This is a genomic window from Streptomyces sp. NPDC002884 (genome assembly GCF_040295245.1).
Lineage (GTDB): Bacteria > Actinomycetota > Actinomycetes > Streptomycetales > Streptomycetaceae > Streptomyces.
Genome location: NZ_JBEOVB010000025.1, coordinates 56,317 through 112,879, shown reverse-complemented (window position 1 = coordinate 112,879; position 56,563 = coordinate 56,317). Strand labels below are relative to the sequence as shown.

At 72.5% G+C, this 56,563-nt stretch carries 50 protein-coding genes (1 of these 50 cut by a window edge); 25 read left to right on the top strand and 25 right to left on the bottom strand.

The features are described from left to right. The 4 genes from ABT070_RS34085 to ABT070_RS34070 form a co-directional block, all read left to right on the top strand. Positions 1–1,835, top strand: partial view of an ABC transporter permease/substrate-binding protein gene (locus ABT070_RS34085; protein WP_351766434.1) — the 3' portion only. The gene continues 118 nt to the left of window position 1, outside the view; the window shows 1,835 of its 1,953 coding nt (coding positions 119–1,953); the start codon falls outside the window, past its left edge; the stop codon is at positions 1,833–1,835. Between the two features lie 84 nt (positions 1,836–1,919). Beyond that, positions 1,920–2,846 (top strand): ribokinase, encoded by a 927-nt coding sequence (locus ABT070_RS34080; protein ID WP_351766433.1) that lies wholly within the window; start codon positions 1,920–1,922, stop codon positions 2,844–2,846. Further along, complete coding sequence (rbsD, locus tag ABT070_RS34075) at positions 2,843–3,232, top strand: D-ribose pyranase (protein ID WP_351766431.1); 390 nt, start codon at positions 2,843–2,845, stop codon at positions 3,230–3,232. The genes ABT070_RS34080 and rbsD overlap by 4 nt, the downstream gene beginning before the upstream one ends. Before the next feature lie 401 nt (positions 3,233–3,633). Next, on the top strand, positions 3,634–4,839 hold the full coding sequence (locus ABT070_RS34070; protein ID WP_351766430.1) for an esterase/lipase family protein: 1,206 nt from the start codon (positions 3,634–3,636) through the stop codon (positions 4,837–4,839). A gap of 90 nt (positions 4,840–4,929) precedes the next feature. Here the strand turns inward: ABT070_RS34070 and ABT070_RS34065 are convergent, their stop codons facing one another. Beyond that, entirely contained in the window at positions 4,930–5,202 is a 273-nt protein-coding gene (locus tag ABT070_RS34065; RefSeq protein ID WP_351766428.1) for a GntR family transcriptional regulator, read from the bottom strand. 169 nt (positions 5,203–5,371) lie between these two features. Here ABT070_RS34065 and ABT070_RS34060 point away from each other — a divergent pair, with 169 nt between their 5' ends. Together ABT070_RS34060 and ABT070_RS34055 are read left to right on the top strand one after the other, a co-directional pair. Next, positions 5,372–5,602, top strand: coding sequence for a hypothetical protein (locus tag ABT070_RS34060; RefSeq protein ID WP_351766427.1), 231 nt, complete (start codon positions 5,372–5,374; stop codon positions 5,600–5,602). After that, positions 5,599–5,859 (top strand): hypothetical protein, encoded by a 261-nt coding sequence (locus ABT070_RS34055; protein ID WP_351766425.1) that lies wholly within the window; start codon positions 5,599–5,601, stop codon positions 5,857–5,859. The genes ABT070_RS34060 and ABT070_RS34055 overlap by 4 nt, the downstream gene beginning before the upstream one ends. A gap of 100 nt (positions 5,860–5,959) precedes the next feature. Here the strand turns inward: ABT070_RS34055 and ABT070_RS34050 are convergent, their stop codons facing one another. Genes ABT070_RS34050 through ABT070_RS34040 form a run of 3 tightly spaced genes read right to left on the bottom strand, consistent with a single transcriptional unit; the run spans position 5,960 to position 9,098 of the window. Further along, on the bottom strand, positions 5,960–6,760 hold the full coding sequence (locus tag ABT070_RS34050; RefSeq protein WP_451099387.1) for a sugar phosphate isomerase/epimerase family protein: 801 nt from the start codon (positions 6,758–6,760) through the stop codon (positions 5,960–5,962). 35 nt (positions 6,761–6,795) lie between these two features. Then, complete coding sequence (locus ABT070_RS34045; protein ID WP_351766423.1) at positions 6,796–7,950, bottom strand: dihydrodipicolinate synthase family protein; 1,155 nt, start codon at positions 7,948–7,950, stop codon at positions 6,796–6,798. Continuing rightward, entirely contained in the window at positions 7,947–9,098 is a 1,152-nt protein-coding gene (locus tag ABT070_RS34040; protein WP_351766421.1) for a Gfo/Idh/MocA family protein, read from the bottom strand. Before ABT070_RS34040 ends, ABT070_RS34045 begins: the two co-directional genes overlap by 4 nt. Positions 9,099–9,374: 276 nt before the next feature. Between ABT070_RS34040 and ABT070_RS34035 the strand changes: the two genes are divergently transcribed. The 4 genes from ABT070_RS34035 (at position 9,375) to ABT070_RS34020 (ending at position 13,162) form a co-directional block, all read left to right on the top strand. Further along, entirely contained in the window at positions 9,375–10,421 is a 1,047-nt protein-coding gene (locus ABT070_RS34035) for a LacI family DNA-binding transcriptional regulator (RefSeq protein ID WP_351766419.1), read from the top strand. After that, positions 10,418–10,801: a hypothetical protein gene (locus ABT070_RS34030; RefSeq protein ID WP_351766418.1), complete on the top strand. Its 384-nt coding sequence runs from the start codon at positions 10,418–10,420 to the stop codon at positions 10,799–10,801. Before ABT070_RS34035 ends, ABT070_RS34030 begins: the two co-directional genes overlap by 4 nt. Before the next feature lie 55 nt (positions 10,802–10,856). Further along, the gene (locus ABT070_RS34025) at positions 10,857–11,645 is read left to right on the top strand and encodes a sugar phosphate isomerase/epimerase family protein (protein WP_351766416.1); all 789 of its coding nucleotides are present in this window, start codon (positions 10,857–10,859) and stop codon (positions 11,643–11,645) included. Between the two features lie 134 nt (positions 11,646–11,779). Then, entirely contained in the window at positions 11,780–13,162 is a 1,383-nt protein-coding gene (locus ABT070_RS34020; RefSeq protein WP_351766414.1) for an MFS transporter, read from the top strand. On the opposite strand, the gene ABT070_RS34015 is transcribed toward ABT070_RS34020, so the two are convergent. Then, entirely contained in the window at positions 13,149–13,751 is a 603-nt protein-coding gene (locus ABT070_RS34015; protein ID WP_351766412.1) for an alpha/beta hydrolase, read from the bottom strand. The genes ABT070_RS34020 and ABT070_RS34015 overlap by 14 nt on opposite strands. Positions 13,752–13,835: 84 nt before the next feature. Here ABT070_RS34015 and ABT070_RS34010 point away from each other — a divergent pair, with 84 nt between their 5' ends. Further along, a complete protein-coding gene (locus ABT070_RS34010) occupies positions 13,836–14,762 on the top strand; it encodes a LysR family transcriptional regulator (protein ID WP_351766410.1) in 927 nt (308 codons plus the stop codon). 33 nt (positions 14,763–14,795) lie between these two features. Here the strand turns inward: ABT070_RS34010 and ABT070_RS34005 are convergent, their stop codons facing one another. From ABT070_RS34005 to ABT070_RS33990, 4 genes are all read right to left on the bottom strand, one after another. Continuing rightward, positions 14,796–15,152, bottom strand: a complete 357-nt coding sequence (locus tag ABT070_RS34005; protein ID WP_351766408.1) for a hypothetical protein — start codon at positions 15,150–15,152, stop codon at positions 14,796–14,798. Further along, entirely contained in the window at positions 15,149–15,781 is a 633-nt protein-coding gene (locus ABT070_RS34000; RefSeq protein ID WP_351766406.1) for a GNAT family N-acetyltransferase, read from the bottom strand. The genes ABT070_RS34005 and ABT070_RS34000 overlap by 4 nt, the downstream gene beginning before the upstream one ends. Beyond that, positions 15,778–17,049: a 3-phosphoshikimate 1-carboxyvinyltransferase gene (gene aroA / locus ABT070_RS33995; protein ID WP_351766404.1), complete on the bottom strand. Its 1,272-nt coding sequence runs from the start codon at positions 17,047–17,049 to the stop codon at positions 15,778–15,780. Before aroA ends, ABT070_RS34000 begins: the two co-directional genes overlap by 4 nt. 71 nt (positions 17,050–17,120) lie before the next feature. Then, positions 17,121–18,200, bottom strand: coding sequence for an EamA family transporter (locus ABT070_RS33990; RefSeq protein WP_351766402.1), 1,080 nt, complete (start codon positions 18,198–18,200; stop codon positions 17,121–17,123). An 87-nt stretch (positions 18,201–18,287) separates the two neighbouring features. Here ABT070_RS33990 and ABT070_RS33985 point away from each other — a divergent pair, with 87 nt between their 5' ends. The 4 genes from ABT070_RS33985 to ABT070_RS33970 all read left to right on the top strand — a co-directional run bounded on the left by ABT070_RS33985 (position 18,288) and on the right by ABT070_RS33970 (position 23,247). Beyond that, positions 18,288–19,196, top strand: coding sequence for a LysR family transcriptional regulator (locus tag ABT070_RS33985; RefSeq protein ID WP_351766400.1), 909 nt, complete (start codon positions 18,288–18,290; stop codon positions 19,194–19,196). 436 nt (positions 19,197–19,632) lie between these two features. Beyond that, positions 19,633–21,417, top strand: a complete 1,785-nt coding sequence (locus ABT070_RS33980) for a glycoside hydrolase family 3 protein (protein WP_351766398.1) — start codon at positions 19,633–19,635, stop codon at positions 21,415–21,417. 124 nt (positions 21,418–21,541) lie between these two features. Next, a complete protein-coding gene (locus tag ABT070_RS33975; RefSeq protein WP_451099096.1) occupies positions 21,542–22,174 on the top strand; it encodes a hypothetical protein in 633 nt (210 codons plus the stop codon). A 65-nt stretch (positions 22,175–22,239) separates the two neighbouring features. Next, positions 22,240–23,247, top strand: a complete 1,008-nt coding sequence (locus ABT070_RS33970; RefSeq protein WP_351766394.1) for a LacI family DNA-binding transcriptional regulator — start codon at positions 22,240–22,242, stop codon at positions 23,245–23,247. Between the two features lie 32 nt (positions 23,248–23,279). Here the strand turns inward: ABT070_RS33970 and ABT070_RS33965 are convergent, their stop codons facing one another. The 9 genes from ABT070_RS33965 to ABT070_RS33925 form a co-directional block, all read right to left on the bottom strand. Then, entirely contained in the window at positions 23,280–24,095 is an 816-nt protein-coding gene (locus ABT070_RS33965; RefSeq protein WP_351766392.1) for a carbohydrate ABC transporter permease, read from the bottom strand. A 1-nt stretch (position 24,096) separates the two neighbouring features. Continuing rightward, a complete protein-coding gene (locus ABT070_RS33960) occupies positions 24,097–24,987 on the bottom strand; it encodes a carbohydrate ABC transporter permease (RefSeq protein WP_351766390.1) in 891 nt (296 codons plus the stop codon). Further along, positions 24,962–26,287, bottom strand: coding sequence for an ABC transporter substrate-binding protein (locus ABT070_RS33955; RefSeq protein WP_351766388.1), 1,326 nt, complete (start codon positions 26,285–26,287; stop codon positions 24,962–24,964). The genes ABT070_RS33960 and ABT070_RS33955 overlap by 26 nt, the downstream gene beginning before the upstream one ends. Before the next feature lie 162 nt (positions 26,288–26,449). Continuing rightward, a complete protein-coding gene (locus ABT070_RS33950; protein ID WP_350328511.1) occupies positions 26,450–26,524 on the bottom strand; it encodes a putative leader peptide in 75 nt (24 codons plus the stop codon). Between the two features lie 100 nt (positions 26,525–26,624). Continuing rightward, the gene (locus tag ABT070_RS33945; RefSeq protein ID WP_351766385.1) at positions 26,625–28,055 is read right to left on the bottom strand and encodes a S28 family serine protease; all 1,431 of its coding nucleotides are present in this window, start codon (positions 28,053–28,055) and stop codon (positions 26,625–26,627) included. Positions 28,056–28,175: 120 nt separating this feature from the next. Then, positions 28,176–28,559, bottom strand: coding sequence for a hypothetical protein (locus tag ABT070_RS33940; protein WP_351766383.1), 384 nt, complete (start codon positions 28,557–28,559; stop codon positions 28,176–28,178). Positions 28,560–28,661: 102 nt separating this feature from the next. Further along, positions 28,662–32,381, bottom strand: coding sequence for an ABC transporter ATP-binding protein (locus tag ABT070_RS33935; protein WP_351766381.1), 3,720 nt, complete (start codon positions 32,379–32,381; stop codon positions 28,662–28,664). A 148-nt stretch (positions 32,382–32,529) separates the two neighbouring features. After that, positions 32,530–33,576 carry an esterase-like activity of phytase family protein gene (locus ABT070_RS33930; protein ID WP_351766379.1) on the bottom strand — a complete coding sequence of 349 codons (1,047 nt, stop codon included), beginning with the start codon at positions 33,574–33,576 and terminating at the stop codon, positions 32,530–32,532. 57 nt (positions 33,577–33,633) lie between these two features. Continuing rightward, entirely contained in the window at positions 33,634–34,485 is an 852-nt protein-coding gene (locus tag ABT070_RS33925; protein ID WP_351766377.1) for a serine hydrolase, read from the bottom strand. Positions 34,486–34,660: 175 nt separating this feature from the next. On the opposite strand from ABT070_RS33925, the gene ABT070_RS33920 reads away from it, so the two are divergent. Both ABT070_RS33920 and ABT070_RS33915 read left to right on the top strand, forming a co-directional pair. Further along, positions 34,661–37,015, top strand: a complete 2,355-nt coding sequence (locus ABT070_RS33920; protein WP_351766376.1) for a mannosyltransferase YkcB-related protein — start codon at positions 34,661–34,663, stop codon at positions 37,013–37,015. 210 nt (positions 37,016–37,225) lie between these two features. After that, the gene (locus ABT070_RS33915) at positions 37,226–38,029 is read left to right on the top strand and encodes an endonuclease I family protein (protein WP_351766374.1); all 804 of its coding nucleotides are present in this window, start codon (positions 37,226–37,228) and stop codon (positions 38,027–38,029) included. Positions 38,030–38,171: 142 nt separating this feature from the next. Here ABT070_RS33915 and ABT070_RS33910 read toward each other — a convergent pair whose 3' ends face one another. The 4 genes from ABT070_RS33910 to ABT070_RS33895 are packed head-to-tail and all read right to left on the bottom strand — an operon-like array spanning position 38,172 to position 43,102. Continuing rightward, positions 38,172–38,879, bottom strand: a complete 708-nt coding sequence (locus tag ABT070_RS33910) for a DinB family protein (protein WP_351766372.1) — start codon at positions 38,877–38,879, stop codon at positions 38,172–38,174. Positions 38,880–38,913: 34 nt separating this feature from the next. After that, entirely contained in the window at positions 38,914–40,617 is a 1,704-nt protein-coding gene (locus tag ABT070_RS33905) for a thiamine pyrophosphate-binding protein (RefSeq protein WP_351766371.1), read from the bottom strand. Further along, complete coding sequence (gene speB / locus ABT070_RS33900) at positions 40,614–41,582, bottom strand: agmatinase (RefSeq protein WP_351766369.1); 969 nt, start codon at positions 41,580–41,582, stop codon at positions 40,614–40,616. The genes ABT070_RS33905 and speB overlap by 4 nt, the downstream gene beginning before the upstream one ends. A gap of 56 nt (positions 41,583–41,638) precedes the next feature. Continuing rightward, positions 41,639–43,102, bottom strand: coding sequence for a sodium:solute symporter family protein (locus ABT070_RS33895; protein ID WP_351766368.1), 1,464 nt, complete (start codon positions 43,100–43,102; stop codon positions 41,639–41,641). Between the two features lie 119 nt (positions 43,103–43,221). Here ABT070_RS33895 and ABT070_RS33890 point away from each other — a divergent pair, with 119 nt between their 5' ends. Then, on the top strand, positions 43,222–44,754 hold the full coding sequence (locus ABT070_RS33890) for a PucR family transcriptional regulator (RefSeq protein WP_351766367.1): 1,533 nt from the start codon (positions 43,222–43,224) through the stop codon (positions 44,752–44,754). Positions 44,755–44,820: 66 nt separating this feature from the next. Then, on the top strand, positions 44,821–45,612 hold the full coding sequence (locus ABT070_RS33885; RefSeq protein ID WP_351766366.1) for a phosphatase: 792 nt from the start codon (positions 44,821–44,823) through the stop codon (positions 45,610–45,612). 63 nt (positions 45,613–45,675) lie between these two features. Here ABT070_RS33885 and ABT070_RS33880 read toward each other — a convergent pair whose 3' ends face one another. The 3 genes from ABT070_RS33880 to ABT070_RS33870 all read right to left on the bottom strand — a co-directional run bounded on the left by ABT070_RS33880 (position 45,676) and on the right by ABT070_RS33870 (position 48,512). After that, a complete protein-coding gene (locus ABT070_RS33880) occupies positions 45,676–46,548 on the bottom strand; it encodes an acyl-CoA thioesterase (protein WP_351766365.1) in 873 nt (290 codons plus the stop codon). A gap of 46 nt (positions 46,549–46,594) precedes the next feature. Then, positions 46,595–47,752 (bottom strand): acyl-CoA dehydrogenase family protein, encoded by a 1,158-nt coding sequence (locus tag ABT070_RS33875; RefSeq protein WP_171397439.1) that lies wholly within the window; start codon positions 47,750–47,752, stop codon positions 46,595–46,597. Positions 47,753–47,918: 166 nt separating this feature from the next. Next, positions 47,919–48,512, bottom strand: coding sequence for an SACE_7040 family transcriptional regulator (locus ABT070_RS33870; RefSeq protein WP_351766363.1), 594 nt, complete (start codon positions 48,510–48,512; stop codon positions 47,919–47,921). 96 nt (positions 48,513–48,608) lie between these two features. Here ABT070_RS33870 and ABT070_RS33865 point away from each other — a divergent pair, with 96 nt between their 5' ends. The 6 genes from ABT070_RS33865 to ABT070_RS33840 all read left to right on the top strand — a co-directional run bounded on the left by ABT070_RS33865 (position 48,609) and on the right by ABT070_RS33840 (position 56,562). Beyond that, complete coding sequence (locus ABT070_RS33865; RefSeq protein WP_351766362.1) at positions 48,609–50,225, top strand: carboxyl transferase domain-containing protein; 1,617 nt, start codon at positions 48,609–48,611, stop codon at positions 50,223–50,225. A gap of 14 nt (positions 50,226–50,239) precedes the next feature. Further along, positions 50,240–52,240, top strand: a complete 2,001-nt coding sequence (locus tag ABT070_RS33860) for an acetyl/propionyl/methylcrotonyl-CoA carboxylase subunit alpha (RefSeq protein WP_351766360.1) — start codon at positions 50,240–50,242, stop codon at positions 52,238–52,240. A gap of 8 nt (positions 52,241–52,248) precedes the next feature. Further along, positions 52,249–53,184: a hydroxymethylglutaryl-CoA lyase gene (locus ABT070_RS33855; RefSeq protein WP_351766461.1), complete on the top strand. Its 936-nt coding sequence runs from the start codon at positions 52,249–52,251 to the stop codon at positions 53,182–53,184. 6 nt (positions 53,185–53,190) lie between these two features. After that, on the top strand, positions 53,191–54,351 hold the full coding sequence (locus tag ABT070_RS33850) for an acyl-CoA dehydrogenase family protein (protein ID WP_351766359.1): 1,161 nt from the start codon (positions 53,191–53,193) through the stop codon (positions 54,349–54,351). Positions 54,352–54,551: 200 nt separating this feature from the next. Further along, positions 54,552–55,601, top strand: coding sequence for an ABC transporter substrate-binding protein (locus ABT070_RS33845; RefSeq protein ID WP_351766358.1), 1,050 nt, complete (start codon positions 54,552–54,554; stop codon positions 55,599–55,601). Positions 55,602–55,752: 151 nt separating this feature from the next. Next, positions 55,753–56,562 (top strand): siderophore-interacting protein, encoded by an 810-nt coding sequence (locus ABT070_RS33840; RefSeq protein WP_351766357.1) that lies wholly within the window; start codon positions 55,753–55,755, stop codon positions 56,560–56,562. Position 56,563: the final 1 nt, after the last annotated feature.

Sequence of the window (56,563 nt, the reverse complement as noted above, 5' to 3'; positions counted from 1 at the left end):
CGCTGTCGGGTGACTTCCTGACCACGGACAACCTGCTCAACGTGGGTGTCCAGGCGGCCGTGACCGCCATTCTCGCCTTCGGCGTGACCTTCGTGATCGTCTCGGCGGGCATCGACCTGTCGGTCGGCTCGGTGGCGGCCCTGTCGGCCACCGTGCTGGCGTGGAGCGCCACCCAGCACGGCGTGCCGGTCGTCCTCGCGGTGGTCCTGGCCGTCGCGACCGGTATCGCGGCCGGTCTGGTGAACGGTTTCCTCATCGCCTACGGCAAGCTGCCGCCGTTCATCGCGACGCTCGCGATGCTGTCGGTGGCGCGCGGTCTTTCGCTGGTGATCTCCGAGGGCTCGCCGATCGCCTTCCCCGACTCGGTCTCGCACCTCGGTGACACGCTCGGCGGCTGGCTGCCGGTGCCGGTGCTCGTGATGGTCGTGATGGGGCTGATCGCCGCGTTCGTGCTCGGCCGGACGTACATCGGCCGTTCCATGTACGCCATCGGCGGCAACGAGGAGGCGGCGCGCCTCTCCGGCCTGCGGGTGAAGAAGCAGAAGCTCGCGATCTACGCGCTGTCCGGTGTGTTCGCGGCCGCGGCGGGCGTCGTGCTCGCCTCCCGGCTCTCCTCCGCGCAGCCCCAGGCCGCCGACGGCTACGAGCTGGACGCCATCGCCGCGGTCGTCATCGGCGGCGCCTCCCTGGCCGGTGGCACGGGCAAGGCCTCGGGCACCCTGATCGGCGCGCTGATCCTGGCGGTGCTGCGCAACGGTCTGAACCTGCTGTCCGTCTCCGCCTTCTGGCAGCAGGTCGTCATCGGTGTCGTCATCGCGCTGGCGGTGCTCCTCGACACGGTGCGCCGCAAGGCGGGGGCGACCCCGATGGCGGCCGGGACGGGCAGCGGCGGCGGCAAGGGCCGGCAGGCGGCGACGTACGGTCTCGCGGCCGTGGTCACCGTGGCGATCGTCGGCGCGACCTCCTTCCTGCACGGCGGCAACCCCTCGGGCGCGAACCCGAAGGTCGGCCTGGCGCTGTCCACGCTCAACAACCCGTTCTTCGTGCAGATCCAGTCGGGCGCGAAGGCCGAGGCGAAGAAGCTGGGCGTGGACCTGACGGTCACCGACGCCCAGAACGACGCCTCGCAGCAGGCCAACCAGCTCCAGAACTTCACCAGTTCCGGGCTCGACTCGATCATCGTGAACCCGGTGGACTCGGACGCGGCGAGCAACTCGGTGAAGGCCGCCGACAAGGCGAAGATCCCGGTCATCGCGGTCGACCGGGGCGTCAACAAGGCCACGGTGGACGCGCTGGTCGCCTCCGACAACGTGGCCGGCGGTGAGCTGGCCGCCAAGACGGTCGCCGAGAAGCTGGGCGGGAGCGGAAAGATCGTGATCCTCCAGGGCCAGGCGGGCACCTCCGCGGCGCGGGAGCGGGCGGAAGGCTTCGCCAAGGGGCTGAAGGCCTACCCCGGCATCCAGGTGCTGGCCCAGCAGCCGGCCGACTTCGACCGCACCAAGGGCCTCGACGTGATGTCGAACCTGCTCCAGGCCCACCCGGACGTCCAGGGCGTCATCGCCGCCAACGACGAGATGGCGCTCGGCGCGATCAAGGCACTGGGCTCCAAGGCGGGCAGGTCGGTGCAGGTCGTCGGCTTCGACGGCACCCCGGACGGACTGACGGCCGTCAAGAACGGCACGCTGTACGCGTCCGTGGCGCAGCAGCCGTCCCAGCTGGGCAAGATCGCTGTGGACAACGCGCTGAAGGCGCTGCAGGGCAAGAAGGTCGAGAAGACGGTGAAGGTGCCGGTGAAGGTGGTCACGAAGGAGAACGTGGCCGGGTTCACCGGCTGACATTCGGCGAGCGGGCGGACGGTCACCCGGGGAACACCTCCGGGTGGCCGTCCGCCCCGAGTCACGTATCAGGGGAGTCACTTCATGTACGACTACGACCTTCTGGTCGTAGGGTCGGCCAACGCCGACCTGGTGATCGACGTCGAGCGCAGGCCCGCCGCCGGTGAGACCGTGCTCGGTTCCGACCTCGCGGTCCATCCCGGCGGCAAGGGCGCGAACCAGGCCGTCGCGGCCGCCCGGCTCGGGGCCCGCACGGCCCTGCTGGCCCGGGTCGGCGACGACGCGTACGGCCGGCTGCTGCTCGACTCGCAGCGGGCGGCCGGGGTCGACACGGCCGGCGTGCTGGTCGGCGGGGCGCCCACGGGCGTCGCCCTGATCACCGTGGACCCGTCGGGCGACAACAGCATCGTGGTGTCACCGGGGGCGAACGGGCGGCTGACGCCGGCGGACGTCCGCGCGGCCGCCGGCCTCCTCCACGCCTCCCGGGTGGTGTCGGCACAGCTGGAGATCCCGCTGGAGACGGTCGTGGAGGCCGTGCGGAACCTGGCGCCGGGCAGCCGCTTCGTGCTGAACCCGTCACCGCCGCGCCCGCTGCCCGCCGAGGTGCTGGCGGCCTGCGACCCGCTGATCGTCAACGAGCACGAGGCGAAGGTGATCCTCGGCGGGGCGGATGTGGGCGACGAACCCGAGGAGTGGGCCCGGACCCTGCTCGCGATGGGGCCGAAGTCGGTGGTCGTGACACTGGGTCCGGAAGGCGCGCTGGTGGCGTCCGCGGAGGGCGTGGCGCGGGTCGCGTCCGTGCGCGTGGCCGCCGTGGACACGACCGGTGCCGGAGACTCCTTCACGGCGGCGCTGGCCTGGCGGCTGGGCACGGGTTCCACCCTGGCCGAGGCGGCGGCCTACGCGGCACGGGTCGGGGCGGCGGCCGTGACCCGGCGGGGCGCGCAGGAATCGTTCCCGACGGCTCAGGAGGTCGAGGCGCTCGCCTCCGGGAAGGGTGGGACCAGGTGAAGAAGGCCGGGATCCTCAACCGTCATCTCTCCGGGGCGCTGGCCGAGTTGGGGCACGGGGACGGGGTGCTGGTGTGCGACGCCGGTATGCCGATACCCGACGGGCCCCGGGTGGTCGACCTCGCGTTCCTGGCGGGGGTGCCGTCGTTCGCGGAGGTGGTCGACGGGCTGCTGGCCGAGCTGGTCGTGGAGGGCGCCACGGCGGCGACGGAGGTGCGGGAGGCGAATCCCGCGGCGGCCGAGCTGCTGGACGGGCACTTCCCCGGGCTGGCCCTGGTCCCGCACGAGGAGCTGAAGAGGCTGTCGGCCGGGGCGCGGCTGGTGGTCCGCACGGGCGAGGCACGGCCGTACGCGAACGTGCTGCTGCGGTGCGGGGTGTTCTTCTGACGCCCGTCGTCCGAACTCCTCCGGCCTGGGCGGAGAAGCTTCGAGGGGGTCCGGTCCGTCGACCGGGCCCCCTCGGCTTTTCCCCTCCGTATCAGAACCCCCGCGATCCCCCCGGATCCCCCTCCAGAAGCCCTGATGCCACGTACGACAGGCAAAGGCGCGGAAGGGTTGTACGGCTTCCGAGAAATTTCTGACAGTCCGTTCGACGCGCCCGGCCGGAGCAGTCGGCGAGGCGAACGACGGAGCGAACAAATCAGGCCAGCGGCACATGCCAGGCGCATCAAACTCCACCTGGGCGCATTGCATCACTTGGAATGAACCATGCAGGTCAAACGGGTGATGTGGACAAATCGACCCCCATGATGTGGTCGTTCCCCACCTCTCCCCCAAGGAGTGCGACCATGTCGGAAACCGCCGAGCCCAACGTCGGCACCTTCACTCTCGGCGCCTCGCCGGCCGCCGGACCCGCCACGCAGATCACCGTTCCCGAGCACGAGGAATGGCCCCTGCCGAACGGCTTCGCCTGGGTCTTCCGCGGCGAGGGCAACCAAGGAATCGTCCGCCCGGTGATCATGGCCGACGGTTTCAACCTCGGCCGCAGCGAGCTCGACAAGCTCTATCAGGGGCTGGAGGACGGCGAGTTCCCGTTCATCAGCGAGCTGCGCCGGCGCGGCCGGGACGTGATCCTGCTCGGCTTCGAGGAGCGCACCGCGTCCATCATGGACAACGCGGAGGCGGTCATCGCCGCCGTCATGCGGACCAACGCAGAGCAGCTCGGCGACGCCCGGCTGGTCGTCGGCGGGTTCAGCATGGGCGGCATCGTCACCCGCTACGCGCTGGCCAAGCTCGAGATGCGGCGCATGGACCACCGGGTCGGCCTGTACTTCTCCTACGACAGCCCGCACCGCGGCGCGTCCATCCCGGTCGGCGTGCAGGCGTTCTCGTACTTCATCCCGTTCGCGAACGACTTCGCGCGGCAGATGGACAGCCCGGCGGCGCGTCAGATGCTGTGGCGGCACTACGACAAGGACACCGGCAAGATCGGGGTCGCCCCGGAGCGCACGGAGTTCCTGGCCGCCTTGGAGCGGCTCGGCGGCTGGCCGCGGATCCCCCGTCTGATCGGCATCGCCAACGGCCGCGGTGACGGAATCGGCCTGCCCGAGGTGAAGCCCGGCGAGGTCGCCCTGCGGGTGGACGGGATCTACCCCGGCACCACCTTCTACACCCAGGCCCAGGGCGACGACGTGACGGTCGCCTACCTCAACCGGCGGTTCCCGAAGGCCGACAAGACCATCACGACCAGCGGCTTCCCGGAGATCGACGGCGCGCCGGGCGGCACCCTGCACACCTACAAGATCCTCGCCGACACCCTGAAGAAGCTCGGCGGCACGGTGGACCTGCGGCACGAGGAGGTGTGCTTCGTTCCGTCGGTGAGCGCGGTCGCGATCCGGGACGTCGAGAAGCAGTCCGACCTGTACGTGAACATCGACGGACTGCCGTCGGACGAGAGCGAGTTGGACGACTTCATCGTCTCCTCGACGACCACGCCGCACACCGGGATCACCGAGGAGCTGTGCACCTGGATGCTGGACCGCCTGCCCGACTGACCCACGGCGTCACCCTCGGCGCCCCGGGGCCGCCCCTCCGCTCAGACCTGGCGGAGGGCCGGCCCCTTCGCACTCCCCGATCCGGCGGCACTAAGCGGGCGGCGCGGGTGTCCCGGGGACGGGCGGCAGGGGGTCGGAGACGAACGAACCCCGGGCGCGTACGGTCACCACCAGCCCCCTGTCCCGAAGGATGTCCAGAGCACGGCGGACCGTGCCCGGACCGACTTTGTGCTCATGCGTCATGGTCAGTTCGCCCGGCAGCCGGGTGCCCGGAGGGTACGCGCCGGAGCGAATCTTCCGCTCGATGATCGCGGCGAGCTGCTCATAGACGTACTGCGGCGAATCGGGGCTGATCTTGTCCACCCGTTGACCGTATGCCGCTACCTTCCACCGCGCATTACTTAGTACTACTACCAACCACTACCTACTACTACCGTGCTCGGGGTACAGTCCGGACAGGAAACAAAGACGCCCCGGCGGGAAGGTGAAAGCTTCCGTGCCGGGGCTGAGCCGACTTACGAGGAGTCGACCTATGCGCAGCCTACTGGCCGCGGTCCTGAGCCTTTTCCTGCCGCCGCGCGGAACGCGCCGCTGCCTCACACCCCCACCGTTCCCTGCGGTCTCCGCGCCGCGGCCCGTCCACCCGCGTCGGACGCGGATGCGCCCCGCGGACGTGGTCCTCGCCGACGGTCTCCCCCTGGTCCGGCCGTACCTCGCCGTGTGGGAACGCGAGCGGGACGCCCTCGCGGAGGCCGCCGCATGAGCGCGCGGCGGTTCCGCAGCCTCGGCGTCGACCCGGCCACGGGCAAGGAGGCGTTCGTGGTCGCGCGACCCGGCGGGGTGCTGGAGGAACTGGCGGACGCGCACGCCCTGAAGGCCGCCGCCGTCCTGGTGACGGTCGTCGGGGCCGTGCTGGACGGAGGCAGGGCGTCGGACACCGAACTCGCCGCGTTCGTACCGTCGTTGCACGCGGCGCTGGAGGAATGCGTCGGCATCATGGCGGCGGCCGGGGAGCGTTGACGCAGCGGGAGAACACCGGGCCGTCGGCCGCCGGGCGCGAGGCCACCCCGGCGGCCGGCGGCCCGTGAGCGGGGCCGAAGGGCGACGAGCCACGGTCCGGTCAGTCCGCCGTGTGCTCCACGAACCGTGCCGCGGTCTCGGCCAGGACCTCGCGGCCGTCGCGCGCCCACAACTCGTCGTTGAACAGTTCGACCTCGATCGCGCCGGTGTAGCCGGCCGCCGTCACGTGTCCCAGCCACTCGCGCATGTCGATCGCGCCGTCGCCGATCTGGCCGCGGCCGTTCAGCACGCCCTCGGGCAGGGGCGTCGTCCAGTCGGCGAGCTGGAAGGTGTGGATACGGCCGCCCGCCCCCGCCCTGGCGATCTGCGCGGGAGCCTGGTCGTCCCACCAGATGTGGTACGTGTCGACGGTGACGCCGACCTGGTGGGCGGGGAAGCGTTCCGCGAGGTCCAGGGCCTGGGTGAGGGTGGAGACCACGCAGCGGTCGGAGGCGTACATGGGATGCAGGGGCTCGATGGCGAGCTTCACCCCGTGCTCCTCGGCGTAGGGGCCGAGGACGGACAGGGCGTCGGCGATGCGCTCGCGGGCGCCGTGCAGGTCCTTGGAGCCGGCGGGCAGACCGCCGGAGACCAGGACCAGCACCTCGGTGCCGAGGGTCGCCGCCTCGTCGATCGCCCGGCGGTTGTCGGCGATGGCGGCGGCCCGTTCGTCCGGGTCGAGCGCCGTGAAGAAGCCGCCGCGGCACAGCGTCGTCACCGTCAGGCCCGCGTCGCGGACCAGCTTGGCCGTCCGCTCCACGCCGTACGTCTGCACCGGCTCGCGCCACAGGCCGACGTTGGTCACGCCCAGGTCGCCGCAGGCGGCCACCAGTTCGGGCATCGACAGGTGCTTCACCGTCATCTGGTTGATGGAGAAGCGGGTCAGGTCCGGGTTGCTCACTGGTTCACTCCGTACAGGGCGAGCAGGTTCCTCATCCGTTCCTCGGCGAGCTTGGGGTCGGGGAACAGGCCCAGGCCGTCGGCGAGTTCGTAGGCGCGGGCGAAGTGCGGGAGGGAACGGGCCGACTGGAGGCCGCCGACCATCGTGAAGTGCGACTGGTGGCCGGCCAGCCAGGCCAGGAACACCACGCCCGTCTTGTAGAAGCGGGTGGGGGTCTGGAACAGGTGGCGCGAGAGGTCGACCGTCGGGTCGAGCAGCGCCCGGAAGCCGGCCGTGTCCCCCGTGTCGAGGACCCGGACCGCCTCCGCCGCCAGCGGCCCCAGCGGGTCGAAGATGCCGAGAAGGGCGTGGCTGAAGCCCTTCTCGTCGCCCGCGATCAGCTCGGGGTAGTTGAAGTCGTCGCCCGTGTAGCAGCGGACGCCCTGCGGCAGCCTGCGCCGGATGTCGATCTCCCGCTGGGCGTCCAGCAGGGAGACCTTGATGCCCTCCACCTTGTCGGGGTGGGCGGCGACGACCTCCAGGAAGGTCTCCGTGGCCGCGTCCAGGTCCGACGAGCCCCAGTAGCCCTCCAGCGCCGGGTCGAACATCGGGCCCAGCCAGTGCAGGACGACCGGCTCCGAGGCCTGGCGCAGGAGGTGACCATAGACGTCGAGGTAGTCCTCGGGGCCCGACGCGGCCGCCGCCAGGGCGCGGGACGCCATCAGGATGGCCCGCGCTCCGGAGGTCTCGACGAGGGCGAGCTGCTCCTCGTAGGCCGCGCGGACCTCGGCGAGGGTCGCCGGACCGGTGAGCTGGTCGGTGCCGACGCCGCAGGCGACGAGGCCGCCCACCGACCTGGCCTCGGCGGCCGACCGGCGGATCAGTTCGGCCGCACCCGCCCAGTCCAGGCCCATGCCGCGCTGGGCGGTGTCCATCGCCTCGGCGACGCCGAGCCCGTGGGACCACAGATGGCGGCGGAAGGCGAGGGTGGCGTCCCAGTCGATCGCGGCGGGCGAGTCGGGCGTGGTGTCCGCGAACGGGTCCGCGACGACGTGCGCCGCCGAGAAGACCGTACGGGAGGTGAAGGGCGCGCCGGTGGTGAGGGCGAGGGGCTCGGAGCGGGGTGCGTAGGTCCGCAGGGTCCCGTCGGCGCCGGGGAGCCGGATCGTCACAGCGTGACCTCCGGGACGTCCAGGCGCAGGCCCTCCGAGGAGGACTTCAGGCCCAGCTCGGCGAGCTGGACGCCACGGGCGCCGGCCAGCAGGTCCCAGTGGTAGGGGGCGTCGGCGTAGACGTGCTTGAGGAACAGCTCCCACTGGGCCTTGAAGCCGTTGTCGAACTCGCCGTTGTCGGGCACCTCCTGCCACTGGTCGCGGAAGACCTCGGTGGCGGGGATGTCCGGGTTCCAGACGGGCTTGGGGGTGGCGCTGCGGTGCTGGACCCGGCAGTTGCGCAGGCCGGCGACCGCCGAGCCCTCCGTGCCGTCGACCTGGAACTCCACGAGCTCGTCGCGGTTGACCCGGACCGCCCAGGAGGAGTTGATCTGCGCGATGGCGCCGCCGTCGAGTTCGAAGATGCCGTAGGCGGCGTCGTCGGCCGTGGCGTCGTAAGGCTTGGCGTTCTCGTCCCAGCGCTGCGGGATGTGGGTGGTGGCGATGGCCTGGACCGACTTCACCCGGCCGAACAGCTCGTGCAGGACGTACTCCCAGTGCGGGAACATGTCGACGACGATGCCGCCGCCGTCCTCGGCGCGGTAGTTCCAGGACGGGCGCTGGGCGGCCTGCCAGTCGCCCTCGAAGACCCAGTAGCCGAACTCGCCGCGGATGGACAGGATCCGGCCGAAGAAGCCGCCGTCGATGAGGCGCTTCAGCTTCAGCAGACCCGGGAGGAACAGCTTGTCCTGGACGACGCCGTGCTTGATGCCGGCGGCGGTGGCCAGCCGGGCGAGCTCGAGGGCGCCGTCGAGGCCGGTGGCCGTCGGCTTCTCGGTGTAGATGTGCTTGCCGGCGGCGATCGCCTTCTTGATGGCCTCCTCGCGGGCGGAGGTGACCTGGGCGTCGAAGTAGATGTCGACGGTGGGGTCGGCGAGGACCGCGTCGACGTCCGTCGAGACGTGCTCCAGGCCGTGCCGCTCGGCGAGCGCCCGCAGGGCGGGTTCGCGGCGGCCGACGAGGATCGGTTCCGGCCACAGCACGGTGCCGTCGCCGAGGTCGAGTCCGCCCTGTTCACGCAGGGCCAGGATGGAGCGGACGAGGTGCTGGCGGTAGCCCATGCGCCCCGTCACGCCGTTCATGGCGATACGCACCGTCTTGCGTGTCACGTCGGTCCCTTCGTAGGCGTAGTACGCGGTTGTGCGCGCCGCGTACGCCTCTTCCTGATCAGCGTTACAGCAAGCGCTTTCTATACAAGGAGAAGCTAGCCTCTGACCAGCGGTCCGGACAAGACCGTGTCCATCTCGAGTTGTTCGAGGGGGCGAACAACGGGGGTGCCGGGCCGTAAGGTCTGCTCGACACGCCCGGAACCATGCCCATGAGGCAGCTGTCTACCAGGGCGTACGACGACGTACGACGAGAAGCGCGACCGGAGGACAGACGAGATGACGGTGACCCTGGCGGACGTGGCGGCCCGCGCGCAGGTCTCGCCCGCGACAGTGTCGCGCGTGCTGAACGGGAACTACCCCGTCGCCGCAACCACCAGGGAACGGGTGCTGCGGGCGGTCGACGAGCTGGACTACGTACTGAACGGGCCGGCGAGCGCGCTGGCCGCGGCCACCTCCGACCTGGTCGGCATCCTGGTCAACGACATCGCGGACCCCTTCTTCGGGATCATGGCGAGTGCGATCCAGTCGGAGATCGGGGGCCCCGGCGGGCGGGCCGGCGGCGAACGGCTGGCGGTCGTCTGCAACACCGGGGGCGCGCCGGAGCGCGAACTGACCTACCTGACGCTGCTTCAGCGGCAGCGGGCCGCGGCCGTGGTGCTGACCGGCGGCGCCATGGAGAACGAGCCGCACGCCGCGGCGGTGGCGGCGAAGCTGCGCAGGCTCGGCGAGGCCGGGACGCGGGTCGTGCTGTGCGGTCGGCCGCCGGCCCAGGACACCACGGCGATCGCGCTGACCTTCGACAACCGCGGGGGCGGGCGGGAACTGACCGAGCACCTGATCGGGCTCGGACACCGGCGGCTCGGCTACATCGCGGGCCCCGAGGAGCGCACGACCACCCGGCACCGGCTGGAGGGCCACCGGGCGGCCCTCGCCGCGGCCGGCATCGAGGAGGACCCCCGTTGGACCGTGCACGGACGGTACGACCGCCGGGCCGGCTACGAGGCGACGCTGGAACTGCTGCGCCGGGACCCCTCCCTGACGGCGGTCGTCGCCGCCAACGACTCCGTGGCCCTGGGCGCCTGCGCGGCGCTGCGCGACTCCGGTCTGCGGATCCCGGACGACGTCTCGGTCGCCGGCTTCGACGACCTCCCCTTCAGCATCGACGTGGTGCCCTCCCTCACGACGGTGCGGCTGCCGCTGGCCGAGGCCGGCGCACGGGCGGGGCGCATCGCCATGGGCCGTGAGGAGCCGCCGCCCGGCGGGATCGCCACGGTGCGGGGCGAGTTGATGGTGCGGGGATCCTCCGGAGTACCGCGGGGGTGAGGCTGCCGCTCGCTCGCGACCGCGCCGAGCTGATCGAGGTCGTCCGGATCGGCGACCCCGCCAGGCACCTCACCTCGCGGGACCTGACCGGCGAGGTCGTCGAGGTCTGGGCGGGGGAAGAGGTGAGGGAGGTCCTGCGCCTGGTCGGCGACCTCCCGGACAGCCCGAAGTACCGCTGCTTCGTCCCCGGCTGGGGCATCCGCGCCTACGACGACACCGATCCCGAGCCGCTCTTCGCGATCGCGTTCTGCTTCGGGTGCAACGGAGCCCGCGTCTGGGGGCGTGACGTCACGGAGGAGCAGCGGCACCAGGACTTCGAGGCGGAGAGCCCGGCCGGACGGGAACTGCTGCGCCGGTTCCGCGCCTGCGCCCCCGGGTGAGGCGTCCGCGGCCCCCACTGGACCCGCACCCCGTACCGGGGTGACAGTGGTGACCATGAAGCTCGCCTTCTCCACCCTCGGTGTTCCCGGTGCTCCCCTGTCCGAGGTGCTGCGGCTCGCGGTCGCGCACGGGTATCACGGCGTGGAGCTGCGCGCCCATCCGGAGGAGCCGGTCCATCCGGGACTGAGTCCGGACGAACGGGCCGACGCCGCCGCCGGGTTCAAGGCGGCGGGCGTCGAGATCCTGGGGGTCGCGGGCTACCCGCGGGTCGCCGCGCCGGGCGACGACGAGCCCGTGATCGAGGAGATCCGGCGGCTCGTCGACCTCGCCAGTGACCTCGGCGCGCCCTTCGTCCGGGTCTTTCCCGGCGGCGAGGACGAAGACGCCGACGCCATCGCCGCCCGGCGGCTCGGCACCGCCGCCGAGTACGCCGCCGACCTCGGCGTGCGCATCCTGCTGGAGACCCACGACTCGCACCGGACCGGCGCGGACGCCATCCGGGTGCTCGGCCCGGTCGGACATCGGCAGGTCGGTGCGCTGTGGGACGTCATGCACACCTGGCTGGGCGGCGAACAGCCGCAGGAGACCTACGCGGCGCTCTCGCCGTATCTCGGATACGTGCAGGTCAAGGACATCGCCTCGGCCGAGGACAGCACCCCGCTGGCGCTCGGCGCCGGCGTGCTGCCGCTCGCCGAGTGCGTGGAGGTCCTGACGCGGCACGGCTGGGACGGCTGGCTGTGCTGGGAGTACGAGCGGCGCTGGTACGAGAACGCCCAGCCGCTGCCCGAGCTGCTCGGCGGCGGACGTGAGCATCTCGGACGCCTGCTGAACGACTCCGCCTGAGAACGGGGCACACGGCCCGAGGTCCGGCCCGGCATCCGGCAGGGCGGGTAATCGAGTGGCATCCCGGTCGGTGTCCGGGTTAGCCTCCGCGCCGTGAATCAGCAGCCAGCGGCCTCCGTCACCGTCGTTTCGTCATGAGCCTCCTGTCCAGGGCTCTGGTCGACGTACGTCCTCTTCGTTCCTCCCCCGTCTTCCGGCGGCTGCTGATCGGGCGCACGGTGTCCACGCTCGGTGGCTTCATGACCATGGTCACCGTCATGTACCAGGTCTGGGACACGACCCACAGCTCGGTCTGGAGCGGCGCGGTGGGGCTGGCGCAGGCGCTGCCGCTGATCGGCGTCGGACTGTTCGCGGGCGCCTGGGTGGACCGGGCCGACCGGCGCCGCGCGTATCTCCTGAGCACCGTCGGCGCGGCGGTCTGCTCCGTCCTGCTGGCCGTGCAGGGCTTCACCGGGCAGGCGCCGGTGGCCGTGGTGCTCGCGCTGGTGGCGGTGCAGTCGTCGTTCGGGGCGATCGGCGCGCCCGCGGCGGGCGTGTTCCTGCCCCGGCTGCTGCCCAAGGACCAGGTGGCCGCCGGTCTCGCCCTGAACCAGGTCACCGGCCAGGCGATGATGCTGCTCGGCCCGGCCGTCGCCGGTGTCGTGCTCGGCTGGTGGGGCATCGGCGTGTGCTACCTGGTGGACGCCCTCACCTTCGGCATGGCCTTCTACGGCGCCTACGGGCTGCCCGCGCTGCCGCCCGAGGGCGAGAAGTCCCGGCCCGGCGTCCAGGGTGTCCTGGACGGGCTGCGGTTCCTGACCGGGCACCGCGCGGTGCGCGGCGCGCTGCTGGTCGACCTGGCCGCCACCGTGCTGGCGATGCCCGCCGGCCTGTTCCCGCTCGTCAACGAGGAACGGTTCGGCGGCGACCCGCGCACGCTCGGTCTGTTCCTGTCCGCGCTCGCCGTGGGAGGCATGGCGGCGACCGCCCTCTCCGGACCGGTCACCCGGCTCGCCCGCCCCGGCCCGGTGATGCTCTGCTCCGCGGGCCTCTGGGGCGCGGCCCTCGCCCTCTTCGGCCTGACGACCAGCCCCTGGGCCGGCCTGGGGATGCTGGCGGTGGCCGGTGCGGCGGACTCGGTGGCCGTGCTGTCCCGGGCCACGATCGTGCAGACCCGCACCCCGGACGCCCTGCTGGGCCGGGTGACGGCGGCCGAGACGATCGTCGGCCAGGCGGGCCCCAACCTCGGCAACCTGCGCGGCGGTCTGGTGGCCGGCGGGACCTCGGGCACGACCGCGCTGATCACCGGCGGTCTGATGTGCCTGGCGGCGGTCACGGCGGTGGGGACGACGACCCCGGAGCTGCGGGGCGGCCGCGCGAGCGGCACGGATCCGCAGGCAGCCGCCACCACGCCGCCCGTCACCGGGCCGTCCGCCGCCTCGCCACCCTTCACCGCGCCACCCGCCGCCGGGCCGCCTGCCACCACGCCGCCCGCCGCCGGGCCCCCCGCCGCCGTGCCGCCCGCTACCGCACCGTGAGCTTCGCCGTCCCGTCCAGGCACCACTCCAGCACCGAGGGCCAGGAGCCGTAACCGGCGTCCAGGTCGAGGTGGGCGGCGCCCGGGAGGAGTTCGGCGGTGAGGCCCAGGGGGTCGCCGTAGGCCGCCTGCACGCCTTCCGGGAGGTAGGGGTCGTCGTCCCCGGCGACGAGCCGGGTCGGGTGCACGAGCGTGCGGCCGTCGAGCCGCCGCCCGAAGAGGTCCCCGGCGAACCCGAACCCCTCGACCTCCGGATACCTCGCGAGGACCGACCGGGACGGCGGGGCCACCAGCAGCACCCGGTCGACGCCCGCGAGCGACGGCAGGTCGCGGGCGACGGCGTGCAGCCAGAGCAGGACCGAGAGGCTGTGGGCGACGACCACCCGCTCGGAACCGGCGGCGAGCCCGTCGAGGTGGCGGGCCAGTTCCGTCAGCCACACCTCCAGGTCGGGGTCGTCCGGATCGGGCAGCTGCGGGTAGACGACCTCGTGGCCGAGTGCGGTGAGACGGTCCGCGAGCCAGTGCTGCCAGTGGTCCTCGGGACGGTGGTTCTGCCAGCCGTGGAGGATGAGATAGGAACGTGCGGTCATGGATCCGATGATTTCCGACCCCGACACTCAAGGTCCAGTTAATCTTTTCCGGTGGAACCCATAAGCCGCTCCTTAAGTCAGCCGATGAGCGCCGCCTACTCCATCGACCTGCGCCGGCTGACCGTCCTGCGCGAGCTGGAGCGCCGGGGCAGCCTGGCTCGGACGGCCGAGGCCCTGCACCTCACGCCCTCGGCGGTCTCCCAGCAGCTCGCCGCCCTCGCCCGCGAACTGGGCGTACCGCTCACGGAACGGGACGGCAGAGGCGTCCGCCTCACCGGTCAGGCGCGGGTGCTGCTCGCGCATGCCGAGATCATCGCCGCCCAACTGGAGCGGGCCCGCGCAGACTTGGCGGCGTACGAGGAGGGCGGGCGGGGCGCGGTGACCGTCGGCTGTTTCTCCAGCGGCATCCTGGGGCTGCTGCCGTCCGCGCTGCGGGCGTTGCGCGACCGGCTTCCGCACCTGCGCGTGGACGTCGTGGAGGCCGAGCCGCCGGACCTGTTCACCGCGCTCGACGGCGGGCAGGTCGACGTGGCCGTCGCCGTCGACTTCGCGGCCGCTCCCCCGCACACCGACCGCCGTTACACCCGCGAGGACCTGCTGACGGACGTCCTGGACATCGCCCTCCCGCCCGGCCATCCCCTCGCCGAGCGCGCCGAGGTGCCGTTGCGGGAGCTGGCCAGGGACGTCTGGATCGTCGGGAACGCCCTCAGCTGCTGCGGGGCGGTGACCCGCTCGGTCTGCGCGGCGGCCGGGTTCACGCCCGACATCCGGCACGACGTGAACGACTGGGCCGCGCTGGCGGGACTGGTGGAGGCGGGGCAGGGGGTGGCGCTGGTGCCCCGGCTGGTGCGGTCGCTGTACGCCCACCGGGAACTGGCGCTGCGCCCGGCGCGGGGCGAGCCGCCCTCCCGGAACGTCTTCGTCGCCGTACGGGCCGGGGCGGAGCGGGATCCGGTGGTGGCGGCGGTGCGGGAGGAACTGCGGACGGCTGCCGCCCGCGCACCGGCGTAGGCGCCCCGAGGGGCCCGAGGGGGACGGCTCGGGTCAGGTGACGGCGGCGATGACGACCAGCGCCACCCAGATCACGGCCACCGCGACACCCCGGGCCAGGGCCACCCGGTCGAGGACGCCGCCCAGCCGGCCGGTGCGGCCGGCCGGCAGGGCGCGCAGCGCCCGGGTGAGCAGCAGCGACGCCCCGGCCACGCAGGCCAGGAGGAGGACGGGGCCCTCGTCGGGAAGATCCGGGTCCCAGGGCTCCCGCGCCTGGTTCTCCAGGTACAGGAGCATCGCGAGCGCGTACCAGAGGAGTGCGCTGCCGGCCGTGACGACGGTCTCCGGTGCCGAGGACAGCACCTCCCCGGGCCGGACGAAGCGCCGTGCCGCGTTCCTGGCGGCGCTCACCGCGCGCGCGGCAGGAATCCCGCCACCCGTTCCGCCAACCGCCGCTCGCACCGCGGCCATTCCTCCGCCGTGACGGAGAAGATCGCGGAGTCGCGCAGACGGTCCTCCTCACCCGGCGCCCAGGAGCGGGACCAGTTGCGCAGGACGCCCTCGAAACGGGCGCCGACGCTGACGATGGCCGCGCGGGAACGGGTGTTGCGGGCGTCCGTCTTCAGGTCCACCCGGGAGACGCCCCACCGCGTGAAGGCGTGCCGGAAGAGGAGGAGCTTGGCCTCGGCGTTGACGCCCGTGCCCTGGGCGGAGCCCGCCAGCCAGGTGAAACCGACCTCGACGGCGTCCAGTTGCTCGTCGGTCCGCCAGGAACGCGGCTCCCAGTAGGAGGTCGCGCCGACCGCCCGGCCGGAGGCGACCGAGATCTGCGCGTAGGGCGCGAGTCTGCCGGTCGCCGCGCGGGCGAGCTGGGCGTCGACGTAGTCACCGACCTCGTGCGCCCTCGGCACCCAGGTGAACTCGTACGTCTGCCGGTCCTCCTCGGCCGCCACCGCCAGCTCGGCCGTGTGCCGGTGCTCCAGCGGCTCCAGGCGCACCAGCGCGCCCTCGAGGACCGGCCCCTCCAGCTGAAAACTCACCCGTCGCTGTCCTTCCGCAGTACCTTCGCCAGTTCCGCGAACGCCTCGTGGAAACCGGGGAAAGTCTTACGGACGCAGCCGGGGTCGTCGAACGAGATTCCGGGGACGCGCAGTCCGGTCACCGCGAAGGACATGACGATGCGGTGGTCGCCGTAGGTCTTGATGTCGGCGCCCGTGAGGGACGCGTCCGCACGGGAGCCGCCCGCGCCGGGCCGGATCTCGATCCAGTCGGGGCCGGTCGCCACCTCGGCGCCCAGCCGCCGGAGGTTCTCCGCGCAGGCCTCCAGGCGGTCGCACTCCTTCACCCGCGTGTTCGCCACGTCCTCGATGCGTACGGGGCCGGAGGCGAAGGGCGCGATCGCGGCGAGGGTCGGCATGGTGTCGGAGATGTCCCGCATGTTGACCGTGACGCCGTGGAGTTCACCGGTCCCGGCCACCGTCGTACGGTCCGCGCCGACCTCCACCCGGGCGCCCATCCGCCGCAGTACGTCCACGAAGCCCAGGTCGCCCTGGAGCGCGCGCTCACCGAGGCCCGGCACGGTCACCTCGCCGCCGGTCAGCGCGGCCGCCGCGAAGAAGTAGCTCGCGGTGGAGGCGTCGGGTTCGATCGCGTAGGTCGTGGCCCGGTAGCCGCCCGGCGGGACGACGTACGTGTTCCCCTCGCGCCCCACCTCCACCCCGAACGCCCGCATCATCGCGATCGTGATCTCGACGTACGGCACCGAGACCAGGTCCGTGACCGTGATGCGCAGGCCGGTGCGGGTGAGCGGGCCGAGCAGCAGCAGGGCGGTCAGGTACTGGGAGGACTGGCCGGCGTCCAGCACCACGTCCCCGCCCTCGACGCCGGCCGCCCGCACGGTCAGCGGGTGGTGGCCCTCCGCCTCCTCGTGCCGCAGGTCCACGCCCAGGTCGCGCAGGGCGCGGGTGAGCGGGAGGAGGGGGCGGCGGCGCATCTGCGGGGAGGCGTCGAAGCGGTAGGTGCCGCGGCCCGCGGCGGCGAGGGTCGGCAGGAAGCGTGCCGTGGTCGCGCCGTCCCGGCAGTAGACGTCGGCCTCGGCGAGCGCCGGGCCCTGCGGGCGGCCGTCGACCTGCCAGGCGCCCGGTGTGCGTCCCACCCGGTAGCCGAGCCGGGTCAGGCCCTCGGCGAACCCCTCCGTGTCGTCGGAGCGGAGGGGACGCTGGAGGGTGGTGACGCCGTCGGCTGCCGCCGCCAGGAACAGGGCGCGGGCGGTGAGGGACTTGGAACCGGGGATGTCGACGAGGGCCATGCCCCTCATGATCCCGCGCCGGTCCGCTCCGGCGCCGGTACGTCCACGGGATGGACGTGTGTCGGGGCGGTTCACTCCGGTTGAACAACAGGTCGGACAACAGGTCGGGCAACGGGTTGACCAGCGGGCTCGGCGGCCGGCTCGACGCCGGGCCGGGGCACCACGTCGAACGGTGTGCCGGGCCAGGACTCGACGCCGGCCTGAGCGGCGGATCCCACGGCGTCCCGCGCCCCCGGGCGGACGCCGGGCTCGACAGCGCCCTGGTCGGCGGGCTGTGCGGGCTGCCGTACCGCCCTTCTCGCCGGTGCGAGCGAGGTCAGCGCCACCCCGCCCACCAGCAGTGCCGCCGCGCACCAGCGCAGGCCGCTCACCGGCTCGCCGAGGAACAGGGCGGCCGACGTCATGCCGAAGACGGGGACCAGGAGCGAGAAGGGGGCCACCGTGGACGCCGGGTGGCGGTGCAGCAGCCAGCCCCAGGCACCGAAGCCGAAGACCGTGGTGACCCAGGCGACGAAGCAGACCGTGGCGGCGCCCTGCCAGTCCAGCGCGCGCAGCGCGGCCAGGTCGCGGGACGGGCCCTCGGTCAGCAGGGAGAGGGCGAGCAGGGGCAGCACCGGGACCGTGCTCACCCACACCATGAAGTTGAGCGCGTCCGGCGGTGAGGCCCTGCGGGTGAGGACGTTCGACGCGCCCCAGCAGGCCGCCGCCGCGATGACCAGCGCGAACGCGCCGAGCGAACCGGAGGCGCCCTCGTCCCACGCGGCCACCCCGATCCCGGCGAGGGCCACGGCCATGCCCAGCAGCCGGACCCGGGTCGGACGTTCGCCGAGCACCGCGAAGGCGATGACGGCCGTGAACACCGACTGGATCTGGAGGACCAGCGACGACAGGCCGGCCGGCATGCCCGCGTCCATGCCGACGAACAGCAGCCCGAACTTCGCCACCCCCAGCACCAGGCCCACCGCCACGATCCACTTCCAGGCCACCTTCGGACGGCCCACGAAGAACACCGCGGGCAGTGCCGCCACCAGGAAGCGCAGAGCCGAGAAGAGCAGCGGCGGGAAGTGACCGAGACCGATCTCGACGACGGTGAAGTTCACTCCCCAGACAGCGGCGACGAGGACGGCGAGGGCGAGGTGGGTGGGGCGCATACGCAGAGGATCACCCGCCCGGACCGTGAAGCACCAGCGAGGATCACTGCATGGTTGGATGAAGGAACGCTACCGATTGGACTCCCGGTGCTCGATCTCCAGCGACTGCGCGCCCTGCACGCCGTCTCCGTCCACGGCACCGTCGGCGCCGCGGCCGCCGCTCTCGGCTACACCCCGTCGGCGGTCTCCCAGCAGATCACCAAGCTGGAACGGGAGACCCGGACGGTGCTGCTGGAGCGGGCGGGTCGCGGTATCCGGCTCACCGACGAGGCGCTCCAACTCGCCGCCACGGCCAAGGAGTTGCTGGCGATCGTCGAGCGGGCCGAGACCGGCATCGAGGAGCGGCGCGGGGTGCCGGCCGGACGGCTGACCATCGCCGCGTTCCCCTCGGCGGCGCGCGGGCTGCTGCCCCGCGTCCTCGCCGACCTGGCCCGCCTGCACCCGGCCCTGGACGCCCGGCTCACCGAGGTCGACCCGCACCTGTCCGTGGACCTGGTGGCGAAGGGGGCCGTCGACCTCGCCGTCGCGCACGACTGGGACATCGTGCCGCTGCCCGCCCCGGCGGGTGTCGAGCACGCGGTGATCGGCGACGACGCGTGCGATCTGCTGGTGCCCGAGGGCCATCCCTTCGCGGGGCGGACGGGCGTACGGCGGGAGGAGCTGGGCGGCGAGCGGTGGATCTGCCAGCCGCCGGGCCGGGTCTGCCACGACTGGCTGGTGCGCACGCTGCGCACGGCGGGGCACGAGCCCGACCTCGTCCACACGGCCGAGGAGAACCCGACCCTCGTCGCCCTGGTGGCCGCCGGCCTCGGGGTCGCGCTCATCCCCCGCCTCGGGCGCGGCCCGCTGCCTGCCGGGGTCGTGGAGGTCCCGCTCGACCCGACGCCCGTACGACGGCTGTACGCGCTGTGGCGCACGGGGGCGGCCCGGCGGCCGGCGATCGCGGAGACGGTGCGGGTGCTGCGCGAACAGTGGCCGCGCGCGTCGGCCCACTGACCACCCCGCCCCCACGAACCACCGGCCCCGGCCCGCGCACCGATTCGCCCCGGCCGCACGGCCGTACCCGGTGTCACCACGCACCGGACGGTCGAAGCCGTGCGGTCGCGAGCCGGGCCCGCACGCCGGACGGCCACGCGCCGCGCGACCGTGGGCGTCCCGCCGGTCCCTCCTGCCGCACGTGTACCGACTTCCGGGAAACGGGGTGCGGCCGGGAACCCTGCCCGAGCTCCACTCGTCCAACTCCCGAACTGTCGGACGAGTCACCTCGGTGCGGTGTCGGCCCTCGCTGCTGGCTGCGATCGCTGACCCACCCTCTCCGCCGCACCGCGGCCCGGCAGCCGAGCCGTCATCGGCGCGCCCCCCTCCAATGCGCCGATGGCGGCGCCTCACGCGGGTAGCGTGCGCCACCGGCCCCCCACCGGAAGGAGCGCACATGCCCTCCAGACGCACCGTCCTCGCCGCCGGCGCGGGCGTCACCGCCGCCCTCGCCGTCGGCGGTCCGGCCCACGCGGACGACCCTCGTCCCGGCGAACTCCTCGCCCGCATGACCCTGGAGGAGAAGGTCGGCCAGGTCTTCGTCTCGCGGGTGTACGGCCACTCGGCGACCGCGCCCGACCAGGCCGATCTCGACGCCAACCGCGCCGAACTCGGCGTGCGCACGGCCGCCGAGCTGCTCGCCCGCTACCGGCTCGGCGGGATCATCTACTTCGCCTGGGCGCACAACACCCGCGACCCGCGGCAGATCGCGGACCTCTCCAACGGCATCCAGCGGGCCTCCCTCCAGCAGCCGCGCGGTCTGCCGGTGCTGGTCTCCACCGACCAGGAGCACGGTGCCGTCTGCCGGGTGGGCCGCCCCGCCACCCTCTTCCCGGGCGCCATGGCGATCGGCGCCGGGGGCAGCCGCGCCGACGCCCGTGCCCTCGGCCGCCTCGCCGGCCGCGAGCTGCGGGCGATGGGCATCCGGCAGAACTGCTCCCCGGTGGCGGACGTCAACGTGAACCCGGCCAATCCGGTCATCGGCGTCCGCTCCTTCGGCGCCGACCCGGAAGCGGTGGCCGCCCTGGTCGCGGCGGAGGCCGAGGGCTACCGGGCGGCGGGAGTGGCGGCGACCGCCAAGCACTTCCCCGGGCACGGCGACACCGCCGTGGACAGCCACACCGGCTTTCCCGTCATCACCCACTCACGCGAGGAGTGGGAGACGCTGGACGCGGTGCCGTTCCGGGCGGCGATCGCGGCCGGCGTCGACTCCCTCATGACCGCGCACATCCTGGTGCCCTCCCTCGACGACTCCGGTGACCCCGCCACCCTCTCCGCTCCGATCGTCACCGGCATCCTGCGCGAGAAGCTCGGCTACGACGGGGTGGTGGTCACCGACGCCCTCGACATGGCGGGCGTGCGCACGAAGTACGGCGACGACCGGGTGCCGGTGCTCGCGCTCAAGGCCGGTGTCGACCAGCTCCTCAACCCGCCGGACCTGGACGTGGCCTGGCACGCCGTACTGAAGGCCGTACAGGACGGGGAGCTCACCGAGCGGCGGCTCGACGCGTCGGTCCTGCGGATCCTCCGGCTGAAGGCACGGCTGGGGCTGCTCGACGAACCGTATGTCGGCCCGGCCGAGGCGGTCCGGACGGTCGGGGCGCCGGAGCACCTCGCCGCGGCCGACCGGATCGCCGAGCGGACCACGACGCTGCTGGTCAACGAGGGGCCGCTGCTGCCGCTCTCGCCCCGGACCCACCCCCGGCTCCTGGTGGTCGGCGCCGACCCGGCCTCCCCCACCGGCACCACGGGCCCGCCCACCGGCGTCCTCGCCGCCGCCCTCACCGAACTGGGGTTCACGGCGACGGCCCTGTCCACGGGCACGGCTCCCGCCGCCGGGACGATCGCCGCGGCGGTGACGGCCGCGGGCGGGGCAGACGCCGTGGTGGTCACGACGTACAACGTCACGGCGGCCGACCCGCAGCGGACGCTGGTGGAGCAACTCGCGGCGACCGGACGGCCGGTGGTGGCGGTGGCCGTCCGCAACCCGTACGACGTGGCCCGGCTCCCCTCCGTCCGGGCCTGTGTGGCGGCCTACTCCTGGACCGACGTCGAGCTGCGGGCCGCCGCCCGGGTGATCGCCGGGGCGGTCGCACCGCGCGGGAAGCTGCCGGTGCCCGTGCGGCGGGCGGACGATCCGACGCAGGTGCTGTATCCGATCGGGCACGGCCTGACGTACTAGGCGTACGCCGACCGCCGAGCGCGTCCCCCGCACCACGCGCAAAGCGCCGCGCGCGGCTGGCGTGCGCCCCACGTCGCGGGCCACGCTGGTCAGGCCCTGTCCGCCGGGGCGGGCGGGGGAACCGATGCGCGGCAGACGACGGTCCGTGAGGGTGGTGGCCTGGACACTGACCGCCGCCCTGACCCTGGGCGGGTGCCGGATCCTGTCGTCCGACGGAGCCGGGGCCGGCCCGTCGACCGCGGCGCGGACGCCCTCCTCCCCGGCCCCGTTCCCGGACTTCGGCAGGGAGTTCCTCGCGGTCGGCGAGTGCAGCTCCTTCGGGACGACCAGCTTCACCGAGGTGCCGTGCGCCGGTGAACGGGCCGCGGCCCGGGTCGGCGCCCGGTACGGCGGGAGGATCGCCGAGGGCCCGCTCTGCCCGCCGGCCACCGACTTCGTCCTGCACATCGGCGAGCAGCCCGCGCACGGCGGTACCGGCACGGTCCGGCGGGGCTACGCCTGTATGCGCAACCTCCAGCCGCCCCACCCCGGCGACCCGGGCGCCGGCGGCGGCCCCCGCACGGTCGTCGGCGACTGCGTCTACGGCGCGGGCGGCGGGCAGGTCCACGAGACGGCGTGCGACGGCTCGGGCGCGCGGAAACCGCAGTACCGGGTGGTGCGGGCCGTGGACGACCGGGCGGAGTGCCCGGCGTCCACCGCCCTGTACGTCCAGCTCGGCGGCGGCGCGGATCCGGTGGGGTGCGCGCGGCCGGTGTGAACGGCTGATGTCGGCTGCCCCGGGAACCCGTTCGGCCACCGCGCGCACGGCCGTATGGTGGGCCGATGCGCGCAGGGATCGGGCTCAGGGAGGTCGCCGAGCGGGCCGGGGTGTCCATGCGGACCGTGTCCAACGTGGTCCGCGGCACCGGGCGTTTCTCCGAGACCACGCGCGAGCGCGTGCTGCACGCGGTCGAGGAGCTCGGCTACCGGCCCAACACCGCCGCCCGGCGGCTGCGCACCGGCCGCAGCGGGGTGCTGCTGCTCGCCGTGCCCGACCTGTCCATGCCGTACTTCGCCGAACTGGCCGGACATCTGCTGCGGGAGGCCGCGGGGCACGGCCGCACCCTGCTCGTGGAGGCCACCGGGGGGCGCCCGGAGGCCGAGCTGGAGATCGCCCTCGGCCGGACCGATCCCCTGGTCGACGGGGTGATCCTCAGCCCGCTCGCGCTCGACGACCGGGCCGCCGCACGGGCCGGGTCCACCGCGCCGCTGGTGCTGCTCGGCGAGCGGGTGCACGACCTGCCCTGTCCGCACGTCACCATCGACAACACCGGGGCGGCCCGCGAGGCGACCGCGCACCTGCTGGCCCGCGGCCGCCGCCGGATCGCGGTGATCGGCCGCCAGACCGTGCCGCACGCCGCGACCTCCGCGACCCGTCTGGCCGGTCACCGACAGGCCCTGGAACGGACCGGGCTGCGCTACGACGAGACGCTCGCGCCGCCCGTCGCCGCCTACCACCGGGCCCACGGCGCCGCCGCCATGCACGCCCTCCTCGACCTGCCCGAGCCGCCCGACGCGGTGTTCTGCTTCGCCGACGCGCTGGCCCAGGGCGCCCTGCACGCCGTACGGGAACGGGGGCTGACGGTCCCCGGGGACATCGCGGTCGTCGGTTTCGACGACGTCGAGGAGGCCCGCTACACCGCTCCCCCGCTCACCACGATCGCCCCGGACAAGCGGGAACTGGCCCGGCTGGCGGTGACGGCCCTCGTGGACCGGACCGGCGGGCGGGCCCCGGCCGGGTCCTCGGTGCTGACCGCCGGACACCGGCTCGTCGTCCGGGACAGCACCTAGGCCGGGGCCCGGGACACCCCGGTCCCCGGCCCCTACCCCCGTACCGCGCCCGCCGTCAGCCCCGACACGAAGTGGCGCTGGAGCAGCACGTACACCACGACCACCGGCGCCGACGCGATGACGACCCCGGCGAACAGCAGCGGGTACCGGGTGAGGAACTCGCCCTGGAAGTCGAGCAGGGCCAGCGGCAGCGTGCGGTGTTCCCGGGAGCGGACGAACAGCAGCGGGTACAGCAGGTCGTTCCAGTCCATGACGAACAGGAAGATGCCGGTGGTGGCGAGGGCCGGGCGGGTCAGCGGGAGCGCGATCGAGCGGAACGCCCGCAGCGGGCCCGCGCCGTCCAGTTCCGCGGCCTCGTACAGCTCCTCCGGGATCGTGCGCAGGAACGCGCCGAGGATGAACACGGCCGTCGGCAGTGTCATCGTCGTGTCGACGAGGACCAGACCGAGGAGGCTGTCGGTGAGGCCGAGCCGGTCGAAGAGGACGTACTGCGGGACGATCGCCGCCTGGGCGGGCACGGCGAGTCCCGCCACCAGCACGCCGAACACCGCCCAGCCCGCCCGGCCGGGCACCCGGGCACAGAAGAACGCGGCCAGGCTCGCGACGACCAGGGTCAGCAGCACCGCGCCCGCCGTGACGACGAGGCTGTTGGCGAACGCGGCGCCGAGTCCCCCCTCGTCCACCGCCCGGCGGTAGTTGTCGAGGGTCGGCGAACCCGGCGGCGACAGCGGGGAGTCGAAGAGCTGCGGCAGCGTCTTGAAGGTGCCGAACAGCACGACGAGCAGCGGCAGGACGACGGCCGTCGCGCCCAGCGCGAGCACCACGGGTCGGATGGTCTTGTGCAGCACGTCAGGCAGCCCTCCGCAGCGCCCGCCGCTGCACCCAGGTGAGCAGCGCGATCAGCGCCATGAACACCAGGGACTGGGCGGCCGCGTAGCCGAACTCGTTGTTGGAGAAGGTGGTGTAGACGCGGGTGGAGAGCAGGTCGAGGGCCGGTCCCGGCGGGTTCCCGCCGAGCCCGAGCACCAGGTCGAAGGCCTTGAAGGACTGGACGGTGGTGTACGCGACGACGATTCCCGTGGCGGGGGCGACGAGCGGCCAGGTGATGTGGCGGAAGCTGTCCCAGCGGCCCGCGCCGTCCAGCTCGGCGGCCTCGTACAGCTCCTTGGGTATCGCCTGGAGTCCGGCGATGTAGACGACCATCATCTGGCCCGCGTGGAACCAGACCTGGGTCACCGCCAGCCAGAACACGGCCGTGTCCGGGTTGCCGAGGTACACCGACTGCCAGGAGTCCAGACCCACCGCGCGCAGGCCCGAGTTGAGCAGCCCGCCGTCCGGGTCGTAGACGAACCGCCACACGAAGGCGACGGAGACCGAGGACAGCACGGTGGGGAGGAAGAACAGGGCCCGCAGCAGGGTCGAGACCCGCGTCGTGCGGACCAGGTACAGCGCGAGCAGCAGGGCCAGGGCCGTCTGGGCGACGACCACGGTCAGCGTCAGCTTGAGGTTGTTCTCCGCCGCGTTGCGGAACACGTCGTCGCCGGTGGCGAGTTCGCGCAGGTTGCGCAGGCCGACGTTGTCATAGGTGGTGCTGTAGCCGTCCCAGTCGGTCAGCGCGTACTGCGCCGCCTGGACGGTGGGGTAGACGAAGAAGAACAGGTAGAGGGCCAGCGCGGGCACCGGGAAGAGCCACAGTGCCCGCGCCGCGCGGTGGCTACGCGCGCTTCTGGTCGATGACACGCTGGGCCTCCTCGGCCGCCTGCGCCGGCTTCTTCCCCCCGACGACGGCCACGGTCGCGTTCTCGACGGCCGTGCGGATGTCGAGGTTCAGGAACTGGAAGCGGGGTGCGAGCAGCGTCTTCCTCGTCAGCCAGGGTGCGACGGCCTTGAGGTCGGTGTTGGTGTACTCGACGCCCTGGACGGTGACGTGCTGGCCGGTGCCGTTGGCGTAGACGCCCGCGTTGGCCGGGTCGCTGAGGAACTCCAGGAAGGCGTAGGCGGCGGGCTGGACCTTCGAGGCACTGTTCACGCCGAGGACGAAGGTGGTGTTGAAGACACCCTCGTACCTGGCCTCGCCGGCCGCGGTGGTGATCGGCGCGACGAGGTCGAAGGGAAACTTCGCGCCGAGCGCGCGCACGCCCGCCATCTGGAAGGACCCGGTGGCCAGCAGGCCCGCCTTGCCCTGCGCGAACAGCTGGGTGACGGCGTCCGTGGTGGAGCCGGTGGCGCGCGCCTGAAGGTACGGGACGAGCTGGGCGTACTGCTCCAGCGTGGTGAGGAACCAGTCGTCCGTGACCTTGTAGGCGCCCGACTCGATCTTCGTGAACGCGTCGTCGGCCGGCGCGTTGTTCATGACCATCGTGTTGAGCAGCTGGCCCGCGTTGGCCGCGTCGCCGCCGGGCCAGGCGAGCGGGGTGTAGCCCTTGGCCTTGAGGTCGTCCAGCAGTTGGAGGAAGCCGTCCCAGTCGGTCGGCGCGGCCGTGTGGCCCGCCTTGTCGAGGGCGTCGGTGTTGGCGAGCGGCATGTTGAAGACCAGCTGGTAGGGCAGCCCGTACTGGACGCCGGCCTGGGCGCCGGGACCTATGAGGTTCGCCTGGTAGTCGCCGACGACGGCCGTGCCGGTCAGCGGCGCGTACACGCCGGCCTTGACGATCTGCTGGAACTGCGCGCCCCGGAACGCCGTGAACAGGTCACCGGTCTTCGAGCCCTGGATGCGGCGCAGGGCGGTCGACTGGTAGTCGGCGGAGGGAGCGATGTCCTGCTCGACCGCGGCGTCCGGGTACTTCCGCGCGAACGCCTTGATCAGGTCCGCGATCACCGCCTTGTCCTCGGCCCGCCAGTGGGCGAAGGAGACGGTCCCCTCGGGGGTGCCGGAGGTGGCGAGGGCGGCGGGGGAGGCACTGGAGGACGTCGCCCCCGAGCCGCCGCCGGGACCGGCGCAGGCGGCAGCGGCGAGGCCGAGGCCGGCGGCGCCGAACAGGCGCAGCGCTGCTCTTCTGTCGAGGGAACGGGGAGAGGACATGGCGAACTTGGCGGACATGGCGGAATTCCTTAGACGGGGCCGGACGCGCTCGCCGCACCGGGTCGCTCATGATGCAACGTTGAATCACGTCAGAGACGGAATACCGCGGGCGCACGACGGAGGGAGATACGGCGGAGGGCGGAGAAGAGGGAAGCGGGCGCCGGGAAAAGGGCGCGCGGATCAGCTACACAGCGCGGTGGCGACCCTGAGCAGGTCGATGTGCGCGCGCTTCACGAGCTCGACGCCGGATTCCATGGGGCGGGACTATACACACCGCCGGTGAACGGCACGACGGCCGACCGGCATGTGAGCCGGCCGGCCGTCGGGGCCCCTGTACGCGGGGAGTTGACGGGTGTCACGGGCGCAGCGCGGGCTCCCGCTCCACGTCCCGGACGTCCAGCCTCGCGTCGAACCTCGCCAGCGGCTCGGCCCGGGAGACCGCGCTGGGCGCGACGCCCGCCCAGGCCAGGATCCGGGCCGTGGCCAGCGCCTTCTGGTCGGCGACCAGGCCGGCGACGTTGGCGCCGTGGTTCAGGCCGGGGGCCGTGAAGACGTAGCTGTCCTTCGCGCCCTTGCCGAGCCCGAAGCGTTCCGCGCCCCACGGGTCGTTCTGGCCGTAGACGAAGAGCATGTGGTGGGCGTTGTGCCTGACCCACGTGTCGACGTCACGCATCGCCCGCGGCTGGAACCTCATGCCGATGTCGCGGGGGACGAAGTTGCGCGGGGGCTGGTAGCCGTAGCGGATGTACTTCTTCTCGATGGACGGGAAGTGGATGGTGGGGGCGCCCAGTTGGGTGCCCGCCTGGTAGTAGTACGGGGTGTACGGGGACAGGCCCTGGTCCGTGTAGAACGAGAAGCCCGAGATCGTGTCGATGGACGTCCAGATCTCGTCGTCCGTCGCCGTGGCCGCGTCCGCCGGGATCGACGCGCAGTCGGACAGCAGGCTGTACTGCCAGAAGCCCCAGACGTAGTCGAGGACGACCGCCTCGTAGGCACGGTCCAGGCTGCCGACGGTGGCGAACGTGTAGCCGTTCTCCGCCGCGTACGACGCGTACTTCTGCTCCAGCGGCTCCCTGCGCACCAGCGCCTCACGCTGTACGGCGTTCAGGCGGTCGCGGCACTCCTCGGTGCCGACGTTCGCGAAGAAGCGGTCGTAGGCGGAGTCCTCGTCGTTGACGACGTCGTTGGGGGCCACGTAGGCCACCACGCCGTCCATGTCCCCGGGGTAGAAGCGCTCGTAGTAGGTCGCCGTCATGCCGCCCTTGGAACCGCCCGTGGAGATCCAGTTCTTGGTGTAGATCTTCTTCAGCGCCTTGAAGATGCGGTGCTGGTCGCTCGCCGCCTGCCAGATGTCCAGCTTGGACCAGTCGGCGGGGTCGGGGCGGGAGGGCGTGAAGAAGCGGTACTCCATGGAGACCTGGTTGCCGTCCACGATCTGGGTGGGCTCGCGGCGGCTGGGGGTGGTGGAGACGTTGTAGCCGCCGGTGTAGAAGACCGTGGGGCGCGCGGTGTCCTTGTGCAGCACGGTGATCCGCTGCTGGAACGTGCCCTTGGCGGGGTGCCGGTGGTCCACCGGCTGGGTGTAGTTCAGGACGAAGTAGCGGTAGCCGGGGTACGGCTTCTCCTCGATCAGGCTCATACCCGGTACGGCGAGGAGCTGGTCCTTGATGTCCGTGCCGGCGGTGGCCTTGGGCTCGGCGGCGGTGGCCGCCCCTGCCGTGGCCGCCGTGCTCAAGGTGCCTATGAGCACCGTGAGCGCCAGCAGCCATCTGAGCGCCTTGCGCATGCGCGTGCACCCTCCCTGTGAGACAGATGTGCGTCGCCGGAAGCTATCGGAGCAACACCCGTCACACCAGAGGGGGTTGACGCGTCACGTCGATCGGCCGTGGTGGATTCGGCCGAGGAGTCAGCAGAACAGCCAGCCCGAGCGGTACGAACCGCCGGCCACCGCGCCCGTCACCCGCACGCACCGGTGCCCCGCGTAGACCCTGGCCGGCGGGGAACTGCGCGTGTGCTTCCGCGACTTCGACACGGCGACATGACCGCGCGCCTGCACGCTCACCGAGATCAGCCGCTTGGTGCCGGGATGCTTCTGGACGGTGACGGCACAGACGTAGCCGCCGTCCTTGTAGACCAGCACGGAGCCGGTGGAGAAGGACAGGGTCCGCACCTTGCGGCCCGTGCAGGACGCGGCGGAGGTCGCGGCCTGAGCACTGCCCGGCGCGGCGACGGCGAGCAGCCCGGACACGATCAGCAGGGCCAGCCCGAGCACGAGCCGCCGGACCGTCACGCTTCTCGCACCTGTGCCCACGGTCCCCGCCCCTCCCACGCCCGTCGTACTCCCGATCGCCGTACTGATGTACGGACGCACGACGCGCGCCGAATGGTTGCCTCACACCGCCGCGGGCTCGTCCTCGCCGACGAAAGTGCGCCAGAGCCGGGCGTACCGTCCGCCCAGGGCCAGGAGCTCGTCATGGGTGCCGTCCTCCACGACCTGTCCGTGGTCCATGAGGACGACGCGGTCCGCTCGGGCGGCGGTGGTCAGGCGGTGCGCCACGACCAGGGTGGTGCGGCGGCCGGCCAGGCGGTCCGTGGCCTGGTTGACCTGGGCTTCCGTGGCCAGGTCGAGGGCGGCCGTCGCCTCGTCGAGGAGCAGGACGTCCGGGTCGACGAGCTCGGCGCGGGCCAGCGCGATCAGCTGGCGCTGGCCGGCGGAGAGGTTGCGGCCGCGCTCGGCGACCTCGTGGAGGTAGCCGCCGTCGAGGGTGGCGATCATCTCGTGCGCGCCCACCGCACTGGCCGCCGCCTCCACCTCGGCGTCGGTGGCGTCGGGCCGGCCGTAGGCGATGGCGTCGCGGACCGTGCCGGGGAACAGGTACGCCTCCTGCGGGACGACGCCCAGCCGGTGGCGGTACGAGGTGAGGTCGAGGGAGCGCAGGTCCGTGCCGTCGACGGTGACCCGGCCGCCGGTGGGGTCGTAGAACCGGGCCACCAGCTTGACCAGGGTCGACTTGCCCGCGCCGGTCTCGCCGACGAAGGCGACGGTCTGGCCGGCCGGGATGCTCAACTCGATTCCGGTCAGGGCCTCTTCCTCCTCGCCGTACCTGAAGTGCACGTCCTCGAAGGCGATCTCGCCGCGCAGCGAGAGGACCTCGCGCGGCTCGTCGGCGGACTTGGTGGACGTCGGTTCCCGGAGCAGTTCCTGGATCCGGCCCAGGGAGACGGTCGCCTGCTGGTAGCCGTCGAAGACCTGGGAGAGCTGCTGGACGGGGGCGAAGAACAGGTCGATGTAGAGGAGGTACGCGACCAGCGCGCCGGTGGTGAGGGTCGCCGCGTCCACCCGGCCCGCGCCCGCGACCAGGACCGCCGCCGCCGCGACGGACGACAGCAGCTGCACGAACGGGAAGTAGATCGAGATCAGCCACTGGCCCCGGATACGCGCCTGGCGGTAGCTGTCACTGCGCTGCGCGAACCGTGCCGCGCCGTCCCGCTCGCGCCCGAAGGCCTGCACGATCCTGAGCCCGGACACCGACTCCTGGAGGTCGGCGTTGACCGTCGACACGCGCTCGCGGGCGAGTTCGTACGCCTTCACGCTGGCCCTGCGGAAGAAGTACGTGGCGACGACCAGGGGCGGCAGCGTCGCGAAGACGACCAGCGCGAGCTGTACGTCGATGACCAGCAGGGCGCCCATGATGCCGAAGAAGGTGACGACCGAGACGAAGGCCGTGACCAGGCCGGTCTGCAGGAAGGTGGAGAGGGCGTCGACGTCGGTCGTCATCCGCGTCATGATCCGGCCGGTCAGCTCCCGCTCGTAGTAGTCGAGTCCGAGACGCTGGAGCTGGGCGAAGATCTTCAGCCGGAGGGTGTAGAGGACGCGTTCGCCGGTGCGGCCGGTCATCCGGATCTCGCCGGTCTGCGCGATCCACTGCACCAGCACGGCGAGCAGCGCGAGCAGCGAGGCCGCCCAGACGGCGCCCAGCGCGGCCCGGGTCACGCCCTGGTCGATGCCGTGCCGGATCATCACCGGCAGCAGCAGGCTCGTCCCGGCGTCGACGGCGACCAGGCCGAGGCTGACGAGGAGGGGTGCGCCGAAGCCGCGCAGCAGCCGGCGCAGGCCGTACGACGCCTCCGGCCGGACCGCCTGCCGCTCGTCGACGTCGGGGGTGCCGACGGCCGGGGGCAGCGCCTCGATCTGGGCGAGCAGCCCGGGGGTGGCCGGCATCCCGGCGAGGGCGGTCTCCTTGGGCTCCCGGTCTCCTGTCCACAGCCGGGGGGTCACCCCGCGCTCGGCGTCGAACTCGGCGTCCAGTTCCTCGCGGACGGAGGTGTCCTCGCCCGGCACCGCCGGCCGGGCGTGGCCGGGCGAGACCCCGCCGAGCTCGTCGGGGTCGGTGAGCAGCCGGCGGTAGAGCGCGGAGCGCTCCTGGAGTTCCTCGTGGGTACCGAGGTCGGCGAGCCGTCCGGCGTCCAGGACGGCGATGCGGTCGGCGAGGTTGAGGGTGGAGCGGCGGTGCGCGATGAGCAGGGTCGTACGGCCCTGCATGACCTGTTTGAGGGCCTCGTGGATCTCGTGCTCGACCGCCGCGTCGACGGCGGAGGTCGCGTCGTCGAGGACCAGCAGGCGCGGGTCGGTGAGGATCGCGCGGGCGAGCGCGACCCGCTGGCGCTGGCCGCCGGAGAGGGTGAGGCCGTGTTCGCCGACCGTCGTGTCGTAGCCCAGGGGCAGCTCGGCGATGAACCGGTCGGCCTGTGCGGCACGGGCGGCGGCCTCGATCTGCTCCTGGGTGGCGTCGGGACGGCCGTACGCGATGTTGGCGCGGACGGTGTCGGAGAAGAGGAACGAGTCCTCGGGGACCAGGCCGATCGCGGCGCGCAGCGAGTCGAGGGTGAGCTCGCGGACGTCGTGACCGCCGATGAGGACGGCGCCCCGGCCGACGTCGTAGAAGCGGGGCAGGAGGAGGGAGACGGTGGACTTGCCCGAGCCGGAGGAGCCCACCACCGCGAGGGTCTCGCCGGGGCGGATCTCGAAGGTCAGGCCGTCGAGGACGGGCCGGCCGGGGTCGTAGCCGAAGCTCACGTCGTCGAACTCGACGGTGGCGGGGGCGTCGGCGGGCAGCGCCTTGGTGCCGTCCTTCATCGACGGCTCGGTGTCGATCAGTTCCAGGACGCGTTCGGTGCCCGCGCGGGCCTGCTGGCCGACCGTGAGGACCACGGCGAGCATCCGCACCGGGCCGACGAGCTGGGCGAGGTAGGTGGAGAAGGCGACGAAGGTACCGAGGGTGATGTGGCCGCCCACGGCCAGCCAGCCGCCGAGTGCCAGCATGGCGACCTGGCCGAGGGCGGGGACGGCCTGGAGGGCGGGGGTGTAGGCCGAGTTCAGGCGGATCGTGCGCAGCCGGCCGGCGAAGAGCCGGCGGCCGACCTCGCGCAGTTTGCCGGTCTCCTGGTCCTCCTGGCCGAACCCCTTCACGACCCGTACGCCGCTGACGGCTCCGTCGACCACGCCCGCGACGGCCGCCGCCTGGGCCTGGGCGTACCAGGTGGCGGGGTGGAGCTTGGTGCGGCTGCGCCGGGCGATGTACGCGAGGGCGGGCGCCACGGCGAGGGCGACCAGGGTGAGCGGGAGGGACAGCCAGGCCATGATGATCAGGGAGATCAGGAAGAGGAGCAGGTTCCCGATCGTCATCGGGAGCATGAAGAGCAGACCCTGGATGAGCTGGAGGTCGCTGGTGGCGCGGCCCACGACCTGGCCGGTGGACAGCTCGTCCTGACGCCGGCCGTCGAGGCGGGTGATCGTCTCGAACATCGCGGTCCGCAGGTCGTGCTGGACGGCGAGAGCGAGTCGGCCGCCGTAGTAGCGGCGGACGTAGGTGAGGACGTAGACGAGGACGGCGGCGGCGATCAGGGCGCCCGCCCAGGGGCCCATGTCCCGGGTGTGGTCGCCGATCACATCGTCGATGATCACCTTGGTGACCAGCGGGACCAGTGCCAGGACGGCCATGCCGGCGAGCGAGGAGCCCAGCGCGAGCAGGACGTCCACCCGGTGACCCCAGGCGTACCCGGCCAGTCTGCGCGCCCAGCCTCGCCGCTGCTCCCCCTGCTGCACTGCCACGCCGGTGCCTTCCTGTCGTCCCGGCCGTCCCGGTCGTCCGGGTCGTCCTGGTCTGCCGGAAGGCACCAACGCCGTCAGAAGCGGATTTCATCCCTCCGCAACAATCGGGGACACACGGTCACAGTCGGTCAGCGGCGGCCGGAGGCGGTCAGAGGCGTATGCGCAGCCGGTAGAAGCGGGTCGTCTGTGCCGCGTTCTGGTTGTCGTCGCTGGCCAGGAGCACCTCCAGGCGGCCCTTGGCGCGGCCCGTGACCACCATGGCCTCGATGTTGTCGAGCAGCGGGTTCGGCTGTGGCTGCTTGGCAGTCGCTCCCAGTGACGGGCAGTTCACGATGTCGGCGAGGAGTGTCTTCTTCACCAGGCGCACGCCGGCCTGGCCGGTGAGGTTCTCGACGCCGCCGGTGTCCGTGGCGTGGCGGGGGTCGGCCAGGTAGAGGCGGACCGTGTTGCCGACGCCGGAGGTGAAGCCGCGCTCCAGGACGAGCAGCCGGCCGTCGGGCAGGGCCTGGACCTCGGGGACGCCGAGGCCGGAGTCGGTGCGGTAGGCGTACTGGGCCGCGAGCGCGAACCGGCCGTGGTGCCGCTGCCAGGTCTGGAAGCGGACGATGCCCGCGCTGTCTCCGGAGATCGCGTACTCCATCGACGCGAGGAGGGTGCGTCCGCCGGGCAGCAGCGTCAGCCCCTCGAAGGTCTGGTTGGACGTGGCGCGGCCGGCCGGGGCGACGAGGAGCGAGGACGGGACCGGGAGGCGTTCGAGGATCTTGCCGTCGCGGCCGTAGCGGCGGACGGACGGCTCGGTCTCGGAGGTGATCAGCCGGGTGCCGTCCCGGTCGACGGCGAGACCCTCGCTGTCGAGCGCGGCCCCGCTTTCGTCGGCGAGCGGGACGACCGACTTCGGGGCGAGGGTCCCGGCGTCCAGGCCGAAGAGCGCGGAGCGGTCGGAGAGGGCCGCGAGGGAGCCGTCCCCGTCCAGGGCGAGCGCGGAGAGGTTGCCGACGAAGGTGCCGTCGAAGGTCGTCTTGTCGAGGGCGTCGGAGAAGCCGTCGAGGGAGACGGCGGGTGAACAGGCGTGGCCCGTGGCCGAGCCGGCTGCGCTGTTCGTGGCCGGGTGGGCGTTCGCGGGCCCGGCGGCGGTGAGGGTGGTGGCCGCCGCCAGGCCGGCGGTGAGGGTGGCGAGTACGGTTCGCAGGCGCATGGGCGTCACCGTAGGCCGGGTCGGTGACGTGCGGTGGGACACCGCGTAAAGGCTCGCTCAGGAAGCGGCCAGGTCCTTGTGGATGACCTTGGCGACGCCCTGAATGGTCGTGATGCCGTAGTTCATCGTGCTGTTGCCGTGGGTGAGGACGGTCATGACGTAGTCGTGGCCGCCGCCCTTGAACGTGCCGACGCTGTGCACCCGCCAGCCGTGCGTGGCGCGCGACAGCCACCCGTTCTTGACGTGCCAGCTGACCCCGGCCGGCCTGCCGTAGGGGGTGCCCCAGCGCTGCGACGGGACGACCTGGCCCATCAGCGTGTTGACGTAGGCGCGCGAGGCGTCGGTGAGGACCGTGTTCTTGGCGGTGAGCAGTTTCAGCAGCTTCTGCTCGTCGGTGACGGTGATCTGGGTCAGGCCCCAGTAGTTGTTCGCGCCCGGCTTGGTCTGCGTCATCTTCGCGGCCGTCAGGAAGTTCTTGATCTTCGTGACGCCGAGCTGCTTCCACAGGGTGGAGGTGGAGGCGTTGTCCGACTTGGTGATCATGGCCGTGGCGAGGGTCTTCTCACGGCTGGTCAGCGCCCGGCCGGTCTTCTGCGCGTCCCACAGCAGCGCGGAGAGGACGGTGACCTTGACGACGCTGGCCGAGTCGTAGGCGGTGGAGGCACGCAGGGTGCAGGTGGTGTTGGTGGTGCGGTCGTAGAGGCCGACGGCGACCGTGCCCTTGCGGTTCGCGAGCGCGGCGGTGATGTCCTTCTTCAGCTTGGCCGCCAGCCCGGCCTTGGCCGACGTACAGCTCACGGTGGGCGTGGCGGCCGAGGCGGGTGCGGCGGCGGCCACGCCGGTTATGAGGACGCCGGCGGTGAGCCCGGCGCCGAGCAGCCTTGTGCTTCTTCGTGTCCGGTGAGTCATGACCTGTTGACACACGGGTTCGTACGAAAGGTTGTACGTATCGCCGAGGTCGTACGCCTCACCTCGGGTGTTGGGGAAAGCCTGGGCAACCCGTTACCGCGGCCTGTGCGTTCTCACAGGCGACGGCCAGCCTGACCACAGCGACCACCCACAACGGCCGTACAGCATGCGCAGGGTGACATCTGCCACCGATCCCCTCCCCCACCCGACCGTGCCCCCCGCCGTGTCCGCGGACCGGCCGCCGCCGACGGCCTCCGAGACGGCTCCCCCGGCACCCCCGCCGGACAGGGCGCCGCGCTGGTCGCTGCCCGCGCTGATCGCGATCATGGTCCTGGCGGCGGTGCTCTACTCCTGGAACCTGTCCGGGTCGAGCCTCAACAGCTTCTACAGCTCCGCGATCTACAGCGGTACGCAGAGCTGGAAGGCGTGGTTCTTCGGCTCGCTGGACGCCGGGAACTTCATCACCGTCGACAAGCCGCCGTTCGCGCTCATGATCATGGGCCTGTCCTGCCGGATCTTCGGTTTCGGCACCTGGCAGATGATGCTGCCGGAGGTGGCGGCGGCGCTGGGCACGATCTGGATCCTGCACTCGTCCGTGAAGCGGGTCTTCGGCCACGCGGCCGCCGCCGTCGCGGCCCTCGTGCTCGCGCTGACGCCGATCACCGTCGCCATCAACCGCGACAACAACCCCGACACGATCCTGGTGCTGCTGATGGTGGCGGGCGCCGCTCTCGCGCTGCGCGCCACGCGCGACGACCGGCTGCTGCCGCTCCTCGGCTCCGCGGCCTGCTTCGGGCTCGCCTTCAACACCAAGATGCTCCAGGGCTACATCGCCCTGCCCGCCGTCTTCGCCGTCTACCTGTTCGCGTCGCGGCTCGGCTGGAAGAAGAAGGCCGTGAACCTGGCGCTGGCCGCCGTGGCACTGGCCGTCGCCAGTTTCTGGTGGGCGACGGCCGTGTCCCTGGTGCCCGCCGACGACCGGCCGTACATCGGCGGTTCGACCGACGGCAGCGCCTGGGACCTGATCATGGGCTACAACGGCCTGGGCCGCGTCCTCGGCGGCGAGGGCAACGGCGGGGGCGGCGGAGGCGGTGGCTCCTTCGCCGGAACCGCGGGCATCGGCCGGATGTTCAACGACGTCCTCGGCGGCCAGATCTCCTGGCTGATCCCCTTCGCGGGCCTCGCGCTCGTCGCCGGCCTGGTGCTGCGCGGCCGGGCCCCGCGCACCGACCCGATCCGCGCCGCCCTGGTGCTGTGGGGCGGCTGGCTGGTGCTGCACTACCTGACCTTCGCCATGGCCGAGGGCACCATGCACCCGTACTACACGACCGCGCTCGCCCCGGGCATCGCGGCGCTGTGCGGGGGCGGCGGCGTCATGCTGTGGCGCGCCCTGCGCGGCGGTGACGCCCGCTGGTCGTGGGTGCTGCCCGTGGGGCTCGCGGTCACCGGCGGCTGGGCGATCGTGCTGCTGCGGCGCGCCACCGGCTGGAACACCTGGCTGTGGCCGGCCGTCGGCGTGGTCATGGTCCTCGCGATCGTGGGCCTGTTCGTCCTGCGGTCCGCGAGCTCCGGCACCGCGGTCCGGCTGCTCGGCGCGTCCGTCGCCGCGGCGATCGTGGCGGCCCTCGCCGGTCCGACGGCGTACGCCGCCTCGCCCGCGTTCGGTTCTTCCAGCGGCATGATGGGCGGCACCAACCCGACCGCGGGTCCGTCCACGGGTGGCGGCATGGGCGGTCCCGGCGGCGGCGGTGGCCGGGGCGGCGGCGGCAACGGCGGTCCCGGTGGCCAGGCGCCCGGCGGCACGCAGCAGGGCGGCCAGGCGAACGGCGAGTTCCCGGGCGGCGGGGGCGGCCAGATGACGCCGGGCGGCGGCAACGGCGAACTCCCGCAGGGCGGTGGCGCCCCCAGCGGCGCGCCGAGCGGCGGCCAGAGCGGCCAACAGGGCGGCGCGAACGGGGAGTTCCCCGGCGGCGCCCAGGCCGGCGGCGAGAGCGGCACGGCTCCGGGCGGCGGCACCGGCGGGGGGCCCGGCGGCGGTACGGGTGGCGGCGGCATGGGCGGTGGCGGCACGGGCGGCGCCGACAGCGAGCTCATCTCGTACCTGGAGAAGCACCAGGACGGCGCCACCTGGCTGATCGCGGTCTCCAACTCGCAGAGCGCGGGCCAGATGATCCTCAGCAGCGGCAAGCCCGTCATCTCCATGTGGGGCTTCACCGGCAGCGACCAGGCGATGACCCTCGCCAAGCTCAAGGAGCTGGTGAAGAAGGGCGAGCTGCACTACATCCAGCTCGGCGGCGGCGGTATGGGCGGCAACAGCAGCCTGAACCAGGAGATCACCGCCTGGGTGCAGAAGAACGGCACGGCGGTGAAGGAGAGCGCCTACAGCTCGACGGCGAGCTCCGCGTCCGGCTCGGGCACCGCGTCCGGGTCCGGCTCCGGGACCTCCGGATCGGACGCCTCGGGCACGGACACCTCGGCGCAGAGCAACCAGTCGACGGTCTACCGACTGGACGCCTCGGACGTGAGCTGACCGCCACGGCCCAACGGAACGGAACGGCCCCCGACATGACGGTCGGGGGCCGTTTCGGCGTGAGAAAGCGCGTTCAACTCGCGTAGACAAGGGGCAATTTGCCGGTTCCTGTCACCTGATAGACATGTCAGATTCATTGCCATGACCGCATGTGCATGTCACTCTCCCGATTGCCGCCTCCAATCAACCCGCGTAGATCGGACACCCCACATGCTGGCGACACGCATACGCCGATGGAAGTCGGTGGCGCTTGCCACCACTGCCGTCCTGGTCGGTCTCACCGCGCCCGCGCTCACCGCGACCCCCGCCGCGGCGACCACGACGGCATACGACTCGACGTACTACAAGAACGCGGTCGGCAAAACGGGTACGAGCCTGAAGTCCTCGCTGCACACGATCATCAGCAGCCAGACGAAGATCTCGTACTCCGCGGTCTGGGACGCCCTGAAGGCCACCGACCAGGACCCGAACAACAGCAGCAACGTGATCCTGCTGTACAGCGGTGTCTCGCGCAGCAAGTCCCTCAACGGCGGTGACGTCGGCGACTGGAACCGCGAGCACACCTGGGCCAAGTCCCACGGCGACTTCGGCGAGGTGACCGGTCCGGGCACGGACCTGCACCACCTGCGTCCCGCGGACGTCCAGGTCAACAGCATCCGCGGCAACCTGGACTTCGACAACGGCGGCAGCGCGGTCACCAACGGCGGCGGCAGCACCGTCGACTCCGACTCCTTCGCGCCGCGCGCCGCGGACCGGGGCGACGTGGCCCGCATGATCCTGTACATGGCCGTGCGCTACGAGGGTGACGACGGCTTCGCCAACCTGGAGCCCAACGAGAAGGTCGGCAACGGCAGCAACCCCTACATGGGCAAGCTCTCCGTCCTCAAGGCGTGGAACGAGGCGGACCCGCCGAGCGCCTTCGAGGAGAAGCGCAACCAGGTCATCTACGACACCTACCAGCACAACCGCAACCCGTTCATCGACCACCCGGAGTGGGTCGAGGCGATCTGGTAGCAGCTGGAGCGCGACCGTGAAGGGGCCGGACTTCCCTTGATTCCAAGGGGGTTCGGTCCCTTTCGGCGTTCACGGGCAGCCCGCCCGGAGTGCCCGGACGACGTGCTCGGACGGCGTGCCCGTGTGCCTGCCGAGCCCAGCCCTACCGCTCGCCGCGGGGAGCGCCGTGCCAGCGCCATCGCGTGAGGCGCGCGTGCCCCGGGATCTCTCCCCGGCCGGTGGCCCACAGCAGGGTGGCCCACCGGTCGGATCCGGCGGGTGCGGCCGGTCCGGCAGGGGCGGCGGGTCCGGCACTGGCGGCGGGGGCGGCGGGGGCGTCCGGGAAGAGCCTCGTCAGCACCCGGTCGCACAGTGCGGGGTCCGGCTCCCACGGGACCCCGAGCCCCTCGGCGACGTCGTGCAGATGCACCAGCGTCTCGACGACCCCCATGGCGGCGAACCCCTCGGGGTCGGCGGCCCCGAAGACGTGATGCGCCCGGACGCCCGCCGGTGCCGTCCGCACCATAGCGGTCAGCAGCGCCCCGCAGGCCTCCAGCACCTGAGCGAGCCCGGCCGGCCCGGCCGTACGGTCCGCGAAGATCACGTTCGCCGGCGCACCGGGTCGCTCCGCACGCCACACGAAGGGCACCTCGGTGTCCGACGTCGCGCCCCGCGGGCCCAGTTGGGCGGCGTAGGCGAACAGGTCGTCGGCCAGATGCTCGACGGTCTCCCAGCAGCTCCAGTCCAGGGAACCGGCCCTGGCGTCCCAGTCGGCCGCCTCGGCCGCCCGCAGGACGGCCACCGCCGACCGGACCGCTTCCTGCACGTCGTCGGCGGTGACGGGGCCGGGTGATCCGTGTGCTTCGGACATGGCGCGACCGTATCAACCCGGCGACCGGCCGCGGCTAGGAGAGATGCGTCGCCGCGAACATCCGCAGCACCGCCGGGAGGAGGACCACCGAGGGGCCGGGCGTGGACAACGCCTTCGCCAGGTCCGCCTCCAGGGTCTCCGGGGACGTCCGCACCCCCGGCACCCCGAAGGACTCGGCCAGGGCCACGTAGTCCGGGCGGGTCAGTTCGGTGGCCGTGGGCTCGCCGAAGGCGTCGGTCATGTACTCGCGCAGGATGCCGTAGCCGCCGTCGTCGACGATCAGCCAGGTGACGTTCAGGTCGTACTGCCTGGCCGTCGCCAGCTCCGCGATCGAGTACAGCGCGCCGCCGTCGCCCGACACCGCGAGCACCGGGCGGGTCGGGTCGGCCGCCGCCGCGCCCAGCGCCGCCGGGAAGCCGTAGCCCAGGCCGCCCGCGCCCTGGGCCGAGTGCATGTGGTTGGGGCCCTTCGCGTCGAAGGCCGACCAGGCCCAGTACGCGAGGATCGTCATGTCCCAGAAGGACGGGGAGTCGGCCGGCAGCGCCCTGCGGACCGACGCCAGCACCTCCTGTTCCAGGGTGAGTTCCTGGGCGGCGATACGGTCGGCGACCTTGGCGAGGACCTCACGCACGCGCTCGGCGGCCCCCGGACGGGCCCGCTCCACCACCGGCTCCACCGGCTCCACCGTCTCCAGCAGCGCCTGCAACGCCAGTCGCGCGTCCGCGTGGATGCCGAGCGCCGGATGGTTCGACTCCAGCTTGCCGAGGTCCGCCTCGATCTGGACGACCCGGCCCCGGGGCTTGAACGTGTGGTAGTTCGAGGAGAGTTCGCCGAGCCCCGAGCCGACGACCAGGAGGACGTCCGCGTCCTCCAGGAAGTCCGTGGTGTGACGGTCCTCGATCCAGGACTGGAGCGAGAGCGGGTGCGTCCAGGGGAACGCCCCCTTGCCGCCGGGCGTGGTGACCACCGGGGCCTGCAACGCCTCCGCCAGCTGCTTCAGCTTGCCGGAGGCGTCCGACCGTACGACCCCGCCGCCCGCGATGATCGCCGGACGGGCCGCCTTCGACAGCAGATCGGCTGCCACGGCGGTCAGTTCGGGGCGCGGCGGCAGCTCTTCGGGGAAGGCGTCGCCGCCGGTCACCACCGGGATCAGCGTCTGCGCCAGGAGCACGTCCTGCGGGATCTCCACCCACACCGGGCCGTGCGGCACGGTCAGCGCGGACTTCCAGGCCGCCTCGATCGCCGACGGGATCTGTGACTGGGTGCGGACGCTGTGGACCGACTTCACCACACCGCGGAACGAGGCCGCCTGGTCGGGCAGTTCGTGCAGATAGCCGTGGCGGCCGCCGCCCAGGCCGGCCGTCGGGATCTGACTGCTGATCGCCAGCACCGGCGCCGAGGCGGCCGCGGCCTCCTGGAGCGCCGCGAGCGAGGTGAGCGCGCCCGGGCCCGTCGAGAGCAGCAGCGGGGCCGCCTCGCCGGTGATCCTGCCGTACGCGTCCGCGGCGAACCCCGCGTTGTTCTCCACCCGCAGGCCGATGTACCGCAGCGAGGAGCGGCGCAGCGCGTCGAACATGCCGAGCGCGTGCTGGCCGGGCAGTCCGAAGACGGTGGTCGCGCCGAGCCCGGCCAGCGTCTCCACGACCAGGTCTCCGCCGTTGCGGCCGGCGGGAGGGTTCAGCGCAGCGGCGGTCTGCGCCTGAGTCGGCCGAAGCACCAGGTCGTGGTCGTGAGTCACTTCGCGCGAGCCTCGGCAATCTGTCGGGACATGATCGTGGTCAGTTCGTACGCCGTGTGGGACGCGGCCACCGACGTGATCTCCGCGTGATCGTACGCGGGGGCCACCTCGACGACGTCCGCCGAGACCAGGTTGCAGGAGGCCAGGCCCCGCAGGATCTCCAGGAGCTCGCGCGAGGTCATGCCGCCCGCCTCCGGGGTCCCGGTGCCGGGGGCGTGCGCCGGGTCGAGGCAGTCGATGTCGATGGAGATGTAGAGGGGGCGGTCGCCGATGCGCTGACGCAGCTGGTCGGCGATCTCGTCGGCGCCGCGCCGGTACACGTCCGCCGAGGTGACGATGCCGAAGCCGAGCTTCTCGTCGTCGGTCAGGTCCTGCTTGCCGTACAGCGGGCCGCGGGTGCCGACGTGGGAGAGGGCCTCGGTGTCGAGGATGCCCTCCTCCACGGCCCGGCGGAACGGGGTGCCGTGGGTGTACTCCGCGCCGAAGTACGTGTCCCAGGTGTCGAGGTGCGCGTCGAAGTGGAGCAGGGCCACCGGGCCGTGCTTCTTCGCGACCGAGCGCAGCAGCGGCAGCGCGATGGTGTGGTCGCCGCCGAGGGTCATCAGGCGGGCTCCGGTGCCGAGCAGGTCGTCGGCCGCCGCCTCGATCGTCTCCACGGCCTCGTGGATGTTGAACGGGTTCGCCGCGATGTCACCGGCGTCCGCGACCTGCGCGAGGGCGAACGGGGAGGCGTCCTGCGCCGGGTTGTACGGCCGCAGCAGCCGGGACGCCTCGCGGATCGCGTTGCCGCCGAAGCGGGCGCCCGGCCGGTACGAGACACCCGAGTCGAACGGCACGCCCACCACGGCGACGTCGGCGCGGCCCACCTCGTCGAGGCGGGGCAGCCGGGCGAAGGTCGCGGGGCCCGCGTACCGCGGGATGCGGGAGGAGTCGACGGGGCCGCGGGGCGTCTCGTTGCCACTCATGGTCAAATGCTCTCTTTCTTACGCTTCATCGCGTATGTACTACTTCTCGTACGACTCTACTGGGACACCGGAACAGGCGAGGTTCCGGCCGCCTCGGGGGTCCGGCCGGCCAGCCGCTCGCGCCAGGCGGCCAGTACGGCGGGGTCGGTGGCCGGGGTCGCCAGGGAGACGGCGAGGTAGGCGGCCAGGGAGGCGAGGAGGCCGTAGTAGACCGGCTCGTTGGCGAGGATGCCGTAGCCGGCCATCAGGCCGATCACCGCGACGCCGCCGACCACGACGGAGGCGAGGGCGCCCTGGACCGTGCCGCGCTTCCAGAGCAGTCCGCCGAGGATGGGGACCAGCAGTCCGCCGACAAGCAGGTTGTAGGCCACCGTCAGCGCCTCGACGACGTTGTTCAGGGCGATCGCCGTGACGATCACCGCGACGCCCATCAGGAGGATGAACAGGCGGTTGCCCCTGACCTCGTCGCGTTCCTCGCCGTCGGCGCTCACGGAGCCCCGCAGCCGCGACCAGATGTCGTTGTTGGCGACGGTCGCGCAGGCGATCAGCGCGCCCGACGAGGTCGACATCACGGCGGCGAGCGCGGCGGCCAGCACCAGCCCGCGCACGCCGACCGGGAGTTCGTCCTTGACGATCGTCGCGAAGGCGGCGTCCGCGGAGGCGAGGTTCGGGTAGAGCACCTTGGCCGCGGTGCCGATGACGGCGCCGGCGAGGGCGTACACGAGGCAGTAGGTGCCCGCCACCGTGCCGCCCCACTTCGCCGTCCGGTCGCCGCGGGCGGTGAACACGCGCTGCCAGATGTCCTGGCCGATGAGCATGCCGAAGGTGTAGATCAGCACATAGGTGAAGATCGTCTCGCCGCCGATGCCCAGCGGGTCGAAGTACCCGGTCGGCAGCTTCGCCTTCATCTCGCTGAAGCCGCCCGCCTTGACGACCGCGATCGGCAGCAGCAGGAGGAGCACGCCGATCGTCTTCACCACGAACTGCACCATGTCGGTGAGGGTGATCGACCACATGCCGCCGAGCGTCGAGTACGCGACGACGATCGAGCCGCCGAGGATGATCGCGACGGTCCTGTTCATGTCGAAGAGGACGTCGAAGATGGTGGCGTACGCGATGGTCGACGTCACGGCGAGCATCAGGGTGTACGCCCACATCACCACGCCCGAGATCACGCCGGCCCGGCCGCCGTAGCGCAGGTCCAGCATCTCGGAGACCGTGTAGACCTTGAGCCGGGCGATGCGGGCCGAGAAGAAGACGGAGAGGGCGAGCAGGCCCAGGCCGATGGTGAACACCATCCACGCGCCGGACAGCCCGTACTGGTATCCCAGGCCCACGCCGCCGATGGTGGACGCGCCGCCCAGGACGATCGCCGCCATGGTGCCGGAGTACATGACGGGCCCGAGGCGACGCCCCGCGACCAAAAACTCGCTCTTCGAGCGGGCGCGGCGCATGCCCCACCAGCCCATGGCCAGCATGCCGGCCAGATAGACGGCGATCACGGTGTAGTCGACGGCCACGGGGCCCACCCTTCTTGATGGCTGAGGTGGTTCGGGAGTTGACCCTAGGTGGCCGAAAAGCACCCTGGAAGTGTAAGTTTCATCCACTCGAACCGCGCCCAGTGGAGGAAACGTCCATAGTGCCGGAGCCCGCCGTACCCCCCACCCCATCGGTCCCCCTCGCCGCCCTGCTGGCCCGCGAGGACCTCGCCCTGCGGCAGATCGCCGGTCCCGCCGAGCCCGGCACCGTGCTGCACGGGGCGCACACCTCGGAGATGGCCGACCCCTATCCGTATCTGCTGGGCGGCGAGCTGCTGCTCACGGCGGGCGTGCACATCCCGGAGGCCGCCGGCTCGGCCGGAGTCGCCCCCGGCCGAACGGGGCCGAGACCCGGGGACTACTTCGAGGACTACGTCTCGCGGATCGTCGAGGCGGGCGGCGCGGCCCTCGGGTTCGGGGTCGCGCCGGTGCACGACACCGTGCCCGGGGCGCTGGTCGCCGCCTGCGACGCGTACGGGCTGCCCCTCCTGGAGGTGCCACCGCAGACGACGTTCTCGGCCGTGGCCCGCGCGGTCTGGCAGCTGTTGGAGCGGGCCCGCACCGCCGAGCTGCGCCGGGTCACGGAGGCCCAGCAGAGCCTCGCGGCCGCCGCCTCCCGCCCTGACCCGGTCCCGTCCGTCCTGCGGCAGCTCGCCCAGCGGGTCGGGGGGCGCGCGGTGCTGTACGGGCCGGAGGGGACGGAGATCGCGGGGGCGGGACAGACGTCCGCGACGGACGTCCCCCTCGCCGGGCTCGCCCGCCTCCTCCTCTCCCGCGCCTCCGCCACCGCCAGCGACACCACCCCCGACGGGGTCCATCTCGCCGCCTACGCGCTCGGGGCCGGCCGGGGGTTCGTGCTCGGGGTGGCGGCGCCCCGGCGGGACCCCGGCGACCACACCATCGCCTCCGTCGCCGCCGTCCTGCTCTCCCTCCTCACCGGCGAACACCAGAGCGGCTCGGGAGCGGCCCGCTCGTCGGCGCTCGTACGGCTGCTGCTGGGGGCCGCGCCCGCCGAGGTGGCCCCGCTGCTGGGAGGCGAGCGGTGGCTCGTCGTGCACGCCCGGCCGGACGACCGGATCCCCCCGCTCCCGGCTTCGCCCGAGCGGGGGGACCCCTACCTCCCGGTGGCGGCCGCCGCGCTCGGCACCGGTCTCGGCTCACCGCTGGTCGACCTCGCGCACGACGTCGTGCGGGTCCTCGTCCCGGCCGGCGCCGCGCCGCGGCCGCAGCCGGGCTGGATCCTCGGCGTCAGCGCGGACGCGGCGCCCGCCGACTGGCCCGCCGCCGACGCGCAGGCGGCCCGGGCGCTGGCCCGGGCCCGCGCCACCCGCACGGCACTCGTCCGCCACGGCTCCGGGGGCGGGCTGCTGGACCTGGTGCCCGAGGACACGGCCCGCGCCCACGCCCGGGCGGTGCTCGCCCCGATCGAGGCGAGCGGCGCGAGCACCGCGCTCATCGAGACGCTGCGCACCTGGCTCTCCCTGCACGGCAGTTGGGACCGTACGGCGGTGGCCCTGGCCGTGCACCGCAACACCGTGCGGCAGCGGATCGCCCGCTGCGCCGCCCTGTTGGGGACGGACCTGGACGATCCGGACGTCCGGATGGAGCTGTGGTTCTCGCTCGCACAACGGTGAGTGACGCGTGTCCCAGCGTCCGGAACAGCGCAGACGCGCACAGTCCGCTGCCCCACAATGGAAACCATGCCGATACCCGGGACGCCCAGCCGCGCCGAACTCGTCGACCACCTCGTCAGAACCCGTATCGCCGGGGACGTCGCCACGCCCCGCGAGAACAACCTCTCCCACTACCGCCAGCTCGCGAACGGTGTCCGCAACTTCTGGCTCGGCCTGGAGCTCGGCGACCGCTGGACCGACGAGCAGGACGTGCTCGCGGTGATGGCGGAGCGGGTCGGCGTGAACGACGACGCCGAGTACCGCTACGGCCAGGACACCATCGACCCCGAGCTGACGGTCGACGGCCTGGACCGGCTCGCTGCCCGGCTGCGCAAGGCTGCCGAGGGACAGCAGCGGGTCCTCTTCGCCACCGGCCACCCGGGCGGCCTCCTCGACGTGCACCGCGCCACCGCCGCCGCCCTGCGCGCGGCCGGCTGCGAGATCGTCGTCATCCCGGAAGGGCTCCAGACGGACGAGGGGTACGTCTGGCAGCTGGCCGACGTGGCGGTTCTGGAACACGGCGCCACCCTCTGGCACACCCACTCGGGCGAGCCGATGAAGGCCATCCTCACCGCGCTCGAACGCGAGGGCCGGCCGCTGCCCGACCTGGTCGTCGCCGACCACGGCTGGGCGGGCTACGCCGGGCAGCACGGCGTCGACTCCGTGGGGTACGCCGACTGCAACGACCCGGCGCTGTTCATCGCCGAGTCGGAGGGCACCGTCCAGGTGGCGGTCCCGCTCGACGACCACGTCGTCAGCCCGCGTCACTACGACGTGATGACGGCCTATCTGCTGGCCGCGGCGGGACTGACCGACTAGGTCCCGTCCTGGGCGAGGTCCTCCCGGCAGGGGCGCCGCCCGCGCGCGTGCGGCGCCGGGTGCTCAGCCGCCCCGCGGGGCGCGGACCACGCCCTCCTGGATCACCGAGACGGCGAGCCGGCCGTCCTGGGTGTAGATGCGGGCCTGGCCGAGGCCCCGGCCGCCGTGCGCGGACGGCGACTCCTGGTCGTAGAGGAGCCATTCGTCGGCGCGGAACGGGCGGTGGAACCACATCGCGTGGTCCAGGGACGCCCCCACCACGTCACCGACCGCCCAGCCGCCGCGCCCGTGCGCGAGCAGGACCGAGTCCAGGAGCGTCATGTCGGAGACGTAGGTGGCGAGGACGACGTGCAGGAGAGGGTCGTCGGCCAGCTTGCCGTTGGCGCGGAACCAGACCTGGGAGTGCGGTTCGCGCGGTGCGCCGTACCGGCCGTAGGGCGGCTCGTCGACGTAGCGCAGGTCGACCGCCTCGCGGGCCTCCAGGAACCGCTCGACGACCTCGGGATCGAGGTGCGCGTAGCCGCGCAGCCGTTCCTCGGAGGTCGGCAGCGTGGCCGGGTCCGGGGCCGGCGGCATCGGGGCCTGGTGTTCGAAGCCCTCCTCGTACCGCTGGAAGGAGGCGGACAGCGCGAAGATCGGCTGTCCGTGCTGGACGGCGACGACGCGGCGCGCGGTGAAGGACCGGCCGTCGTTCATCCGGTCGACCGTGTAGACGATGGGCGCGCCAGGGTCCCCCATGCGCAGGAAGTACGCGTGCAGGGAGTGGGCGAGACGGTCCTCGGGGACCGTCCGTCCGGCGGCGACCAGCGCCTGCGCCGCGACCTGCCCGCCGAAGACCCGCGGGACGACGGCGGAGCGGGACCGGCCGCGGAAGATGTTCTCCTCGATCTGCTCGATGTCGAGCAGATCGAGGAGATCCTGTAGTGCCTGGCTCATGGGAGACAGTTGTACCCGCCAGTGATTTCCTGAGGTTTCCCGGGCCTTACAGGCCCATGTCCTTGGCGATGATCGACTTCATGATCTCGCTGGTGCCGCCGTAGATGCGGTTGACGCGGTTGTCCGCGTACAGGCGGGCGATCGGGTACTCGTTCATGAAGCCGTAGCCGCCGTGCAGCTGGAGGCAGCGGTCGATCACCCGGTGGGCGACCTCGGTGCAGAACAGCTTGGCGCTGGCGGCCTCGGCCGGGGTCAGCTCGCCCGCGTCCAGGGCCTCCGTGGCGCGGTCGGCGACGGCCTCGGCCGCGTCCACCTCGGCCTGGCAGGCGGCCAGCTCGAACTTGGTGTTCTGGAAGTGCGCGACCGGCTTGCCGAAGACCACGCGCTCCTGCACGTACTGCTTGGCGAACCGGACGGCGGCCTTGGCCTGCGCGTACGCACCGTAGGCGATGCCCCAGCGCTCGGAGGCGAGGTTGTGGCCGAGGTAGTAGAAGCCCTTGTTCTCCTCGCCGAGCAGGTCCTCGACGGGCACCTTGACGTCGACGAACGCCAGCTCGGCGGTGTCGGAGGTCTTCAGGCCGAGCTTGTCCAGCTTGCGGCCGACCGAGTAGCCCTCGGCCTTGGTGTCCACCACGAAGAGGGAGATGCCGTGACGGCGGTCCTCGGCGGTGGGCGCGGAGGTGCGGGCGCAGACGATCATGCGGTCGGCGTGCACGCCACCGGTGATGAAGGTCTTGGAGCCGTTGAGGACGTAGTGCGTGCCGTCCTCGGAGAGCTTGGCGGTGCTCTTCATGCCCGCGAGGTCGGAGCCGGTGCCCGGCTCGGTCATCGCGATCGCCCACATCTCCTCGCCGGAGACGAACTTCGGCAGGAAGCGCTTCTTCTGCTCGTCGGTGGCGAGCAGCTTGAGGTACGGCAGACCGAGCAGCACGTGGACACCGGAACCGCCGAAGGAGACGCCCGCGCGGGCGGTCTCCTCGTACAGCACGGCCTCGAACTTGTACGAGTCGATGCCGGCGCCGCCGTACTCCTCGTCGACGCGGATGCCGAAGACGCCGAGCTCGGCGAGCTTGTAGTAGAAGTCGCGCGGCGCCTGGCCGGCCGCGAACCACTCGTCGTAGACGGGAACGACCTCGGCCTCGATGAAGGCCCGGAGAGTCTCCCGGAACGCCTCGTGGTCCTCGTTGAACACCGTACGGCGCACCGCCGGCCCCTCTCTGCGCCTAAGCCGGCGCCGCTCTCGCGGATGTGGTTGCTCGCCGTCGGGGTGCTCGAATGATGGCTGCCACCCATTGGCTAAGCGCTTGCTCAGAGAACAACCGTACCGGCGAGTACGAAGAGCGTCCAGGGTGGGGCGGGGGTAACGCTCGTCACTCCACGGCCGCCGCGAAGGCCCCCCTGGCCATCCGGTGCAGCAGCGCCGCCGTGACCGCGCGGCCCGGCAGGGAACCCGGCCGGCCGAGGTGCGGGGTGGAGTTCAGCAGACCGAAGACGGAGTGCACCGCCGAGCGGGCGGTCGGCTCGGCGAGGCCCGGATACACGGCACGCAGGGCCTCCACCCACAGTTCGACGTACTGCCGCTGGAGCTGGCGGACCAGCTTGCGGTCGCTGTCACGGAGGCGGTCCAGCTCACGGTCGTGCAGGGTGATCAGGGGACGGTCGTCGAGGGCGAAGTCGATGTGGCCCTCGACGAGCGAGTCGAGGAACGCCTCGGGCGGCACGCCGTCGGCCTCCTGGAGGCGCCGCTTCGCGCCGGTCAGCAGCCGGCCGCTGATGCCGACCAGCAGTTCGGCGAGCATCGCGTCCTTGCCCGGGAAGTGCCGGTAGAGCCCCGGCCCGCTGATGCCGACGGCGGCGCCTATCTCGTCCACCCCCACGCCGTGGAACCCGCGCTCGGCGAACAGCCGCGCGGCCTCCCTGAGGATCTGCTCGCGACGGGTCGGTGCGTCGGTTCTCGTGGCCATGAGGGCAATTCTAGACAGGGAGGTTAGCGGTCGTTAACCTGGAGGAAATGGTTAACGCTCATTAACAGTCGATCACTGGGTGAGGGGACCGCAAGGATGGAGCAGGCACCGGAGCTGACGAGCGCGGCAGACCCCGCGTCGGAGGCCTGGCGGGCCAACGAGGCGGCGCACCGCGCACTCGTCGACGAGCTGCGCGGCAAGCTGGCCGCGGCCCGGCTGGGGGGTGGGGAGAAGGCGAGGGCGCGCCATACCGCGCGCGGGAAGCTGCTGCCCCGGGACCGGGTCGACACCCTCCTGGATCCGGGGTCGCCCTTCCTGGAGCTCGCCCCGCTCGCCGCCGACGGCATGTACGAGGGGCAGGCCCCGGCGGCCGGGGTCATCGCCGGGATCGGGCGGGTCGGCGGTCGCGCGTGCGTGATCGTCGCCAACGACGCCACCGTCAAGGGCGGCACGTACTACCCGATGACGGTGAAGAAGCATCTGCGGGCCCAGGAGGTCGCCCTCGAGAACCGGCTGCCCTGCCTGTATCTCGTGGACTCGGGCGGGGCCTTCCTGCCCATGCAGGACGAGGTGTTCCCGGACCGGGAGCACTTCGGGCGGATCTTCTACAACCAGGCCCGGATGTCCGGGGCCGGGATCCCGCAGATCGCGGCGGTCCTGGGCTCGTGCACGGCCGGCGGGGCCTACGTCCCGGCCATGAGCGACGAGGCCGTCATCGTCCGCGGCCAGGGCACGATCTTCCTGGGCGGGCCCCCGCTGGTGAAGGCCGCCACCGGCGAGGTCGTCACCGCGGAGGAACTGGGCGGCGGCGAGGTGCACGCGCGGGTGTCCGGCGTGACCGACCACCTCGCGGAGGACGACGCGCACGCGCTGCGCATCGTCCGGAACATCGTCGGCACGCTCCCCGCGCGCGGGCCCCTGCCCTGGGAGGTGCGGGCGCCCGTCGAGCCCAAGGTCGACCCCTACGGGCTGTACGGCGCGGTGCCCGTCGACTCCCGCACCCCCTACGACGCGCGCGAGGTCATCGCGCGCGTGGTCGACGGCTCCCGCTTCGCGGAGTTCAAGGCCGAGTTCGGGCAGACCCTGGTCACCGGCTTCGCCCGGATCCACGGCCACCCGGTCGGCATCGTCGCCAACAACGGCATCCTGTTCTCCGAGTCCGCCCAGAAGGGCGCGCACTTCATCGAGCTGTGCGACCAGCGCGGGATCCCGCTGGTGTTCCTCCAGAACATCTCCGGGTTCATGGTCGGCCGGGACTACGAGGCCGGCGGCATCGCCAAGCACGGCGCCAAGATGGTGACCGCCGTCGCGTGCACGCGCGTGCCGAAGCTGACGGTCGTTGTCGGCGGGTCGTACGGCGCCGGGAACTACTCGATGTGCGGCCGGGCCTACTCCCCCCGCTTCCTGTGGATGTGGCCGGGCGCCAAGATCTCCGTCATGGGCGGCGAACAGGCCGCCTCCGTCCTCGCCACCGTCAAGCGGGACCAGCTCGAGGCGCGGGGCCAGGAGTGGCCCGCGGACGAGGAAGAAGCCTTCAAGGCACCGGTCCGGCAGCAGTACGAGCGCCAGGGCAACGCCTACTACGCCACCGCCCGGCTCTGGGACGACGGCGTCATCGACCCGCTGGAGACCCGGCAGGTACTGGGCCTCGCCCTGACCGCCTGTGCCCATGCGCCTCTGGGTGAACCCCAGTTCGGCGTCTTCCGGATGTGAGGAGGGGAGCCTTGATGTTCGACACCGTGCTTGTGGCCAACCGGGGCGAGATCGCCGTCCGCGTCATCCGCACCCTGCGCGCGCTGGGGGTGCGCTCGGTGGCCGTCTTCTCGGACGCCGACGCGGACGCCCGGCACGTCCGGGAGGCGGACACGGCCGTGCACATCGGTCCGCCGCCGGCGGCCGAGAGCTATCTGTCGGTGGAGCGGCTGCTCGCCGCGGCCGCCCGCACCGGCGCCCAGGCGGTCCACCCCGGCTACGGCTTCCTCGCGGAGAACGCCGGCTTCGCGCGCGCCTGCGCCGACGCCGGGCTGGTCTTCATCGGGCCGCCCGCGGACGCCATCTCTCTGATGGGCGACAAGATCCGGGCCAAGGAGACCGTGCAGGCGGCCGGCGTGCCGGTCGTCCCCGGCGGCCGGGACCCCGAACTGGCCGAGGCGGCCCACCAGCTGGGCGCGCCCGTCCTGCTCAAGCCGTCGGCCGGCGGCGGCGGCAAGGGCATGCGCCTGGTGCGGGACCTGGCCGTGCTGGAGGAGGAGATCGCCGCCGCCCGCCGCGAGGCCCGCGCCTCCTTCGGGGACGACACGCTCCTCGTCGAGCGGTGGGTGGACCGGCCCCGGCACATCGAGATCCAGGTCCTGGCCGACGGCCACGGGAACGTCGTGCACCTGGGCGAGCGCGAGTGCTCCCTCCAGCGCCGGCACCAGAAGATCGTCGAGGAGGCGCCCTCCGTCCTGCTGGACGACAGGACCCGGGCGGCCATGGGCGAGGCCGCGGTCCAGGCGGCGCGTTCGTGCGGGTACCGGGGCGCGGGCACGGTGGAGTTCATCGTGCCGGGCAACGACCCGTCCTCGTACTACTTCATGGAGATGAACACCCGCCTCCAGGTGGAGCACCCGGTCACCGAACTGGTCACCGGCCTGGACCTGGTGGAGTGGCAGCTGCGGGTGGCCGCCGGTGAGCCGCTGTCCTTCGGCCAGGACGACGTCCGGCTGACCGGGCACGCGGTCGAGGCGCGGATCTGCGCCGAGGACCCCGCGCGCGGGTTCCTGCCCTCCGGCGGGACGGTGCTCCTGCTGCGCGAACCCCAGGGCGACGGCGTGCGCACCGACTCCGGGCTGAGCGAGGGCACCGAGGTCGGCAGCCTCTACGACCCGATGCTGTCCAAGGTGATCGCCTACGGACCGGACCGGGAGACCGCGCTGCGCAGGCTCCGGGCGGCCCTCGCGGAGACGGTCACGCTGGGCGTGCAGACCAACGCCGGGTTCCTGCGGCGGCTGCTGGCCCATCCGGCGGTGGTGGCCGGCGAGCTGGACACCGGCCTGGTGGAGCGGGAGGCCCCGACGCTCGTCGCGGCCGACGTGCCGCAGGACGTCTACGCGGCGGCCGCGCTGCTGCGCCAGGCCGCGCTCGCCCCCACGCCCGGTACGGGCTGGGTGGACCCCTTCTCCGTCGCGGACGGCTGGCGGCTGGGCGGTGAGCCGGCCTGGACGGCACACCACCTGCAGGTGCCGGGACACGACCCGGTGACCGTCCGCGTGCGCGGCACGGCGGACGGCACGGCCGAGGTGCTGCCGGCCGGGGCGGACACCCCGCTGCGGGGCGCCGGAGGCCCGCTCCCGGCGCCGGGCACGGACTCCCGGTTCGGCTGCCGGCTCGACGGCGTCGCACAGTCCTTCGCCGCGCTGCCGGACGGCACCTGGCTGGGCCGGGACGGCGACGCCTGGAATGTGCGCGATCACGATCCGGTCGCCGAGTCCCTCTCCCGAGGGGCCCACGCGGGCGCCGACTCGCTCACCGCGCCCATGCCCGGCACGGTCACGGTGGTGAAGGTCGCCGTCGGCGACGAGGTGGCCGCGGGCCAGTCCCTGCTCGTCGTCGAGGCGATGAAGATGGAACACGTCATCTCCGCCCCGCACGCCGGCACGGTCGCCGAACTGGACGTGACGCCGGGCACGACGGTCGCCATGGACCAGGTGCTGGCCGTCATCGCCCCGGCGGAGGAGGACCGGTGACCCTTCCCATGGCCGTACCGGCCCCGGGCCTGCCCACGCGGGTGCGCATCCACGAGGTGGGTCCGCGCGACGGCCTCCAGAACGAGAAGTCGACCGTGCCGACGGCCGTCAAGGCGGAGTTCGTCCACCGCCTCGCCGACGCGGGCCTCACCACCATCGAGGCCACCAGCTTCGTCCATCCCGGCTGGGTGCCCCAACTCGCGGACGCCGAGGAGCTGTTCCCGCAAGTGAGCGGCCTCGATGTGGCGCTCCCGGTGCTGGTGCCGAACGAGCGCGGCCTGGACCGCGCGCTCTCCCTCGGCGCCCGCCGGGTCGCCGTCTTCGCCAGTGCCACCGAGTCCTTCGCCAAGGCCAACCTCAACCGCACGGTGGACGAGGTGCTGGCGATGTCCGAGCCGGTGGTGGCCCGGGCCAAGGCGCAGGACGTGCATGTGCGCGGCTATCTCTCCATGTGCTTCGGCGACCCGTGGGAGGGCGCGGTCCCGGTCGAGCAGGTCGTCCGGGTCTGCCGGGCCCTGCTCGACCTGGGCTGCGACGAACTGAGCCTGGGCGACACGATCGGCGTGGCCACCCCGGGCCATGTCCGGGCCCTGCTCACCGCGCTGAACGAACAGGGCGTGCCCACCGGCGTGCTGGGCGTGCACTTCCACGACACGTACGGCCAGGCACTGGCCAACACCCTCGCCGCGCTCCAGCACGGCGTCACCACCGTCGACGCCTCGGCGGGCGGTCTCGGCGGCTGCCCGTACGCCAAGTCCGCCACCGGCAATCTCGCCACCGAGGACCTGGTGTGGATGCTGCGGGGCCTCGGCATCGACACCGGGGTGGACCTCGGCCGTCTCGTCGCCACAAGCGAGTGGATGGCCGGCCGACTGGGCCGACCCAGCCCTTCCCGCACCGTCCGAGCACTCGGCACCCTCACAGAGCCCCACAAGGAGCAGTGACCCGACATGGACCACCGTCTCTCCCCCGAACTGGAAGAACTCCGGCGCACTGTCGAGGAGTTCGCGCACGACGTGGTCGCGCCCAAGATCGGTGACTTCTACGAGCGGCACGAGTTCCCGTACGAGATCGTCCGGGAGATGGGCCGCATGGGCCTGTTCGGGCTGCCGTTCCCCGAGGAGCACGGCGGCATGGGCGGCGACTACCTCGCCCTCGGCATCGTGCTGGAGGAACTCGCGCGCGTCGACTCGTCCGTGGCGATCACCCTGGAGGCGGGCGTCTCGCTGGGCGCCATGCCGATCCATCTCTTCGGGACACCGGAGCAGAAGCGGGAGTGGCTGCCGCGGCTGTGCTCCGGCGAGATCCTGGGCGCCTTCGGGCTGACCGAGCCGGACGGCGGCTCCGACGCGGGCGCCACGCGTACGACGGCCCGGCTCGACCCCGGGACGGACGAGTGGGTGATCAACGGCTCCAAGTGCTTCATCACCAACTCGGGCACGGACATCACGGGGCTGGTCACGGTCACGGCGGTGACCGGCCGCAAGCCGGACGGCCGCCCGCTGATCTCGGCGATCATCGTCCCGTCCGGCACGCCGGGCTTCACGGTCGCGAGCCCCTACTCGAAGGTCGGCTGGAACGCCTCCGACACCCGTGAACTGTCCTTCTCGGACGTGCGGGTCCCGGCGGCGAACCTGCTGGGCGAAGAGGGCCGCGGGTACGCGCAGTTCCTGCGGATCCTCGACGAGGGGCGCGTCGCCATCGCGGCGCTCGCGACCGGCCTCGCGCAGGGCTGTGTGGACGAGTCGGTGAAGTACGCGAAGGAACGGCACGCGTTCGGCCGTCCGATCGGGGCCAACCAGGCCATCCAGTTCAAGATCGCCGATATGGAGATGAAGGCGCACACGGCGCGCCTCGCCTGGCGGGACGCGGCCTCGCGGCTGGTGGCCGGCGATCCCTTCAAGAAGGAGGCGGCCCTCGCCAAGCTCTACTCGTCGACGATCGCCGTCGACAACGCCCGCGACGCCACCCAAGTGCACGGCGGCTACGGCTTCATGAACGAGTACCCGGTGGCCCGGATGTGGCGCGACTCCAAGATCCTGGAGATCGGGGAGGGCACGAGCGAGGTGCAACGGATGCTGATCGCGCGCGAGTTGGGGCTGCCCGGCTGAGCCCCGGCCGGAAGTCGGCCTGACCGCGCGGAGCCTGTGCGCACACGAGGCCGCCGTGCCGCTCGATCCGGGCCGGTACGGCGGCCTCCCGGGCACGCCCCGAGGGCGTCCGACCACCCTCTGGACACAAGCTGAGGTTAGGCTAACCTACGTTCGAACCGTCCTCGGGTGATCCGCCCCGTCCGAAAGTAGCCAGACACATGTCCAACGCCAGAGCCGCTCGTCCCACCCGCCGTGGCATCCTCGCCGCCGGCGGCGCCCTGGGCCTCGGTGCCGCCCTCGCCGCCTGCGGGGACGACGACGCGAGCAGCAGTGACTCCCGGTCGTCGGCGAGCGCCTCGGCCAAGTCCGGTTCCTGGACCTTCAAGGACGACCGCGGCACCACGGTGAAGCTCGACGGGACACCCGCGAACATCGTCGCCTTCACCGGCGTCGGCGCCGCCCTCTACGACTACGGCATCCAGGTCAAGGGCGTCTTCGGCCCGACCACGACCGCCGCGGGCAAGGCCGACGTCCAGGCCGGCGACATGGACGTCACCAAGGTGACCGTCATCGGCAACGTCTGGGACGAGTTCAACGTCGAGAAGTACGCGGCCCTCGCCCCCGACGTGCTCATCTCCACGATGTTCGACAACGCCGGCACCCTCTGGTACGTCCCCGAGGCCTCCAAGGACAAGATCGCCAAGCTCGCCCCGAGCGTCGGCGTCTCCGTCTACGACCGTCAGCTGACCGCTCCGCTCCAGCGCATGTGGGAGCTGGCCGAGTCGCTCGGCGCGGACATGACCGCGGCCGCGGTCACCGACGCGAAGAAGAAGTTCGAGGACGCGGCCGCCCGGCTGCGCGCCGCCGCCAAGGCCAAGCCCGAGATCAAGGTGCTGGCCGGTTCCGCGAGCGAGGCGCTCTTCTACGTCTCCGGCACCAACCTCTCCATCGACCTGGAGTACTTCAAGGCCCTCGGCGTGAACTTCATCGAGCCGCCGGAGAGCGCGAAGGCGGAGGGTGGCGGCTGGTACGAGTCGCTGAGCTGGGAGAACGTCGACAAGTACGCGGCCGACATCATCATGATGGACGACCGTTCCTCGACGATCCAGCCTGCCGACATCACCGAGGCGACCTGGAAGAAGCTGCCCGCAGTGAAGGCCGGTCAGGTCATCTCGCGCTCGCCGGAGCCGATCCTTTCGTACGCGAAGTGTGTGCCGCTGCTCGAGAACCTCGCCGAGGCGCTCGAGAAGGCGAAGAAGGTTTCCTGACCCACGGGTGGCTTCGGTCCCGGGTGAACCGCGGGCTCGTCGTGGCCGGTCGCGCCCGCGCGGCGGGGCCGCACATCGATGCGGCCCCGCGACCCGGCGGCCCCCGAGGAGCAGGTGAGCCACCCCTCCCCACAGCTACAGGAGCACCCCCGTGACCACCGCCGTTGTCGCGCCCTTCCGGTTCTTCTCCCTCCAGGTCGTACGGACTCGGCGGCTCGGCCCCTCTCTGGTGCGGGTGAGTTTCGCCGGGGAGGACCTGCGGCACTTCTTCTCCGACGGGCGCGACCAGTCGCTGTCGCTGTTCCTGCCGCACCCGGGGCAGTCCGTGCCGGCCGTTCCCTTCGAGCTCGGGGACGGCTGGTGGCAGGCGTGGCGTGAACTGCCCGACGGCGTGCGGGCCGTGATGCGGTCGTACACGCTGCGCGCGCTGCGGCGCGATCCCGACGAGATCGACATCGACTTCGTGCTGCACACCCCGGCCGGGCCCGCCTCCGCGTGGGCCTCGCGCGCCGGCGCCGGGGACCGGGTGGTCCTGCTGGGCCCGGCCCTGGCGGACAACCGGGCGATCCGGTTCCGGCCGCCCGCGGACACCGATCTGATCGTGCTGTGGGGCGACGAGACCGCCCTTCCGGCCATCGCCTCGATCCTGGAGTCCCTGCCGGCCGGACAGCGCGTCCGGGTCTGGCTGGAGGCGTCCGACGCCGGGAGCGTGCGGGAGTTGGCGACGGCGGCGGACGCCGAGGTCACCTGGGTGGTCGGGGAGAGTTCCGTGGACGCCCTCCGGGAGGCCCGGCTCCCGGCCGCCGGGCACCCGTACGTCTGGATCGCGGGCGAGTCGGGGTGCGTGAAGGCGTTGCGCCGCCACTTCGTCCGGGAACGCGGGGTCGACCGGCGCCGCATCACCTTCGTCGGGTACTGGCGCCAGGGCATGAGCGAGGAACAGCTCCGCGCGTCGGAGTAGC

What these genes read in the sequence shown, in the direction of transcription:
- ABT070_RS34060 (WP_351766427.1), top strand. Translation starts at nt 5,372, where the DNA reads ATGCGCAGCCTACTGGCCGCGGTCCTGAGCCTTTTCCTGCCGCCGCGC.
- ABT070_RS33910 (WP_351766372.1), bottom strand. Translation starts at nt 38,879, where the DNA reads ATGTCCGAAGCACACGGATCACCCGGCCCCGTCACCGCCGACGACGTG.
- ABT070_RS33955 (WP_351766388.1), bottom strand. Translation starts at nt 26,287, where the DNA reads ATGTCCGCCAAGTTCGCCATGTCCTCTCCCCGTTCCCTCGACAGAAGA.
- ABT070_RS34020 (WP_351766414.1), top strand. Translation starts at nt 11,780, where the DNA reads ATGAGCCTCCTGTCCAGGGCTCTGGTCGACGTACGTCCTCTTCGTTCC.
- ABT070_RS34010 (WP_351766410.1), top strand. Translation starts at nt 13,836, where the DNA reads ATGAGCGCCGCCTACTCCATCGACCTGCGCCGGCTGACCGTCCTGCGC.
- ABT070_RS33945 (WP_351766385.1), bottom strand. Translation starts at nt 28,055, where the DNA reads ATGCGCAAGGCGCTCAGATGGCTGCTGGCGCTCACGGTGCTCATAGGC.
- ABT070_RS33860 (WP_351766360.1), top strand. Translation starts at nt 50,240, where the DNA reads ATGTTCGACACCGTGCTTGTGGCCAACCGGGGCGAGATCGCCGTCCGC.
- ABT070_RS34015 (WP_351766412.1), bottom strand. Translation starts at nt 13,751, where the DNA reads ATGACCGCACGTTCCTATCTCATCCTCCACGGCTGGCAGAACCACCGT.
- ABT070_RS33865 (WP_351766362.1), top strand. Translation starts at nt 48,609, where the DNA reads ATGGAGCAGGCACCGGAGCTGACGAGCGCGGCAGACCCCGCGTCGGAG.
- ABT070_RS33970 (WP_351766394.1), top strand. Translation starts at nt 22,240, where the DNA reads ATGCGCGCAGGGATCGGGCTCAGGGAGGTCGCCGAGCGGGCCGGGGTG.
- aroA (WP_351766404.1), bottom strand. Translation starts at nt 17,049, where the DNA reads ATGGCCCTCGTCGACATCCCCGGTTCCAAGTCCCTCACCGCCCGCGCC.
- ABT070_RS33975 (WP_451099096.1), top strand. Translation starts at nt 21,542, where the DNA reads ATGCGCGGCAGACGACGGTCCGTGAGGGTGGTGGCCTGGACACTGACC.
- ABT070_RS33915 (WP_351766374.1), top strand. Translation starts at nt 37,226, where the DNA reads ATGCTGGCGACACGCATACGCCGATGGAAGTCGGTGGCGCTTGCCACC.
- ABT070_RS34080 (WP_351766433.1), top strand. Translation starts at nt 1,920, where the DNA reads ATGTACGACTACGACCTTCTGGTCGTAGGGTCGGCCAACGCCGACCTG.
- ABT070_RS33845 (WP_351766358.1), top strand. Translation starts at nt 54,552, where the DNA reads ATGTCCAACGCCAGAGCCGCTCGTCCCACCCGCCGTGGCATCCTCGCC.
- ABT070_RS34035 (WP_351766419.1), top strand. Translation starts at nt 9,375, where the DNA reads ATGACGGTGACCCTGGCGGACGTGGCGGCCCGCGCGCAGGTCTCGCCC.
- ABT070_RS33885 (WP_351766366.1), top strand. Translation starts at nt 44,821, where the DNA reads ATGCCGATACCCGGGACGCCCAGCCGCGCCGAACTCGTCGACCACCTC.
- ABT070_RS33930 (WP_351766379.1), bottom strand. Translation starts at nt 33,576, where the DNA reads ATGCGCCTGCGAACCGTACTCGCCACCCTCACCGCCGGCCTGGCGGCG.
- ABT070_RS34070 (WP_351766430.1), top strand. Translation starts at nt 3,634, where the DNA reads ATGTCGGAAACCGCCGAGCCCAACGTCGGCACCTTCACTCTCGGCGCC.
- ABT070_RS33855 (WP_351766461.1), top strand. Translation starts at nt 52,249, where the DNA reads ATGGCCGTACCGGCCCCGGGCCTGCCCACGCGGGTGCGCATCCACGAG.
- ABT070_RS34050 (WP_451099387.1), bottom strand. Translation starts at nt 6,760, where the DNA reads ATGACGGTGAAGCACCTGTCGATGCCCGAACTGGTGGCCGCCTGCGGC.
- ABT070_RS34025 (WP_351766416.1), top strand. Translation starts at nt 10,857, where the DNA reads ATGAAGCTCGCCTTCTCCACCCTCGGTGTTCCCGGTGCTCCCCTGTCC.
- ABT070_RS33880 (WP_351766365.1), bottom strand. Translation starts at nt 46,548, where the DNA reads ATGAGCCAGGCACTACAGGATCTCCTCGATCTGCTCGACATCGAGCAG.
- ABT070_RS33990 (WP_351766402.1), bottom strand. Translation starts at nt 18,200, where the DNA reads ATGCGCCCCACCCACCTCGCCCTCGCCGTCCTCGTCGCCGCTGTCTGG.
- ABT070_RS33850 (WP_351766359.1), top strand. Translation starts at nt 53,191, where the DNA reads ATGGACCACCGTCTCTCCCCCGAACTGGAAGAACTCCGGCGCACTGTC.
- speB (WP_351766369.1), bottom strand. Translation starts at nt 41,582, where the DNA reads ATGAGTGGCAACGAGACGCCCCGCGGCCCCGTCGACTCCTCCCGCATC.
- ABT070_RS33870 (WP_351766363.1), bottom strand. Translation starts at nt 48,512, where the DNA reads ATGGCCACGAGAACCGACGCACCGACCCGTCGCGAGCAGATCCTCAGG.
- ABT070_RS33980 (WP_351766398.1), top strand. Translation starts at nt 19,633, where the DNA reads ATGCCCTCCAGACGCACCGTCCTCGCCGCCGGCGCGGGCGTCACCGCC.
- ABT070_RS34055 (WP_351766425.1), top strand. Translation starts at nt 5,599, where the DNA reads ATGAGCGCGCGGCGGTTCCGCAGCCTCGGCGTCGACCCGGCCACGGGC.
- ABT070_RS33925 (WP_351766377.1), bottom strand. Translation starts at nt 34,485, where the DNA reads ATGACTCACCGGACACGAAGAAGCACAAGGCTGCTCGGCGCCGGGCTC.